The organism is Facklamia languida CCUG 37842 (genome assembly GCF_000245795.1).
GTDB classification, from domain to species: Bacteria; Bacillota; Bacilli; order Lactobacillales; family Aerococcaceae; genus Facklamia; species Facklamia languida.
The window spans coordinates 122,093-179,288 of sequence record NZ_JH601133.1 but is presented as its reverse complement, the minus strand read 5'-3'; the positions used below and the strand labels follow the sequence as shown (position 1 = coordinate 179,288).

The window sequence follows — 57,196 nt, the reverse complement described above, 5'->3', positions numbered from 1 at the left end:
TTACCCGGAGGCTTTGTTTTAACAGGTGGGGCTTCCTCTTTACCAGGAGTCCTTGAACTTGCCCAAAAATATCTCGGTAATCAAGTTCGTCTTTATATTCCTGAACAAATGGGCATGCGAAATCCGATCTATACGACGAGTATGGGAATGGTGCAATATGTAGCGGAACTGGATGAAGTCCATCGGATTGCCCAACTGACCTTTAGATCCCAAAGGGCTGGCCAAGGCAGTCAGCCAATGGATAGCGGCTTTGGCCCATCCACTCGACCCTACCAAGAAGGGACGCCCAATTATGATTCACGAATGAACAATCGCACGTCTTTGTTCTCCCGTGACCAGGCGTCTTCTTCTCCCGGGCATAGTCGGCCTAAAGAACCATTGAGTCGTTCACAAAGCCAATACCGTCCACACGGACAGGCTTTCGCAAATGAACCCGCAACCAGTGGAAGCTCTGAATACCTGCGTTACGATTCAGAAGCAGGTTATGAAGAAGCAAGTTATTATGAAGAGAGCCCACAACAAGTCGCTCAGTCATCGCCTGACTTTAATCAGCCACAAGAAGGAGGCTTTACGAACAAAGTTCGTTCCTTCTTCCAGACTTTTTTTGATTAGTTGAGACAGTCAAAGAGATTCAAATAATAGGAGGAAGTAAAAAGATGGAATTATCATTTGATTCAAGTGTCAATCCGGAAGGAGCCGTTATTAAAGTCATTGGTGTCGGAGGCGCTGGTGGGAATGCTGTTAACCGGATGATCGCTGAAGAAGTAAAAGGTGTTGACTTTATCGTAGCCAATACAGATACTCAAGCTTTAAAAGGGTCCCAAGCTGATACAAAAATTCAATTAGGCCCAAAAGTTACTAAAGGTTTGGGTGCAGGCTCACTACCAGAAGTGGGATTACGAGCAGCGGAGGAATCTGAAGAACAAATTCGTCAAGTCCTTGAAGGATCAGACCTGGTCTTTGTAACAGCAGGTATGGGAGGCGGAACGGGAACTGGAGCAGCGCCAGTTGTTGCACGTATCGCTAAAGACCTAGGTGCACTCACTGTTGGAGTCGTGACGCGACCCTTTACCTTTGAAGGGCCTAAGCGGGGAAGGTATGCAGCAGAAGGTCTACAGAATTTAAAAGATGCAGTGGATACTTTAGTTGTGATTTCCAATAACCGTCTACTTGAAGTGGTGGACCGTAAGACGCCGATGATGGAAGCCTTCAGTGAAGCAGATAATGTCTTACGTCAAGGGGTCCAAGGGATCTCTGACCTGATTGTATCACCTGGCTTCATTAACTTAGACTTTGCGGATGTGAAGACAGTTATGAAGGATCAAGGAACAGCCTTAATGGGAATTGGGTCTGCTTCAGGAGAGAATCGAACAGCAGAAGCAACGAAGAAGGCAATTTCTTCACCTTTACTTGAAGTATCAATTGATGGAGCGGAACAGATCTTGCTGAATGTGACTGGTGGACCTGATCTCAGTTTATTTGAAGCTCAAGATGCGAGCGAGATTATCGCTTCTGCTTCAAGCGACGATGTAAACATCATCTTCGGTACTTCTATTAACGAAAGTCTAGGCGACGAAGTGGTCGTGACAGTAATTGCAACAGGGATTGATACTGAACGTAATACCCTCAATAAGCAACAAAGTCGTCCACAACGCCCAAGTTTTACCCAACCAAAGCCACGTCCAAAAGAAAGTCATCCAAGTTCAGCTATGGGCCATGAACAGGTAGGAGCTAACCATGCTGGCATGACCATGCAACACCCAGGCAACCAGGAAGTTGAACAAGACTTATTTAGTGATTGGGATATTAAAAGAGAACAAATTACCCGCGATGTAACGGAAGTAGAAGGGCAAGAAAAGAAAGAGCGCAGTTTTGAACGACCTGACCAAGACCGGATAGTCCGTTCGAATGAAACTGAAGTCAATGATGAATTAGACACGCCACCATTCTTCCGTAAACGGAATCGCCATTAATCAACATTAGGAGTGGGAAGAGAGTAAACAGCTTACGTCTTTTCCCGCCCTTTTGCAATGAAAAGGAAGGAACGATCAACAAGCTTATGAGACTGAGTGTTTTAATCACAATCATTGCACGAGGCTTTCAGATTTATCAATGGATACTAATCATTTATGCTTTATTAACGTGGTTACCTGGAGCGAGTGAATCCAAATTTGGCCAATTGATTAATCGCCTGGCAAGGCCTTATTTAGATATTTTTGACCGGGTGATTCCCCCTCTGGGCCCCATATCATTTAATGTGATCATTGCATTATTCGTTTTGAATTTGATTCAAAGAGGTGTGATTTGGCTGCTTGTTCAACTGGTGGCTCGATAAAATGGGATCGGATATTTACCAGCATTATCGTAAGGAAGAAGGTGGCTTTGTCGATCAAGTTTTTGATTGGCTGACTCAAGCTTCTTCTCTGTACTCTCCCGTTCTGACCCCTTTCTTGACACCAAGGGAGGGACTGATCGTAAAGCAAATTGTGAACGGGTATGAAGACCTTCAAGTCGAGCTTACCGGTGGCTATCCCAGCGCTGAGCGCCAACGCGCCTTAATCTATCCTCTCTATTACCAGGTTCAACTAGAAGATTTCTCCCTGGCCTATATGCAGATTCACTACCCGCATAAATTTGGGGAATTGACTCACCAGCAGATCTTGGGTTCGGTGATGGCGACTGGCATCAAAAGAGACCGATTGGGAGATATTATGACGGATGGACAGACCTGGCAGATAATTGTCGATACACACCTGGCCACATACTTGATCAACCATCTTAGCAAGATCGGTCGAATGGGCGTCCAAGTGAAGCAGATTAATCCTGAGGAGTTAGTTGATTCTGTTGAAGAATGGGAGGACTTACCTCTTATTACTGGCTCTCTACGAGTCGATAGTGTCGTCTCGAAGGTCTACAATTTATCACGTCAACGGGCGAAAGAAGCGATTCAGTCCGGTCAAGTCAAGGTGAATTATACGCCAATTGATAAAGTGGACACTGTATTAGCCATGAGTGACTTAGTTTCTCTTAGGAAGTATGGTCGCTTTCGTCTAGAAGGAATTGAAGGCATGACTCGAAAAGACAAATACCGTATAAATGTGAAGCTTTTAAAAACTTAAAAAGAAAGGATGATAATGATGACAGTGACACCAAATGATATTTTAACGAAGGAATTTAACCATAAATTTAGAGGATACGATGCAGAACAAGTGAATGACTATCTCGATATTGTTCGAGTAGAGTTAGAACGGGTTCTAGAAGAAAATAGGACTTTAACTAAGAACTTGGCAGATGCGCAAGATAAGTTGGATTACTTTGCTCAATTACAAGAATCCCTTAATTCTTCAATTATTATTGCTCAAGAAGCAGCAGACCGTTTGAAACAGAATGCCCGCAAAGAGGCAGAATTAATTCTCTATGAAGCAGAGCGCGATGCGGACCAAGTGATTAATGAGGCGAATGAACGCGCAACGCGGATCTTTGATGAGGCGGAGCGCTTAAGAAGTAAGACGAGTGAATACCAAAACCGTGCCCGCAAGTTGGCCCAAGAGCAATTGGACTTATTAGATAGCGACGACCTCGATGTGTTATTTGAGGATACTGCCTTGATGCCTGCTCAAGCACCTACTTCCTTGGATAAGGATAGTCAGTATCAGGCCAGTCAACGGGTTAGTGCCCTCGTTGAACAAGCTGAATCTGAGATTCAAGAAGGACTGGATGCCATTCCGGAAGATGTGAACCATTATCTCGATGATCCCAGTCCGATTACAGAGGAAGAAGTTGTCTTTCAACCAGAAGTGGATCCAGAAGATGACCTCGAGATGACCCAAGTCTTCAACCTAAAAGAATTACAAGCGATTGAAAGGGCTAAGCAAGAAGACCCGTCCTATCATGATGACCAAGTCGATACCATAGTCGACCCTGCTGAGAGGGACTTGTCTGATGAAGAGGACCTGGATCAAACGATTCAGATTGACCTCCCATCAAAAAATTAATATAATACCAACATAAAGATGAAGACAAATTAGAACCAAGCTTTATTGAAGATATTTACAGCGAATTGTATGTGGTGAGAGTACAATGATCCCTCTTGAATAAAGTATCCTTCTAATCCTGACCAGTGAAGCCGAGTAGCTGGATCCGCTTAAAGAGCGTTATCATGAGGAGAGAATAGCTGTGGCTATTAATTTGGGTGGTACCGCGTATTCAACGTCCCTTCGTATGAAGGGACGTATTTTTTATAAGGAGATTGAGCATGAAATTAAAAGAAACACTTAATTTAGGTCAAACGGATTTTGCCATGCGGGCAAATTTACCGAACAAGGAAGTTGAATTGCAAGCCGAATGGCAAGACCAAGCCATGTATGACAAAATTCAAGAGAAGAATCAAGATCGAACCCCCTGGGTTCTCCATGATGGTCCGCCATACGCCAATGGAAATATCCATATGGGACATGCTTTAAATAAGATTTCCAAAGACTTTATTGTGCGTTATAAGTCGATGGCGGGGATGCGATCCCCTTATGTTCCGGGTTGGGATACGCACGGTCTACCCATTGAGACTGCCCTGCAAAAAAATAAAAAAGTGAACCGCAAGGATTATTCCACTGCTGAGTTTCGTAATATGTGTCGCGACTATGCCTTGGAACAAGTAGAGGGACAAAAGGCGACCTTTAAGCGTTTAGGTGTGACGGGTGACTGGGACCATCCTTATTTGACCCTCGACCCTGAATATGAGGCACAGCAGCTCCGCGTCTTCGGTTTGATGGCAGATAAGGGGTATATTTATAAGGGGGCAAAGCCAATCTTTTGGTCTTGGTCTTCTGAATCTTCGCTAGCCGAAGCGGAAGTTGAATACCAAGATGTAACATCCCCTTCCATTTATGTGGCTTTCAAGGTGCGTGATGGTAAAGGAGTGGTCGCAGATAATGCGGAATTTATTATCTGGACAACGACCCCATGGACTTTACCAGCAAATCTGGGCATTTCAGTTAAACCTGATGCAGAATATGTGCAAGTGGCAGTGGGAGACCGGCATTTTATTCTGGCTCAAGACTTATTAGAAAGTGTCAGCCAAGCCATTGGTTGGCAAGATTACCAAGTAGAAGCGACTTTTAGAGGGGATCAATTCGACCGCTTAACCGCCAGTCATCCTTTCTATGATCGTGAATCGCTCTTGATGTTAGGGGACCATGTCACCCTCGATTCTGGGACCGGACTGGTTCATACGGCTCCAGGACATGGGGAAGATGACTACTGGATTGGTTTGGAATATGGTCTGGATATCCTTTCACCAGTTGATAGTCGGGGGCACTACACTGACCAGGCACCAGGTCTGGAAGGGGTCTTCTATCTCAAAGGAGAAAAACAAATCTTAGAGATGATTGAAGCAAATGGCAGCTTACTGCACTATAGCGAGTTTGTGCACTCATATCCTCACGACTGGCGAACTAAAAAACCGGTAATTTATCGGGCGACACCTCAGTGGTTTGCTTCGATCGATCGGTTCCGGCAGGAATTGTTGGACAATGTCGAAAATTCCGTTAAATGGCACCATCCTTCTGGCCAACGTCGGATTTATAACATGATTCGCGATCGGGGGGACTGGGTCATTTCGCGTCAGCGAGTTTGGGGCGTTCCTCTGCCAATTTTCTATGCTGAAGATGGACAAGCCATTCTAGACCTAGAGGTCATTAACCATGTGGCAGATCTTGTAGCTGAACATGGTTCGAATATCTGGTTTGAATGGGAAGCAAAAGATCTATTACCACAAAACTTCAGTCATGAGGGATCGCCGAATGGTATTTTCACTAAAGAAATGGATATCATGGATGTTTGGTTTGATTCTGGGACTTCATACGCTGGGGTGTTACAAGTGAGACCAGAATTGGTCTATCCGGCCAACCTCTATCTGGAAGGATCCGACCAATATCGTGGCTGGTTCAATTCTTCCTTCACGACTTCGATTGCAGCTTTTGGTCAGCCACCATATCAAGAGGTTTTATCCCAGGGATTTGTCAATGATGGAAAGGGCCAGAAGATGTCCAAGTCCCTTGGTAATGTAATTGATCCGGCCAAAGTCATGGAGGAGCTCGGAGCGGATATTATCCGTTTGTGGGTTGCATCTGTTGACTACGAATCCGATGTTAGGGTTTCGAATGAAATTCTTAAGCAGGTCTCTGAATCTTACCGCAAGATCCGGAATACAATCCGCTTTATGTTAGGTTTAGTCAATGATTTTGACCCATCCCAACATCAAGTTGATGGAGATCATTTAGCCTTGATTGACCAGTACATGCATGCTAACTTTAACCAGTTTAAAGCCGATATGATCCAGTACTATGAAAGCTATCGTTATCCTGAACTATATAAACGGTTGATGAATTTTGTTTCAACCGATCTATCAGCCTTCTATCTCGATGTTGCAAAGGATATTGTCTACATTGAAGCAGCTGATAGTCCAGTTCGTCGATCAATGCAGACCGTTATCTATCAAATTCTGCATGACCTTTTGATTCTCGTCACCCCTATTCTGGTCCATACAGCGGAGGAAGCATGGAAATCCTTAAATGGAGTGGACGGGTTCATCCAGCTCCAGGACATGCCGGATGTTGAGGATCTAGCAGGGAGCCAAGCTGTGATCGATCAATGGCAGACTTTCTTTAAGGTTCGAGTAGGCATTAATAAGGCCCTTGAAGAAGCAAAAAATGCCCCTCAGGACCCCATCAAAAAGTCCTTTGAAGCATCGGTTATCCTTTATTTAGACGCAGATGATAGAGCGGCCTTAGCGCCTTTTGCTGACAAGTTGGGTCAATATCTGACTGTATCACAACTAAAAGTGGAGGATCTTGACCAAGCGCCTGCTGAGGCTTTAGATTTTGAGACTTATCAAGTACAAGTCCATCATGCTGAAGGAGCGATTTGCCAACGTTGTCGGGCAGTAAGACCAGAAGTGGGTAGGCTGGATCAAGCTCCTGACCTTTGTCAACGGTGTTATGAAATCGTCAATGAAGAATACCCAGAATACTTCCAGTCATAATAAGCAATGATTGGAGGATAGTCGAAACCGATCAAAAAGACACCGAATGCTTAATCAAAAGAGATGATACTCTAGTGATTAAGTGTTCGGTGTCTTTATTCTTTTAATGATGGCAGGCTCTATCTATCTTTTTTTAATTTATTATTTAGATGATCTGATGAGCTAAAAGCCATCAAAATCTGCTGGTTGGCTTTGACTTTGTTGCTTTTGTTCATCTGAAAGGCTAATTAATCGTTGACGTAGTTGGTCTTCCATCATTTCAAGTTCTTGCCGAGCTGCCTGACGCTGTCTGCGCCCATCGGCTTGAATTTGAAGGGTTGATTCGATGGTTTCAATCAAATCTTTTTGAGTTTGTTGCAGGGTTTCAAGGTCAATGATTCCGCGCTCTGTTTCGCGGGCTGTGTCAACGGCGGACTGTTTCAGCATCTGAGAATTATTACGCAGCAATTGGTTGGTCGTCTCAGACACCATTCGTTGAGAGGTCACAGCATCCTGTTGGCGTAATAAGCTTAAGGCAATGGTGATTTGATTTTCCCAGAGGGGGATTGATGTATGAACTGAAACCTGAATTTTTTCTGCCAGGGCTTGATTCGTATTTTGTATCATCCGAATTTGAGGAGCTTGTTGAATCGTCATTTGACGTGTTAGACGTAAGTCATGAGTTCGTTTATCCAAGCGCTCCAAGAATTGATTTAAGTCATGGACTTCTTGAACATCCATTGAGCTGTTGGTTTGACTGGCCTTCTCAATCGCTTGAGGGATGATCTCACTTTGGAGTTCTTCTATCTTGAGCTCACCAGCTGCAATATAAATATTCAGGGCATCGAAGTAGTCTTTGTTCTTTTGGTAGAGTTGTTCGAGTTGCATATTATCATTTAACAACTCATTCTTCTCACGCTCGAGACGAATCACGACCTTGTCTAACTGGTGGCCAATCTTTTGATATTTAATCTGAGTATCGCTGATTGAAGCCTTAACTTGGCCAAAGACTCGGCTAAATAAACTTGGCTTGGCAGTTAATTCCTTGGGGTCTGATGTTTGCAGGGTGGTCATCAATTCGGTGAGGATATCCCCAACTTCCCCTGTATCTTTCAATTGCACATTGTGAAGCATATTATGGGAGAATTCACTTAATTTTTTCTGGGCTTTGGCTCCGTAGGAGATAACGCCTGCGAGGTTTTTCTCATCAATCTGCTTAGCCAACTTTCGCGCTTGGTCTTGTCGGTGGTCGGGCAATCGATCAATCGTTCGTTCATTAGTCATATTACGTTTTGCAAGCAGAGCGGCTTCAGCTAATTCACTGTGAAGGTTGACAGATTGTGAGCTGGTTTGTTCTTCATCAAAGGGATTGGTTAAGAGGTCATCAATTTCATCAAAAGATGAAGGGGTTGAGAAGGGGTCACGTGGTTGGTCCGTCATGTGGTTCATCTCCGTTCTGATACTTAATCTTCAAGGTCTGGTTCGCCCGTCATGAGCGAATCTTGGTTTGGCTTTAGGTCAAAAGGGTCATTAGCATCCAGGTCTTCGTCTTGATCCGTCCAATTGATCGGATCTTGACTAGAGTGGTGTTTCAGGGTCCGATCGGCTAGTTTTATACCATCTTCCAGGGCTTGATATTTATTTTCATGAAAGTGCAAATAGTCTGAAATAATCTCCTGGCAGATCTGGTCAATGGTTTGAGCACTCTTTTCTAAGATGAGGTAAGTTTGCTTGTTTTTAGCGACATGGGAATTAATTTCATTATACTTACTTAGCAGATCATCAAGTTGAGGCAGAAGGGTTAAGGTGAAATGACTGGCAGCTACGAAGCGTTTAGGTTGAGCCACAATATCTTTAAAGTAATTTTTAGCGACTTTTAAGATATTGTAATGGAGCTCAATGGCTCGCATTTTAGCTGTCTTTTGGAAGTTTTCTTCAATTCGAAGGATATGGTTTTGCGCCTCGGCCATTTCTTGACGGAAGGTCTCGATTTCTTGATTAGAGAGACCCGCTTGATGGTAGTGGTGTAACATGTTTGAACTAACATGCTTATGAGGGTCTCGTTTTTGTAGGTTGAATAAGGGTCGAGGATTTTTTCTGCTTGAGAAAATCATAGCAATCGCACCGACTATAGCGGAGGCAAAGAGTACGGCTAGGATCAGATAGACAGAAATAGCAAAAAATTCACTTGAAGACAGATAGTCTGGTCCACTCATACCACCCATAAAATCTGATAAAACAGAGCAAGTTAAGAGGATACAAACTTGTCCTGTATGGTAGAAGAAAGATAAAAAGCGGGCTTGACTGACTTGTCGAATGGCATAAAAAGCAAGCGAAAGGACGATGTTCGCCATGAGAACTGGTAGACAAAGGATGGCAAGGATCCGTAAATTGGTTTGAGCCATAATGGGTATCACAATGGGAACCAGAACGATGAGTAGATTTAAAATGAGGGATTGGCGGATCTTAGCCCCCTTTATCTCACTGATATTTTTACTTTGTTTAGTGAAATGTGTAAACTGACGCAGACAGTTAAATAGGGCGAGTCCTAAACAGACGAGATAGATTGGTCCAATTAGATTGAGAAACATGATAAAAACCTCCTTAACTTAAATAAAGGATACCATAGGGTTCATTGAGGGAGATCGGTCTTGAGGCCTATCTTGAGTGAGGGCTTTGCTTTTCCTAGCTCGACTGGCTTGCAAGTCGGACTTCGACTCGCTACAATCGAACTAAATAAAGAGAAAGTAGGCGAAATGAATGGAGAAATCCCCTGAAGCAATTCCTTTTAACCAGAGCCCAGCAACGCAAAGTGTTCAACAAGTCTTTGCAGGGCAAATCCTACAAGCATATGTCAATCAAGTCCAATTACCGAATGGCTTAGTGGTTGACCGGGAATTAATTCACCATGGGCCTGCTGTCTGTGTGCTGGCAGTGACCAATGAGGATCAGGTTGTTTTAGTCAATCAATATCGGCCAGCAGCAGGTAAGAATCTGTATGAGATTCCCGCTGGTTTAATCGACCGCCTACAAGGGCAATTAGAAGAACCCTTATCGGCTGCCCAGAGGGAACTTGAAGAAGAAACCCATTATCAAGCGGGTTGTTGGAAGAAGGGGCCGACTTTTTTTGTCTCACCAGGTTATTTAGATGAAGAAATTACGCTTTTTTTAGCCCAAGACCTGTCTGTGGTTGAAGACCCTAAGGACCAAGATGACGATGAAGCGGTTGAGTGGGAAGTTTACAACCGGCAAGAAATAAGTGAGATGCTGAAAAAGGGTGAAATTGTGGATCTCAAGACGCTCTATGCCTTGCAAATCTGGTTAGGAGGGATGGAAAGAGATGTCTTTATTTAAAGGTCGTCAACGGGCCAAAAAGCACTATCAAGACTATTTAAATTACAAGGAAAGTTCAGACAAGGATCAAGTGGAAGAGGAGTATGACCAAGGACTCACCCTTGACAGGACTTCCGTCCAGCCAGACACACTCGACTCGGATGCTGTTTATCAAGCAGAGAATCAGTGGAATGAATGGGAGGGATATGAAGACTTTTTAATGGAGGACTTCGATGCCCAGCAAGGACCATACCCGCCCCATGATGTCGATAGTCTTAACCTGGATCCAGATTTACCGACAAGGGTACAAGCCGACTGGAGGAATGAAGAAGATCTTTTGAGTCAAACGCCTCCCCCTTACCAGCGGCGAGCCAAGTATTCAGCAAAAATCGACCATTTCCTCAATAATGGAATTCTGATTACCGGTGCCTTGTTGATCCTTGTTTTATTGATTGCCTTTCTCGCATAATCATAAGAAGGAGTGATATCATGATAAAAAAAATTGGCATCATTGGTGCGATGGATGAGGAGATCCAGCATCTTTTGGCAGCCATGTCCGAACGAAGCGACCATTCGATTTATGGCTTCACTTTTTATGAAGGAATGATTGGTCAACAGTCAGTTGTCATCGTCCGTTCCGGAATCGGTAAAGTGAATGCCAGTGTAACAGCCGTCCTCCTAGTTGAGAAGTTTGAAGTAGATTTTGTCATGAATACGGGGACAGCTGGGGGGGTGGATGAAGGACTAGCAGTAGGGGATGTCGTTATTGCCCAGGCCCTTGTCCATCACGATGTGGATGTGACAGGCTTTGGTTACCAAATCGGCCAAATGGCTGGGATGCCAGAAGTCTACTATCCGGATCCTCAAGGGATCCAAGCCTTAAGACAAGCGGCTAGGACTCTTGAAATCGAACCGGTGGTCGGACTAATCGCTTCAGGCGATCAATTTGTCAATGATCCAGAGGAGGTTGCTAAGATTCGGGGCAATTTTCCCACCGTTCGGGCAGTTGAGATGGAGTCCGCTGCCATTGCTCAGGCGCTTTACCTTTTGCGGATCCCTTTCGTTATTGTCCGATGTATTTCAGATGCTGGTGATCAAAAGGCAACGCTGTCGTTTGATGAGTTTCTAGTTTTAGCTGGATCAGTCTCAGCCCAGATTGTTTTAACTTTTATCGACCAAGTGTCAGAATAATTTTTTGGATCAAGGGAATAAGTACTTGAAATATTTCCTTAGATCTGTATAATAGTCTAAGTGTAAAATAATGCAGCATAGAAAAAGAAAGCGCGTCAACAGTCTACCGCTATAGGCGAACCAGTAACCGCGGCTGCAGAAGGTGAAGTTTGGACTGCACGCATTCGGTTTTCTAAAGGATTATTTTACTCCAAATAGAATTATCTGGAGGAATGTCAATATGTCACGTTATACAGGACCATCATGGAAACAATCTCGTCGTTTAGGGATTTCATTAACTGAAACAGGCAAGGAATTATCAAAACGTCCTTTCCCACCAGGGCAACACGGTAACCAACGCAAGAAATTATCTGAATATGCGACTCAAAAGAATGAGAAGCAAAAATTACGTTTTATGTACGGTTTGAATGAACGTCAATTCGCGACTTTATTTAAACGGGCAGGTAAGATTACAGAAGGTAAACACGGTGAGAACTTCATGATCTTACTTGAACGTCGCTTAGATAATCTTGTTTACCGTTTAGGACTTGCAACGACACGTCGTCAAGCACGTCAACTTGTAAACCATGGTCACATCACAGTTGATGGCAAGCGAGTGGATATTCCATCTTACTTGGTAGAACCTGGTCAAGTGATTGGAGTGCGCGAACGTTCACGTGACCTTGCCATTATCAAGGAAGCTGTCGAAGCAACTATTTCTCGTTTAGAGTTTGTTAACTTTGACGCAGACAAATTAGAAGGAACTTTCGTTCGTCTGCCTTTAAGAAGTGAACTAAATGCTGAAATCGATGAAGCCCTAGTCGTTGAATACTATAACAAATTAGGCTAATCATAAAAGAACAGAGACTTTTAGGCCGAGGAACTTTCATTACCTCGCTCAAAGTCAGTGGTTAGTTTATTGGTGTCAAAACTAAGCAGGATGTCCTGCTTAGTTTTTTACGTTATAGGACCATAGAGGATAGGTAAAAGAGAGAGATCAATGAAGGCAAATTGTAAGGATGAAGGAGTATAGACCCGCTTGATTTGCTCGATTAAATAAGCGATTTACTTTAAAAGTGAAGATTTTAATGATATAATGTAGCGTGATTAATTATGAACTGAACATAGTGAGAGCTAAATAAGATAAAATAAGCAGAGGAGCGAGACGGTATGAGCTTAAAATTCACAGACATTTTATTCATCATTGTTGTGATCATACTCTTAATTTATGGGTTAATTTACTTTTTCCGGACACAACGAAAGAAAGAAATTAAAGAATTAGAGCAAAGAAAAGATGAAATGATGTCAATTTCTATTGCCGACCAGCTCTTCACTTTAAAAAATATGAACTTATCAGGGCAAACGAAGCGCAAATATGAAAGCTTAGTCGCCAACTGGCAAACAATTACCAATTTTCAATTTACTGAGATTGAGGCAGCTCTGGTTGGATCAGAACAGTTTGTTGAGCAGATGAACCTGGTCAAGGCCAAGAATGCCTTAAATCAAGCCCGTGAAATCCTCGATGAGACAGAAGGGCAAGTCACACGACTCCATGATGAGCTATCACATCTCTTGACGACCGAAAATGACAACCAGGAACGCTATGAGACTTTGCTTGATCGCTATCAAGAAGCGCGTAAACGTGTCATGAACCATTCTTTTGATTTTGGTCCTGCAATTGAGACGCTCGAGAAGAATTTACAATATCTCGAATTGAACTTCACCAAGTATAATGAATTTACTAGTAATGGCGACCACCTAGAAGGCCAAGATATGCTAGATACAATCGACGCTGAGATGGACTCACTCGAAGAGATTCTTGAGAAGATCCCGATGATGTACGACCAGATCAAGAAGGACTATGAGGATTCACTTGAAGACCTACGTGAAGGTTATGAGAAGATGGTGACCAGTAAGTTCAACTTCGAGGGTGTGAGTGTCCCTGAAGAAATTGAAAAGATTCAAGAACAATTGAATGAAGCCAAGCAGAAAATTAAAAAAGCAGACCTAGTGGATGCTAAAACCCTGATGGATAAGGCTGATCGGGAAATCAATGCTCTTTATGAGATGATGGAGTCAGAAATTGCGGCTAAGAGTTATGTGAATAGTCACCTCCACCAACTCGAAAGTCGCATTAATGCAGTTCTAGAAAACAACCGGTATGCAGGAATTGAAGTGGACCGAATCTCTCAATCATATATTCTGCATCATAATGAAGTGGATCAAGTAAATGACTTAACGGAACAGATTAAGCTAGAAGTGAAGAAGTTCCAAGACCTCCAAGAAGACATGAATCAAAATCATGCCGTCTTTACTCAAATTGAATCATCAATGCGTAAGATTGAGCGAAATATCGAAGAGATCTCTGACCAACAGAACCAGTTAGTTAAGTCCTTATCCGGACTTACCAGCCAAGAGAAGGAATCTAAGTCAAATCTGGATCTTTATGAATTAGACCTTCGTAATATGAAACGTCGCTTAGAGAAGAATCATTTACCTGGTCTACATGAGACTTATTATCAGTTATTCTATAAAGTAACGGATCAGATTGAAACCTTGTCCCAGCAGTTGAACCGTGTGCGTGTGGATATGAGTCAGATTGAAGAGCTCGAGATGAACTTGCAACAAGATATGGAAGATCTTGAGGCTTTAACTGAAGAAACAATTGATTCAGCCCTCTTGACGGAGTATATGATTCAGCATTCTAACCGTTTCCGATATGATTATCCTGAAATGGATCAAGCGATTAAGGAAGCCCAATACTTCTTCTACCAAGAGTTCCGCTTCACGGAAGCCTTAGCGATCATTGAGAAGGCTTTACGTCGGGTGGATCCAGATGCACCAACCCAGGTTCGCCGCATGTATCATCAAGAGAAAAAGCATCGGATGTACTAATTCGATCGATCCGAATAGGTCCTTAATGGAACTGTTCGGTTTTTTCATGCCCTTATTTAATGAGAGGGTAGTCTAGTTTTCAGTGAAAAAAAGAGAGGAAGACTCATGGATTATTTTGACCACAGCGCAACGACTCCCGTCCACCCACAAGTCCTGGCAACTTATGTCAAAGTGGCTGAGGATTATTTTGCCAACCCATCCAGTCCCCATCCATTAGGAGACCAGGCCCATGCCCTCCTAGACCAAGCTCGCAGTCAGGTCGCTCAAATATTAGCCTTCGAGTCAGATGAAATTTACTTCACCAGCTCGGGAACAGAATCCAATAACTGGGCCCTACAAAGAATTGCACAAGCTCAAAGAAAGTATCATCCAACCCGTCATCAAATTCTGATATCGGCTGTTGAACATGCCTCCATTCTCCAACAGGTGGACCAGTTAGAGGGCTTGGGTTTCGAGGTGGTCTTACTTCCCGTTGATAGACAAGGGCAAATAGACCTAGACCAGTTCAGGACTTTGTTGACTTCCCAGGTATTAATGGTCTCAACCATGGCCGTTAATAATGAGGTGGGAACCATCCAACCCTTGAAGGCGATTGCCGCTCTACTAGCAGACCATCCCCAGATTCTCTGGCATGTGGATGGGATTCAAGCAGTGACAAGTCACTTATCCCTGCTTAAAGACAACCGGATTGACCTGATAAGCTTGAGCAGCCATAAATTTCATTCAGTGCGGGGAGTTGGAATCCTGGCCATGCGACAGCGGGTGCCTAAGCTGCCATTACTCTATGGAGGTGGGCAAGAGGGGGGACTCAGATCGTCCACTGAGAACTTACCTGCGATTGCTGCCTGTGCCAAGGCCTTGCGTTTAGCAGACCAAATTCAAGAAGAAAGCCGGGCGAAGCTTGAAGGCTTCCGTCATCAAGTGGTTAAAGTTCTGCAAGCGTCTGGCTGGCAAGTCTTTGGGGGAGCCCAGACGACTGGTCATATTATCTGTACCAGTTATCCGGGTGTTCCAGGCGAGGTCTTGGTGAATGCCTTTGCCCAGGAGCAGGTGATGGTGTCGACGACCTCTGCCTGCTCCAGCCGCAAGGCCTCTTCCCATGTGACCTTACATGCAATGGGGGTGGCAGAGGAGGTCGCCCGGTCAGCCATCCGGATCTCCATGGCATCGACAACTAGTCAGGACCAGATTGACCGGCTCTTAGCGGCCATTCCAGTCGTAACCCATCAAGTGAATCAAGCGTAAAGGAGTAAGTCATTGAAGCAAATATTAATTCATTACGGTGAACTTTCTACTAAAGGACGCAATCGTAAGTCCTTTCAACAAAAAATGGCGGAACATATTCGCTATCAGACACGTCACTTAGAAAAAATCAAAATTTTACCTCACCATGATTTTATGCATTTACAGTGGGAAGAAACACCCTATGAAGACCTGATTGAAATCCTAAAAAACATTCCGGGCATCCAACGGTTCGAGCCAGTCTATCCTGTTGAGCGCGATTTTGCGGTGATTCGACAAGCGGCTGTTCATTTATTTAGCGACCTTCAACTCGATTCGCAAGCAAGCTTCAAGGTTGTAGCTAAACGGTCTGATAAGACCTTTCCCTATGATAGTCTCGCGATTCAAAGAGAAGTCGGTGGGGATATCTTAGACGCCTTCCCGCAACTTAAAGTTGCCATGCGACAGCCTGATCACAAGTTGGTGGTTTCAGTTCAGCAAGACCAAGCCTATCTTAGCTTAACTTCCTACCCTGGGATGGGCGGTTTACCCTATGGATCGAGCGGCAAGGGACTTTTGATGTTGTCGGGGGGATTTGACTCACCCATTGCGGGTTATGAGATGATTAAGCGAGGGATGGCCTTGGAGATGGTCCACTTTGCCAGTCCGCCTTATACGAGTCCGCAAGCCTTGGAGAAGGCCAAGCGACTGACCGGTGTTTTGGCTCAATATGCGACTTCCCTGACCTTCCATGAGGTTCCCTTTACCAAGGTACAACTCGCCATCAAAGACCAGGTGCCCGATAATATGTCGATGACAGTGATGAGGCGGATCATGCTCCGTATCATGGACCGGTTAGTCATTGAACGTAAGGCTCATGCCATCATTAATGGTGAATCCTTGGGTCAGGTAGCTTCACAGACGATTGATTCCATGCGGGTCATCAATCAAGTGAGTCAATCTCTTATTCTTCGCCCTTTAATTTCTGCTGATAAAAATGATATAATAGATTTGGCACAACGAATTGGAAGCTATGAGATCTCAAATGAGCCTTATGAGGACTGCTGTACTGTCTTCAGTCCAAAATCACCCTGGACCAAGCCCCGATTACATACCATACTCGAGTATGAAGAGCGACTGCCAATCCAGGAATTGGTGGAAGAGGCACTGGCTGAGATCGTGACGACTGAAATCGATCGCCACTATCAGAATCCAAGTCAACAGGCCTTTACCGATTTACTCTAGTTGCATCGCATTGGACAAAATTATTAAAGGAGAATCATCATGTCAGAAATCAAAACTATCACTACCGATCAAGCCCCAGCAGCTATTGGACCTTATTCACAAGCAAAAGTTATCAATGAGATGGTCTTTTGTTCTGGGCAAATTCCGATTGATCCTGCAACCAATGCAGTTGAAGCAACCGATATTGAAGGCCAAACACAACAAGTTTTAAAGAATGTCGATGCTTTATTACAAGCAGCGGGTTCTAGCGCTGATAAAGTGATTAAGACAACCTGCTTCTTGGCAGATATGGCTGATTTTGCTGTGTTTAATGAGCTTTACGGTCAATATTTCACGTCTAAACCAGCACGTTCTGCTGTGGCAGTTAAGACTCTACCTAAGAATGTCTTAGTTGAGATCGAAGTCATCGCTAGCTTATAATTATCTTTCTATCCCGTGAGGGATAGTTTTTTTATAAAGGAGACTATCATGAAGAAATGGATTAAAAGGATTATATTCAGCTTGTTTGGCCTTATCTTGTTGGCAGGAATTGCCTTATGTGTCTTCGTCGGTCACCAGATGGTTAATCAGTTGACCCACCTTACTGACCCACAATCGACGAAGCAAGAAACAGAGAATTTCTTAAAGGGGGTCGACTTCGATTGGGAAGCCTTTGAGAAGGACTATTCAATTGAGCGCGTCACTCTGGAATCTTCAAAAAAGGATCATGCGATCCCTGTTGTCTATTACCTCAATCCTTCAAGCAAAGGATTCTTTGTCTTGACTCATTATTTAGGGGGGACTAAGGAGAGTGTCTATCCTCTGGCTGAAAGGTTAATTAAAGCGGGCTACTCCTTTATAGCCTATGACCAGCGAAATTCGGGTGATAATACAGGATCGACGAATACCTTTGGTTTTCTGGAGAGTCACGACTTACTAGATGTTGTCAACCATGCCTTAGAACTTGGCCAAGGTCCTTTCTATGTCTGGGGAGCATCTTTTGGTGGGGGAACGGTTGCCCTAGCTGCTCCTGAATTGGAAGACAAGGTCCAGGCTTTGATTCTGGATAGTCCGATGAGTAATGGCAAGGAGATGACTCAACGCCAAATGGAAGACATGATTGATGAAATTGGCTTGCCGATGGACTACTTATTATGGGTAGGGGATTGGGGCTTACGTTTTTCTCAAGGCTTTTCATTTGACCAAACAGATGGGGTAAAGGCAATCCATGAATCATCGACCCCTTTACTGGTGATCCATGCCAAGAACGATGACATGACCCCCTATCATATGGGAGAGGATCTTTACCAGGCATCTGCTGCCAAGCAGAAGGAACTCTGGACGCTTGACCAAGGGGAACACGCCATGTATTTCTATGAAGATCCGGATCTCTATCTAGATAAGATCCTAGCCTTTTTAGCTGACCTCTAAGCAGGTTCTTAGCTGAAGTAAGCTGTAGGTGGTATAATACAAGTAGCTTATCAAAAGTGAAAATTTGAAAGGAAGGATGCGACATATGCAAGTTACATTTTTAGGTGACCCGATTGAAGTAAAAGGACAGCCAGTTCAAGTAGGCGACTCAGCCCCTGATGCCAAAGTCAAAGATATTCAAGGACAAGAACAATCACTCGCTGACCTCTTAAAAGGCAAAGTGACGGTCTTGAGTGTGGTACCAGATGTCACGACCCAAACCTGCCACCTGCAAACCAAGAAATTTGCTGAATTGGCAGCAGAAGGGGACTGGAATTTCTATACGATTTCACGCAATCTTCCGTCTGAATTCAAGCAATGGAATGAAGATAACCATTTAAATGTTCAGACCCTAACCGATGAATCAGGAGAATTTGGTGACCAGTATGGACTGGTGATTAATCTAGGGGGCAAAGAATTGCTAACCCGTTCCGTCTTTGTGGTTGATCCTCAAGGCGTAATTCAATATCGTCAGATTGTTGAAGAGGTTTCTGAACAACCGGATTATGATCCTGTCATTGAAACGGTTAACCGCCTCCAATAATTCTCACTGCTAGCCCGAAGGGGCTAGCATTTTTGTTTGACATTCGACCGTCCTTTTAAAGCAAATCTTGTCTAACCGTATAAATCATGTTAAAATGACTCTACATTCCTAATAAATAGACTATGAAGAGAAGAGTAGTTCTTAACCGAGACAGAGAAGGAATCCCTGGCTGAAAGTTCCTATTAAGAACGAAGGTAGCTTGGAGTCATAAAGTATGAACACATTGAATTAGTGCTTTACGGAGAAGATCTTCGATAACAAGAAAGAGGGATTACATACAGTAGTCTAAAATTAGGTGGTACCACGAAATCAACGTCCTATGCTGAGGCATGGGACGTTTGCTTTTGCTTGAGTTAGGTTGAATGAAGAAAGGGAAGTGCAATATGAAAAAAAGGGAAATGCCAAGTAAATATCATCCTCAGTCGGTGGAAGAAGGAAAGTATCAAGAATGGGTCGATCAAGGAGTCTTTAAGCCTTCAGGTGATCAAAAAGCTAAGCCTTATTCAATTGTTATTCCGCCTCCCAATGTGACAGGGAAATTACACCTCGGCCATGCCTGGGATGTTACCTTGCAAGATATGATCATTCGGTCTAAGCGGATGCAAGGCTATGACACCCTGTGGTTGCCCGGGATGGACCATGCGGGGATTGCAACCCAGGCCAAGGTGGAAGCCCGAATCAAAGAGGAAGAGAATCTATCGCGCCATGATCTGGGCCGTGAGCAATTCCTGGCGAAGACCTGGGACTGGAAAGAAGAGTATGCGACAATTATTCGTCAACAATGGGCGAAGATGGGAGTATCCGTCGATTATGACCGCGAGCGTTTCACCTTAGATGAAGGCCTCAACCGGGCAGTCAACAAGGTCTTTGTTGCTCTCTATGAGAAGGGCTTGATCTATCGTGGTGAATACATTATCAATTGGGACCCAGTGGCTCAAACAGCTCTATCGGACATTGAAGTGATTCATAAGGATGTCCAAGGCGCCTTCTATCATATTTATTATCCAATCGTTGGTAGCCAGGAAAAGGTAGAAATTGCTACAACTCGACCTGAGACCCTCCTAGGCGATACTGCCATTGCGGTGCATCCTGACGATGAACGCTACCAACACTTGATTGGGCAAAAGGTTCTCTTACCATTGGTGAACCGCGAGATTCCAATTATTGCGGATACTTATGTCGATCGGGACTTTGGTACTGGTGTTGTTAAGATCACACCGGCTCATGATCCGAATGACTTTGAGGTTGGAAACCGCCACGACTTACCACGTATCAATGTAATGAATCGAGATGGCACGATTAATGACAAGGGCGGGGCCTATGCTGGAATGGACCGTTTCCAGGCGCGCAAGCAAATTGTAGCAGACCTTGAAGCCGCTGGTTTATTGGTCAAGGTGGTTGACCACCTGCATTCAGTAGGTCACTCCGAGCGGACAGGGGCTATGGTGGAGCCTTATTTATCCACTCAGTGGTTTGTTAAGATGGCTCCCCTGGCTCAGAAAGCCTTAGACAATCAAAAGGGAGAGGATGCGGTGGAATTCTATCCGCCTCGCTTTGAACAAACCTTTACAACTTGGATGGAAAATGTTCATGACTGGGTTATTTCGAGACAATTGTGGTGGGGTCATCAAATTCCTGCTTGGTACCATCGTGAAACAGGTGAAATCTATGTCGGTGAACAGGCACCAGCTGATGAAGCAAACTGGGAGCGGGATCCGGATGTCTTAGACACCTGGTTCTCATCTGCCTTGTGGCCTTTCTCGACGATGGGATGGCCAGACCAGACTGCCGATCTTGACCGTTATTTCCCAACCGATACCCTGGTAACCGGTTATGATATTATCTTCTTCTGGGTATCTCGCATGATCTTCCAATCCTTAGAATTTACCCATCGCCGTCCTTTCAAGCATGTCCTCTTGCATGGTCTGATTCGTGATGAATCCGGACGTAAGATGTCCAAATCGCTGGGCAATGGGATTGATCCGATGGATGTTATCGATGAATATGGGGTGGACTCTCTACGTTGGTTCCTATCAACGGGGTCAACACCAGGACAAGATGTTCGTTATTCGACTGAGAAGATGGGAGCCGCTTGGAACTTTATTAATAAGATCTGGAACGCTTCACGGTACGTCCTCATGAATGTAGGTGATTTGGACCTGTCCTCGATTGTCATCGGTCAAGACTTGACTCTAGCCGATCGTTGGATCCTCTCTCGACTACAAGCGACCATTGAGTCCGTGACTCAACTGTTTGAGCGTTTTGAATTTGGTGAAGCCGGTCGCCAGCTTTACCACTTTATCTGGGATGATTACTGTGACTGGTACATTGAAATGACCAAGGAACAGTTACAAGATTCAAGTCAAGATTCTATAAAGACGAAGTCCGTATTAATCCATGTCTTAGATCAGTTCTTACGCTTGTTACATCCCATCATGCCTTTTGTAACAGAGGAAATCTGGCAACAAATTGCCCCAGAAGGAGCTTCCATCGTAACAGCTCATTATCCTCAAGTGGAGACGGCTTACCAAGATGAAGCGGCAGAAGTTGCGATGAGTCAATTGATCGAAGTGATTACAGCAGTTAGACAGATTCGTAATGAGATGCACACACCCTTATCTAAAGAATTAGCCTTGACCATCAAGGTGGAAGACCCCAGCGTTAAGGACCGACTCCAAGCGAACCGGGCTTATATTGACCGATTCTGCCATTGTTCGGAGTTAACTATTGATTTAGACCCGACGATTGAAGAAGAGATGGTCACCCAAACCCTGTCTTTCGCTCAGATTTTGATCCCACTCAAAGGGCTCGTTAAAATTGAAGACGAAATTAAACGATTAGACCAGGAAGCAGCCAAATTGGTCAAGGAAGTGGACCGGGTAGATAAGAAATTAGCCAATGAAGGCTTTATTGCTAAGGCGCCTCAGGCCTTGGTGGACAGCGAACGGCAGAAGAAAATCGATTATGAAAAGCAATTACAAGCGGTCAGAGACCGAATCCAAGAATTAAACCAATTAATTTAGATCTTATAGAGGAGTTTCATCAGCCATGAAATTTACAAGTGTTGAGGAGGCGACTTACTGGTTATTAAACCAAGTCAATCCCATTCCCCGTCCAGATATGACCAAGATGTATCAGGCCTTGGACTATGTGCAAAATCCACACCAGCATCTGCCAGTCATTCATATTACCGGTACTAATGGAAAAGGATCCAACGTTGCTTATTTGCGGGACTTACTGATGAGTCAAGGCTTTTCAGTTGGAAGCTTTACTTCTCCTCACATTGAGCGGTTTAATGAAAGGATTACGTTTAATCATCAAGAAATCCCAGATGAAGATTTGATCCGTTTAACCAATCGGTTGGTCGACCTCAATGACTATATGGAGAAGAATAGTGAGTATGGTCGCTTAATCTACTTTGAATTGTTTACCATTATGGCCTGTCTCTATTTCCAAGAAAAACAACCGGATATTTGTCTGATTGAAGCAGGAATCGGTGGAATGCATGACTGTACCAATGTCCTAGAGGGACAAGTGGCTATCATTACATCGATTGCTATGGACCATGCGGATATGTTAGGGGAGACGCTAGAGGAAATTGCGCTTGAAAAAGCGGGAATTATTAAGGACGGCCGCCCCGTCGTGACCGGTCTGATTCAAGCCAGTCCCTTAGCGGTGATTGACAAGTGGGCACAAGACCATCACGCCAAACATTATCAATGGGACCGTGATTATGGTGTACAAATGGTTCAAGAAACAGGACCGCTCGGTTCACAGTTTATAATGAGGAGTGCACATTTTCTTGCCCAGGACCTCCAAGTCACCATCGGGATGATGGGGGACCACCAGATCCACAATGCGACGACTTCGCTTGAGGCCTTTATGGCCTGGATGGCCCTTGAAGACCGGGTGATTAATTGGCCCAAGGCCATAACCAGTCTAGCATCGACACACTGGATTGGCCGCTTAGAAAAGATCCATGCCCAGCCAGCCATCTATCTGGATGGGGCCCATAATATGGAAGGCTTGATGGCTTTGAAGCAAGTTGTCGCTGAGAATCTTAAGGATTACCAAATTACCCTCCTATATGGCGGCTTGAAGAAGAAAAATCAGAAGGAGCAAATTCCTTTGTTATTAAGTTTTCCGGTTGAAGAAGTCTATCTCACCAGCTTCAACCACTTTGAGGCCATGGGCCAGAAAGATTTTGAAGAAATTTTGGCTCAGAAAGGATTGGCTGGCAGTCGACCAGCTAGCTATCTACCGGACTGGCAGACCTTTTTAATGGACTATATTCGTGACCATCAGGACCAAAAACAGGATCTTCTACTTATCACAGGTTCCCTTTATTTTGTTTCTGAAGCCAGGGCTTTTCTTAAGCAGCATAGGCAAACAGCTGAATAGCGCGTAAGACCTCCTTCACTTGTAATTATAGTAAAGGAGGTTTTTTATGACTCAAATTAAACAGGAAACTGCGAATATAATCCCTTATGACCAAAGACCAAGAGAACGGCTCGTCCAGAAAGGGGCTAAGAGTCTGGCTAACCATGAATTACTGGCTATTTTACTTAGAACAGGGACCAAACAAGAAAATGTCTATCAATTGGCCCTACGGATCTTAAACCATTTTGCCAGTCTCAATGAACTGAAGCAGGCATCCTTACAAGAGCTCAAACAAATAAAGGGAATTGGACCTGTCAAGGCGATTGAGATGCAAGCAGCAATCGAACTCGGTGCCCGGATTCAATTAAGTACTTTACCCCGCTATGGGATGATTCTTTCTAGCCAGGAAGCGGGGCAATGGATGGTTCAAGAAATGGCGGATTTACAACAGGAGCACCTCATCGTCCTCTGCTTAAACTCCAAGAATGAGGTGATCAAAAAACAGACGATCTTCATGGGATCGGTTAATTCCTCCATTGCCCATCCACGCGAAATTTTTAAGGAAGCTGTTAAATATCCGACAGCTCATTTAATTATTGCCCATAATCATCCCTCTGGTAATCCCGACCCTTCCAAGGCGGACCTATTATTCACTAAGCGAATGATTAGCTGCGGAGAGATGATGGGGATTGATCTGTTGGACCATTTGATTATCGGATCAGATCATTTTATTAGTCTAAGAGAAGCGACCGACCTCTTCGACTGATTATTCTCCGTCTTTCAACCGCATTTATCTTGAATAAACTCCGTCCTTATAAGGACCCTTTCGTGAGAATGACCAAGCATGGACCTCTTGGATCTCATTTCAAATGATGGTCGACGGTAGTTTTTGATCAGGATTTTTGCTATAATTTATGGAGTTATTTGAGGGATAGGAGAGGTGACAATGGCAGTCTTCGGTAAACAACGCTTAGGAATCGACTTAGGGACGGCAAACACTGTAATTTGTATTGCGGGCAAGGGAATAGTCCTACGTCAACCGACCCTTGTGGCCATTGATAAAGAATCAGGGGCGATCGAAGCCTATGGTAAGGAGGCCTACCGCCTGCAAGGCCGGACCTCCGATTCCTATGAGATGATCCACCCCATTCAGCGTGGTGTGATTGCCAATATGAGTGTCACCAAACAACTTTTGGCTCACTTTATAAACCAAGCGATTAACCTTTCCTTGTCCAAGCCTGAAATTGTCATTTCAGCCCCATCAAACATTTCGAAAGTTGAACGAAAGGCCGTTATTGATGCGATCCGGTCGCTAGGTGTCAACCGGGCCATGATTGTGGAAGAGCCATTTGCGGCGGCTATTGGTGCTGGGATGGCGATTGAAGAACCTCGCGGTAAGATGGTTGTTGATATTGGCGGGGGGACGACGGATATTGCCACACTTTCATATGGTGAAATTGTGAAATCCTTGACCGTTGAGAGTGCAGGATCTGCTATGAATGACGCGATTAAAGATGCTGTTCGGCAAGACTATCACTTAATTATTGGAGACTACACAGCTGAAACGCTCAAGATCGTCATGGGCAATGCGAACTATCAGGAGCCGGAAGATCAAGACCATCTCATCGTGAGTGGACAGAAGATGGGGGCTGGAGTGCCGGCTCGTGCGAAGATTTCAGCTGCAATGGTTGCTCAAGCGGTTAATCATGGAATGGTGCCGATTATCAATGGCATTAAGCAAGTCTTTGAGCAAACACCTCCCGAATTAGCGGCTGATATTATGGAGACGGGGATCGTTTTAACCGGTGGTAGTGCCTTGTTGAAACGGTTACCAGAGCGAATCCAAGCTGAAATTGGGGTGCCGACTCGTTTGGCTAATTTGCCCTTGGATAGTGTGGCATTAGGAACGGGCCGCTTGTTCGATGAATTAACACGACAATCCGCAGTGATTGAGCAAAAATTACGCCTCTAAGAAAGAAGGTCCAGAATGTTTAATAATAAACGATTAATTGCAATTCTCATTGGTGGAATTGTGATTGTCAGCTTAGTAGCTTTCTCTTTATTTAATTCAACTAATAATGTAGTGAAGATGGCCGTTAATGAGACCGTAGCTTGGACAGGACGGGTTTTCTCTAAGCCAGTGGACATGGTCCTCGAGTTCGTGGGATCAGTCGATGATTTAATCAATACCTTTGAAGAGAATGAGACCCTTAAGGGAAAGATTGACAAAGTCAATGAGATGCAAGTACGTATTTCGGACTTAGAGACAGAGAATGAGAAGCTGCGTAAGGAGCTCGACTTGAAGAATTTATTGTCTGAATTTACGACTAAGAACGGGACCGTCATCTCCCGAAATCCTGACCAATGGACGGAGACCTTGATTGTTGATGTTGGAGCGAATCAAGGAATCCAAGAAAATATGGCAGTTATGGCTGGTAATGGCTTAATCGGCCGTGTGATTGAAGTCTATCCGACTTCAAGTAAAGTCTTGCTCCTCACTTCCAAACAGTCCACTGAAGGCATGGTTTCTGCCCGGATTCAGACGGATAAGAAAGGAAATTCAGCGATTGGTGTCATCAGTGACTATGATCCAACCAAAAAGCAATTTATCATGACCCAAGTCGCACCAGATGCTAAAGTAAAACCGGGTGACCGGGTGATTACATCCGGGCTAGGAGGGGTTATTCCCTCGACCTTATTAGTGGGCGAAGTGGTCTCGGCTGAGATGGACACCTATGGCCTCTTTCAAATTATTAAAGTTAAACCAGCAGGTGAGATGAATGATATTCGCTTTGTGACGGTGATTATCAAGGAAGGGACAGATCAGGGTGAATAATCTCTTCAATAAAAAAACCTATCAATTAGAGCGCAATCTCAAAGCAGTTGTGCCCTTGATTCTTTTGATCAGCCTAGTCATTGACTCAGCCCTACCAACGCTTTTCCCGAAGGCCTTTATTGGGCAAAACCAAACCATTATTTCTCACCTAGTGGTCTATTACATTATTGCCTTTGCCTTTTACCTGCGAAACTCTTATATTCAACTGTATGCTCTGGTCTTTGGCCTAATTGCTGACTCTTATAACACCACCCTGCTAGGCATCTATACAGTCTTATATTTTCTTTTAGCCCATTTTATCTTGATGATTCGGAAGTACTTTCCTCGTAATGCGATCATTCATTTCATGCTCTTTATTGTTTCGATCACAGTGATCGATTGGTTGGTTTATTTCTTTTACCTGCGGGTTGGCTATACAGATCTTAGCCTGACGGAATATATTCTTACGCGGTTGGGACCGACTTTAATTTTCAATACAGCCCTTTCCTTCTTTATGTATCTACCCACGCGTGGACTCCTGCGCTGGTTGGGCTATGATGATCATATTATTTTTTAGCCGGAAGGGAACCAGGGACTGATAGATTTCTAAATAAGAAAGTCTAGACGGTGGAGAAGTAATCCTTGCAGTAAGCTTGTCTTTAATTGTGACCAGTGTTATATTAATTAAGAGGTAGGTGAGGCTACTGATAGGATATGGGTTACCACCGCGTATCGATGGAGACATTGAGAGTTGGTTAACAGTTTGGATCGACGATAAGGTTTAGACTAGTGTAATTTCACCGCCTATCAAAGCTAAAGCTTGAACGATTGATAGCTCAAGATTTTAAGACCCTATCGCTTGGTGGTAGGGTTTTTTTCATTGAATTTTATTATAAAGGAGTGGTTCGATGAGTTGTGATGATTGTCCAGTTCCCTCGGTGCCTTGGTGCCTGTCATTAACTTCACCTAAACCTCAAATTTATAGTGAAATGAGGAATGAAAATGAAGGGACTACTCGAATTAAATAAACACGATTTGATGGTTGAAGTTAACCGATTAAATCAGCTGCATGAGGTTGACTTGGCAGCTTATATGGAAACCTTAGATTCAGAAGAGTTTTTACTGATGAGTCATTTTCTTGAAAAAAAACAATTGGCTGAGGCTTTTGCGGAACTCAGTCGTGACTACAAGCAAGAAATGATGAACCACTTGAATGATGAAGACCTGAGAGTGGTTGTTCACCACTTGGACTCAATGGAGCTGGTTGATACCATAAAGGAATTGCCAGCAAATTTAGTGAAGCGGCTTCTCGGACAATTAGATGGAAGTAAGCGATCATTAATCAATCAATTATTGGGGTATCCGGAGGAAAGTGTTGGATCGATCATGGGGGTTGAAATGGTCAAATGTCTGGCTGAAGAAGATCAAGCTCAGATCTTAACTAAGCTAAGCAATTCCAAGTTCGATCCAGAATATTTACAAATCATCTGGATGATCGACCATAACCAGCACTTGGTGGGCTACTTATACTTGTCTGATCTGATTCGTTATCCGCATGACGATTTAAATACCATTATTCAAACTGATGTCATCTCTGTTAAAACATTGGATGACCAAGAGTTTGCTTCAAATATTATGAATAAATATCATCTCTCCCTGCTGCCGGTTACCGATGAAGAGGGGTGTCTTGTGGGAGTCGTCTCTGCTGATATTATGCTGGATGTTATGGAAGAAGAATTCTCGGAAGACATGGCATCGATGCAGGGGATGGGAGGAATCGATGAGGATTATCTAAAAGTCCCCGCTTTTGTTCACTTCAAGAAGCGGATTGTGTGGCTGCTCATTCTGATGGTGACCGCGACCCTAACGGGCTATATAATTCAGCGTTATGATGCGATTCTTTCGGGGAGTGTAATCTTAGCTGCCTATATCCCCATGCTGATGGATAGTGGGGGGAATGCCGGAGGGCAAGCAACGACCGTAATCATACGTTCACTCACCTTGGGAGAAGTTGCGCTCAAGGATGCCGCCAAGATTTTTTTGAAAGAATTTGAGATTTCGATTATGGTTGGAATTTGCATGGCACTTCTTAATATGGTTCGAATCATGGTGATGGACCAAGTTTCGATGATGGTGAACCTGACGGTCTCATTATCGCTCTTATTGACGATTATCATGGCAAAGTTAGTTGGCAGCATGTTACCCCTTGTTGGGACTTTCTTCAAACAAGACCCGGTTGTAATGGCTGGTCCTATATTAACGACCGTTGTTGATACTTTCTCGCTCTTGATCTACTTTGAAATTGCCTCCCTTTTGTTGGGCTTGTAAGCTAAAGTTAGGCTAATCAATTTCCAATCAAAATGTCTAATTTTTTATGCTTTTATCTGACAAAAGAGTGGCACCGCTCCAAAAGCAGACAGGAGCAAATGAATCAAATCACTGGGGACTGCCCACTAAACTCAGCTTTAGTGGGCGGTCCCCTTTAATTAAGCAAATGGGACTGCCGTCTTTATTGATCTATTTTCCTATTGATTTTAAGAGGATAATGGACTAAGTAAATATTTTTCTTAAACATGCTGTGACAGGAGGGCCTTTACCTTTTACAAAGCGACTTTTAATAGGCGGTCAAAGCTTGACAGTCTCGTAGTGTTTTGCTAGAATAGGTCTGTTGTATTTGTGTAGCACCACAACTGCAACCGCTCATCATTGAGTCTAAGTGTCTTGGACCACTCAATATGGCGAGTCTAAGTGTAGGTAGTTTCTACCGAAAATCTATATTATAGGAGGTGCTTGAATGTACGCAATTATTAAGACTGGCGGCAAACAAGTTAAAGTTGAAGAAGGCCAATCCATCTTCGTTGAGAAATTAGACGTTGCTGAAGGAGACAAGGTTACTTTTGAAGAAGTGGTACTTGTAGGTGGCGAAGGCGAAACAAAAGTTGGCTCACCATTAGTAGCAGGTGCAACAGTAGAAGCAACTGTCGAAAAGCAAGGACGTGCTAAGAAAGTTGTGACTTTCAAATATTTACGTCGTAAAGATTCTCACCGCAAACAAGGTCACCGTCAACCTTATACTAAATTAACAATTGACGCGATTAAGGCCTAATGATTGAGGTAACCATCGGTTGGCTGAATCAGGAAGGGGATCTTGATTTCCTTGAAGTCTCGGGTCATGCCGGCTATGGGGACTATGGCCATGATATTGTCTGCGCAGCGGTTTCAAGTCAGGTCATTTCCTTTGAGAATTCTTTGGACCATCTCTTAGACCTTCCAGTCAGAGTGGATGTCGACCAGGAAGCAGGGGGATATTTGCGACTCGACCTGAGTCAAACCAATCAACCTTCTAAGCGAGAAGCAGTCCGTCTCTTAACGCGACACGTCATTTTAGCTTTAGAAGCGATCGCAGAAACTTATCCTGAAAATATACGAATAATAACGAATAACCATTAGGAGGTGCAGCTCATGTTAAAATTAGATTTACAATTATTTGCAACGAAGAAGGGTGGAGGTTCGACTCAAAACGGTCGTGACTCTATTGCTAAACGCCTTGGTTCTAAAGTAGCCGACGGTGAAGAAGTAACTGGGGGAGCGATTATCTACCGTCAACGTGGAACAAAGATCCATCCAGGACACAACGTAGGTCGTGGTGGCGATGATACATTATTCGCTAAAATCGACGGCGTTGTGAAATTTGAACGTAAAGGTAAGAAACAAAAACAAGTTTCTGTATACCCAGTAGCAGTTGAAGCATAGTTTGCTTTCTTATCAGCTGTTCCTATTCAACCGGTTTGGTGGAAGTCATCTGCTTCTATCAACCCAATAAATGATAAAACCCAAAAAACTCAGTGGCTGTGGCCACTGAGTTTTTTTAGCTTGTGAAGTCATCATGCGACAGGCGGAGCAGGCCAGGAGTCAGTCTTCACTGGATCTTAGTTATCATTCTATTAAGTTCAAGGAAGGAAGAAGGAAGACTGTCCTTTAATAAATGTCGTCATCCACTCATGATTTTGGTGGGTTAGCTTTCTTAATAATTGTTTAGCGAGAGGTATTCCTGGTAACCTTCCTTAAACCGATATTGGCCCAAGAAGCTGGCTTGACCGGTTTTTAAGTCCATTTCCGCAATAGTGTGGTTACTGGTTAGCAGTTGACAGGTTCCATCCTCTTGTAGTTGAGTGACCTCCATACTATAGTCTGGTAGTCCGTCTTGCATGGCTTCATCGAAAGGATAGGGGTCGCTGGCCTTTTGCTTGTGGAGGTCGTATGAGATTAAGTCCGATCCGGTTTCCCGGTTGATCAAGAAGAAGAGATCATTTTGGGTGGCCGCAAGCAAACTAACATTAGCTTCTTTATCCTTTAGTGTGAAAGAGGCTTCCTGCCACTTCTGTTCCTTTAAATCAAAGTATTTAAACTGCTGTTGCGGGTCGCGATCCTGATCACGTATGTTTAATGCAACATATGGGGCCTGCAAGCTAGCGTTTTTGGCAGGAGTGGCAATGTTTCGATCGTTCCAAATTTCCCAGTTTCCTATGAATTGGGAGCTTTCTTCTTCACTCTGTTGGTGGATTGACTTGAAGTCTGCTTCCGGATCACTCAGGTCTAATTGATAGATATGATAGTCAGCACTTCCATCTTGGTGGGAGTAGCCATTGACTAAAGCATACAAATGCTGGTCGATGATGCGGGCCTGGACGGATGAGATTTGGAGGTCACGTTGATTGATTAGATCACCTTGTAGGTTCAATTCCTTGCTTATTATTTGATGGCTCGCTCGGTCTAATAGGGTGAAGTGGATACTGCCTTGTGGCTGATTGTCAACGAATGGGATGGTGTATAAGAGACCGTAATCCTCATTTAGGATGTAGTTGTTAGGTCCTGTGAGACGGTTAACAAATTCGGGGTCTGTTTTTTCTAAGGCTTGGATGTCTGGGTTGGCTAGAAATTCCGACTTTTTGAAGGAGAATTTACTCCGAATAGGGTAGGCTTGATCCTCATGGATAAGTCCCCATTTCATAGTCGCAAAGGCCCCAGTCTCTCCTTCTAGATAGAATATTTTATTGGGACTATAGATCGTTTGCGTTTGGCTTCCTTTAATTGGAATCAGTTGCGCTCGAAGGGCTCCGTCCTGTTTGAAAATAAAGAGCGCAATGCTAGCAAAAATGACGAGGGTAACGATGAGATTTAGAAGGGCTTTCTTTTGATAGTTCATGATGGTTCACATCCTTATTTATGTATTTTCGGCATGATCAGATCGTTAGCCAGCCAATCAGCCAGGATTCCTAAAGCAATGTTAATGATCAGGAAGGGAAGGTATAAATCCCAAGAGGCGGGGAGGGAAATATAAGAAGGTAGGGTCACAAGCCCCACGAACAATAGAATCATGAAAACAAGGTATAAGAGTCCTTGTCGCCAGCTATAAGCTCGTTCAATTAGAATGCCAAGAAAGAAATAGGCAATGAAACTAATCCAAGTTAAGATCTGCAGGATGGAGATTAACCAATGATCTGCAAAGAAGAGATCAAAGGGTGAATTAAATTTAAAGATCATATGGATGGGCATATCCGATAAATACCGATTGCCCAGAAAGATGGTAAATAAGAAGTGATACAAATAGACAGTCAAGAAGACAAGGGCAACCATCAACATGAAATAATAAACTAAGGTTAATTTCTTGGCCCAGAAGAGGTCGGACCGTTTAATTGGAGCAGCTAACCACCGGCTAATCATCTGACTGGATCCTTGCCAATCTTTATACCAAATAATAAAGCAAGCGATTGGCATCGCCAGAATTCCAAGCAGGGCTCCCGTCGTGGTGATATTGCTGTATAAGGATAGCGGGGATAGGGGGGAGCTAGCTTGACTATTCCTCATGAGGAATTTGAGAACAAAGTAGAAGGTGGTGATTATAAAAATAAGCCCCACTGTTAGCCAATACCGTAACATTTGTTTCATTTCAAAGTAGGTTAATTTTAAGATGTTTTGCATTTATACCAACTCCTTTCGCATCCATTCAACAAGTGAGAGCTGTTCATTCTCACGGACATCTTCAAGATAGGCTGATCGAACAACTTGTCCTTCTTTTAAAAGAACCGCCCGGTCAATGAAAAATTCTACATCATATAATTCGTGGGTTGTTACCAAGACGCCGCAATCTTGTTGGATAAAATTACTAAACAGCTCCAAAGTCTGTTCACGTGAAAAAATATCAATCCCAGCGAAGGGTTCATCTAATAAGAGATAGGGTGTATCAAGGGCTAAGCCTAACATTAGATTCAACTTGGCCTGATTTCCCTTAGATAGGTTCTTGATTTCCTGCTGATCATTTAAGTTAAAGAAAGCTTGAATATCTTCAGCTCGACGAGGGTTCCACTGGGGATAGAATTGGGTCATGAAGTCTTTTGCCTCCTTGACCCGCATTTGAGGGAGCAGGTTTAGGTGGTCGGATACATGGGCAATTTGTAGATTGGGTCGCTTCAAAGGCACTTGGTCAATTAAGATTTGTCCCTTGTAATTTAATAGTCCGGCAATACAGTTGATGAGGGTGGATTTACCTGTTCCGTTGACCCCAACCAGGCCGGTAATTTCACCTGGCTTAATGTCTAGGTTAATTTGGTCTAGAATTTGCTTCTTGCCATAAGCTTTACTTAGGTTTTGAATCTGTAACATGCTTGATTTCCTCCTTATTCACTTGATACTTTTGACGCAATTGGTCAATGACTGTTTCGAGATCCATATCTAGATCTCTCACTAAATAGCACAGGGCCTGCAGACTATGAACCAGTGCCTCGTTTTTTAATTGGCGAAGGCAGACCTGATCAGTCGTAACGATTGAGGGACGATTAGGGGGGGTGACGATGATTGCGAGATCTTCCATTTCTTTAAAGGCCTTCTGGACGGTATTAGGATTGACTTTCCATTCTTGGGCCAATTGCCTCCGGGAAGGTAATTGATAGCCGGGGGGATAGTCACCTCGGATGATGCGATCTTTGACTTGCTCGATAATCTGCGTATAGATTGGCTGATTGCTAGTAAAATTCATATTTCCACCTCCGATCTGTATTATGTACACCATACAGATCAACTGTATTATACACACCATACAGATGGTTGACAAGTATTTTCTTAAAAAGTAGTATTCTATCATAATATTGTCCATGAAATTATATTCTGAATACCCTTATCTATTAAAGAGGTGATATGGTATAATATAAATAAGAATTTAAATAGAATTAGATGATAAAGGAGGAAGAGAATGGATTTAGTCGTTGACAAATTAAAAGAAGTACTGGCTTTTGTCCTGCCAGTAATTTTGATGGTTATTTTTTTATCCTATTTTTTTGTGGATGTATCGGGCGAGATGTTAGCGCGCTTCTTTATTGGAGCTTTTCTCTTAATTTTGGGTTTAACCATCTTCTTATTGGGAATTGATATCGGGATGGCTCCTATTGGAGAGGCCATGGGAAAGGCAGTTGCCCATGCGGATACTCGCTTATATTTAATCGGTTTGTCTTTTTTAATTGGTTTTTCAGTGACTGTCGCTGAACCCGATTTGTTGATTTTGGGGCAGCAAGTTTCAGAAGCGATGGGTGGCTTGATCGCTCCAATGGTGATTGTGGTGGTCGTCTCAATCGGAGTTGGCTTTCTCATTGTGTTTGGAGTTTTGAGAATTTTAGCTTCTTTTCCTATGAAGTATTTCTTTGCCATCTTTTATGGCTTGATCTTGCTTTTATCTATTTTTGTGAGTATGGATTTTGTTGCAATCGCTTTTGATGCTTCCGGAGCAACCACTGGCGCCTTGACAACTCCTTTTATCCTCGCCTTATCCGCTTCTGTATCGGCCCGTAAAGGGGGAAAGAGTTCTGAGAAAGATTCCTTTGGTCTAGTTGGGACCATGTCGATTGGACCGATTGTCGCCGTCCTCCTCTTATCGATGGTGATGGGGGCCCGTTTTGAAGGGCAGGCCAGTGAGTATGTCTATACCAGTGGGATCTTGACTCCTTTTGTGGCAGCCATTGGTCATACGATTCTTGAATCCCTCATGGCTTTAGCGCCACTCATTATTATTTTTGTGGTCATGAACTACCGGCATTTTAAGTTACCTGCTAGAGAAATGAGTGACATTTTCAAAGGGATTACTTACACTTTAATCGGCTTGGTCTTATTTCTGATCGGGGTCAACCAAGGTTTTATGGATATGGGACGGTTTCTCGGTTCTCACTTGGCGCAATCCTATCAAACCCTCATGCCATTTATCGGCTTTGTCTTAGGAATGGTAGTTGTGCTTGCTGAACCAGCTGTTCACGTGTTAGGGGACCAGGTCGAAGAAGTCACAGGGGGCTTTATCAATCAGAAATTACTCCTAGGTTCCTTGTCCATCGGAGTTGGGCTTGCTTTAGGGGGATCCATTTTACGGATTATGCTGCCACAAATTGCCATCTGGCATTTCTTATTACCAGGCTTTCTCTTAGCTTTAATCTTAACCTTCTTTGTGGATGACCTCTTCACAGGGATTGCATTTGATGCGGGTGGAGTGGCATCAGGCCCGATGACAGCAACCTTTATTCTAGCCTTTGCCCAAGGGGCGGCTGATTTTACGCCAACGGCTGATCTTGTGACCGATGGCTTTGGTGTGATTGCAACGGTTGCGATGACACCGATTGTCATGATACAATTGCTAGGCTTGATCTTTAAGATTAAATTGGCAAGAAGCACCAAGAAATAGGAGGTAGATGATGAGAACGGTATTATTTCTAGCCATCGTCAAGAAAGGCACCGCTTCCTTCTTCTTAGAGCAAGCGCGCAAGGCGGGGGCTACAGGTGGCACAATCATATTAGCGGATGGAACCATTTCTAGTCCCTTGATGAATCTATTAGGCTTACATGATTCTAAAAGAGAAGCCCTCTTGATGTTGGTGGACAAGGAATTTGAAGCAGAGATGCACCAAGTGTTGGCAGTGGAATGTGAATTACCTAAGAAGGGCAAGGGAGTCTTATTCTCCTTTGATACTTCAAGTGTTTATGGTAGTCATCGACTCGGACATGATTTTATAGAAGGAGAGGGTAAGATGAGTCCTTATCAAATGGTAGCAGCAATCGTTGAGCGTGGTAAAGCAGATGATGTGGTGCAAGTAGCGCGCCAAGCAGGTGGTCAAGGCGCAACCATCTTGCATGGACGTGGCTTGGGTAGCGAACGGACTTCCAAGATCTTCAATGTTCAAATTGAACCCGAAAAGGAAATTATCTTGATGGTTGTTGAGTCTGACAAGGTTAGGAATATTGCCCATCAGATCAGTACGGAATTGGATATTGACCAACCGGGAGCAGGTATTATCTTCTCTATGGCCGTGAATAATGCAACAGGCTTATTCACATCCTAGATTCGAACGCAATCGACCTCAGAGATGGAATGATAAAGTTCACCGTTCTGAAAGGTCAATTCGATCGTTAACCGATAGTTTGATACACTAATGCTTGGATAGCAGGTATAAATGAATAAACACCGAATGCATCTCACAGGAAAGGATCGCCTTAAAGGGCCTTCCAGTGATTAGACATTCGGTGTCTTTGTTTTTAATTATTTTAAGCAGTTTATTAATGGTGTGCTAAGACGATAGCAGGCGCTGAATAAAATTTTATAGGATTTATTTAGGATGGAAAATAGCCTTGACCTCTAGATAATCTTCGATACCGTATGCACCCCGCTCGCGACCTAAGCCTGATTCACGGTAACCGCCGAAGGGGGCAAAGTGATGCTGGCCAGCCCCATTTATAATGATGTTACCAGTGCGCATTTGGCGTGCAAAGTCAAGGGCCGCTTGGTCTGGCCCAACCACAGCACCTGACAGGCCGTATGGGGTATCGTTGGCAATTTCCAAGGCTTCCTCTGGGGTTTCATAACCTATAATGACGAGAACTGGACCAAAGATCTCCTCGCGGGCAATGGGCATCTCATTGGTAATCCCACTAAAGATTGTAGGTGTCACATAGAAACCTTGGTCCGGACATGGCTTGGGATTTGAAACGATTCTTCCTCCACTTGCCAAGCCTTCTTCAATATACTTCAAGACAGTGGCTTGTTGCTTGGCTGACACGAGCGGACCGATAACTGTATCTTCTTGGTCAGGATCGCCCATTTTTAGGCTGTCCAAATAGTCACGGGCTACTTGCTCGACTTGAGCGACGAGTTGGTTTGGGACGATTAACCGACTGAGGGCCGTACAGATCTGACCAGAATTATAAGTCAGGGTATCGAGAGCAGTCTTAACCGCTAAGTCGATGTCCCCTTCAGGTAGAAGCACTAAAGGTGATTTGCCGCCTAACTCGAGGACCAATTTCTTGACGCTGGTCTTCGCCTTATCATAGAGTCTTTTACCGACTTGGGTTGAACCCGTAAAGGAGATCAAGCGCACATCCGGATGTCCAGCTAAATAATCCCCTGTTTCAGCCCCTGAGCCCGTGATGAGGTTAAAGACCCCAGCTGGTAAGCCTACTTGGTCAATAATTTCAGCTAGAATCATCGCCGCTCCAGGTGTCTCAGTCGCTGGTTTAACGACCATGGTATTCCCTGCTAATAAAGCGGGCGTCATTTTGCGTTGAATCTGATTAAGTGGGAAATTCCAAGGACAGATGGCCGCAACGACACCAAAACCTTCCTTGATGATGGTTGAGTTGTCAATTGTTTGTTCGAAGTCGATTGCCTCTGAGGCTTGGATACTGGCTTCTAATTCTTCTGCAGACCGCAAGACCTGTTGATAGGCAACATAGGAACGGCTAGATCCTAATTCTTGCACGATCGAGTCGATAAGGTCGTCTTGACGTTCGCGGATGCCATCGGCAATCTTTTGTAAGTAGTTAGCCCGTTCTTGGCGAGGTAATTGATTCCATGCAGGGAAGGCCGCCTTAGCTGCTGAGACGGCTTGATCAACATCCTCTGGATTGGCCATTTGGACTTGAGCGATGGCTGCCTCAGTCGTTGGATTGAGAACTTCACGTTTTTCTTGGCTAGAGGCATCCTGCCATTTGCCATTAATATAGAGTTGGTATGTCTTCATTGTCATTCCTCCTTCTTACTTAACTATGTTAGAAGAAAGCGATTTAGATGGCAAGGAATAAGCTAAGGGCGGTATCAATATGAAGGATAGGTGATTAGGATCCTAAAAAAGACAGCCAAATCTTATGTTAAGCAAAGGTCTGTAAGATTAAAGATCTAACAAAATAAAGAAAACTCTCTGTTTAAATGAAAGGGGCTTGTTTTGGTGCAAAGTATTTAACTGTTAGTGAATAATCCGAAGTTGTGTGATTGCAACTTTAATTTTTTTGGATGGAAATGGCATAGTTATATAGTTTTTCAGCCGTCTCAAGTGTCATATTCTCTATTTTTGACGGGTTACTTTTTTTCATATATTTATAGATGGATTGCTGCGACAGCCCGGTATTTTTTGAAATTTCAGTCGCACCGTGGTTATCTAAGAGCCATTTTATTGTTTCGATTATTTCGCGCATTTATTCACCTACTTAAAGATTAACCTTAAAATAAAAACTATTAAGATCGTCCAGACTAGAAAAGCTTTCCAATCAAAAGGATGTCTATAAGCTTTAAACTTGATTTTCATTTTGTTATACTGGCCATGGAAGATGAGAGGGCTTAAGCCCTCCCCATTCTATGTGCCATTCAATGCTGATTATAACAAGGTTAATTTTGAAGACTAACTTGTTTTTCAGTTTTGAATGGTTTTTGCGTTTCCTGCGCCTTTCTATGGCTGTTCTCCTTTCTCAGTTATGCGAGGCATCTCTCAACCTCTATTTTTACTACAACAACTGACAAGCTGTAGACCTTGCTAATTGTTCGAGATGATGAAGTAATGGGGAAAAATAGTTATTTAACTTAAAATCTGTTATAATGCTTAGCAAAAAGCTTCAAAGGAGGATTTATGACAAAGTTAAATTGGAACGAAATCCAGGAAGAGGCCAAAAAGGTTGAAACCAAACGTATGAAAGAACGCCTATGGACCCAGCGCATTGTTCGCATTGTGGCAATCATTTTACTGGTTTTAGTTATTTCAGGAAGCGTATGGACTTACTTTACCATTCACAATGCATTGAGTCCAGTCGATGCCAATAGTCAGGAACCGGTTGAAGTGACAATTCCCATTGGATCGACCTCCGGAGACATCGCCCAGATCCTAGCCGAAAACCAGCTAACCTCATCCAGTCAATTTTTTAATCTCTATATGAAATTCAAGGGCTCCCATGCCTTCCAAGCAGGACACTATGAATTTACCAAGAGTATGAATGCGGATCAATTATTGAAGACTTTGGAAGAAGGGGGCGAGCCGATCTTTGTCGATGTGGATACGACCCTGACGGTCGTCGAGGGGATGCAATTAGAAGAAATTGCTGAGATGGTGGCAGAAAACACCTCAATAGAGGTGGAAGAATTCCTGAAGACCGCCAATGATCCTCAATTTCGTGAAGAATTAGAACAAGCCTTTCCATCCTTACTAAACCCTCTAAAAGAAATCGATGACTTGAAGTATCCGCTTGAGGGTTACTTGTTCCCAGCAACTTATGATTATATTGCGGGAATGACTAGTCAAGACTTGATAAAGGCCATGGTCGGAAAATCAAACCTAGAATATCAGAAGTTGAGTGAGAGTCTAGCCAATACTTCCTTGACCTACCATCAGGTATTAACACTTGCTTCAATTGTTGAAAGAGAGGCTGTTACAGACGAGGATCGGGCTTTAGTGGCGGGAGTCTTCTTAAACCGCTTATCAAATGGCATGCCGCTTCAATCCGATATTACGGTTTCTTACGCTTTAGGCGAACATAAGGAGTTAATCACTTATCAAGACCTCGAAGTGGATTCTCCCTATAATACCTATAAGGTAGAGGCCTTGCCCCCTGGTCCAATCAATAGTCCCAGTCTCTCATCGATCCAGTCTGTTCTGACACCAACTTATACCTCTTACTTGTATTTTGTGGCTGATATGAAGACAGGCGAGATCTATTACTCAGAAACGCAAGAAGAGCATGATGCCTTAGTTGAACAATATGTACAACCCTTGTTCGATGAAGCGACACAAGAAGCAGCGCAAGAGTAATCCAAGTCGATCTGATCTGGTAGATCGATCTACTAGCCGACTGAAAAATCATCTTGCATATTTTTGAGACATGTGGTATTTTCTTATTATTAGTTTTGAATCCATTAGGTGAAGCTTTTAATCACCAAATAATAGATATTAGCGCAATAGCTGATCACCAGTAAGTCATACTTGTCGATGAGTGAAGTGCGGGGGCGGGAAAGAGCTAGACTCTTGTTCCGCTCCCCTTTTGCGTATCCAATACAAAGGAGTAGGATCATGGGAAAAAGACCAATTGTGATTGGAGTCACAGGGGGCTCTGGTTCAGGTAAGTCAAGTGTGAGTAAGGAAATCTTATCACAGTACACTGAATTATCTGTTCTCGTCTTAGCTCAAGATAATTACTATAAGGACCAGAAGCATATGCCTTTTGAAGAGCGGCTGAAGACCAATTACGACCACCCCTTGGCCTTTGATAATGATTTGTACTTCCAGCATATTCAAGCTTTTATGGCAGGAGAGACCATTGAGGTGCCGATCTATGATTATGTTCAGCATACTCGGTCCGATCAAGTGAGCCACGAAATCTCACGTGATGTTCTGATCTTAGAGGGAATTTTATTATTTGAAGATTCACGGATTCGCGACTTATGTGATATTAAGGTCTATGTGGATACAGAAGATGATGTACGCCTAGCGCGTCGTATCCAGCGCGATGTGATCGAGCGGGGACGGAGTGTGGAATCGGTCCTCAAGCAATATCTTGAAGTGGTTAAACCAATGCACCATCAATTTGTGGAACCAACTAAGCGGTATGCCGACATTATCGTCCCTGAGGGGGGCCATAATCACGTAGCCATTGATCTCTTAAGCACAAAAATACATTCAATTATCAATTAATTTAAAGGAGTTTGTTGTAATGGTAGAAAAGACTTATCCAATGACAATTCAAGGAAAAGAAAAATTAGAAGCAGAATTAGAAGATTTAAAGGTCAATAAGCGTAAGGAAATCATTGAACGGATTAAAGTGGCGCGTTCTTTTGGTGACTTATCTGAGAATTCTGAATATGAATCCGCCAAAGACGAACAAGCCTTTGTAGAAGGCCGAATTTCGACTTTGGAGAATATGATACGCTTTGCAGAGATTATTGATGACCGTGATGTGGCAATGGACCAAGTGTCTCTTGGACGTCAGGTAACCTTCAAAGAATTACCAGATGGAGAAGAAGAGGCTTATACGATTGTGGGATCCGCTGAAGCAGATCCGATGGCTTTCAAGATCTCTAATGATTCACCCATGGCGAAGGCCTTATTAGGTAAGAAAATTGGCGACACGGTCATGATTGAAACACCAGGAGGATCCTTCGAAGTGGAGATCCTGAAGGTAGACAAGGCGCAATAGGAGAAGCAGAACCTAGGCTTAGGCTTAGGTTTTTTGTTTATAAACCGACACTTCTATGAGATAATAGAGATAATCAGGGAAGGGGGGCAAAGAAGTGAAGCAATTCTTTAAGGAACGAATTTTTTATGCGATTCTCTTATGCTTGGGGTTAATCCTTTTAGAATTAGTCACCGATTGGCACTACTTGATCCTTTTTGGGGTCGGTATGTTGCTCGTCACACTATCGATTTATATCAAACAATCCTTTCTCAATCGTTTAGCCCTTGGCTTAGGCCTATTGATTGTCGTCTTGACGATTGTGTTGACTCGATCTTTCTGGTTATTGACCTTGACCGTATTCTTTTCTTTCTTTATTTTCAGGGGGGATCAGGGGCATGAGATGGGCAATCTATCCGAAGCGGTTCTCCATCCAAGAAGTGATCTATTGGGGGATTATTATGGTATTCAATTGGTAGCCCCCCAGTCGAATCAGCGGACTATTCTGGAGCATAGTTCCTTATTCAATTTGCGTCAAGAGCAACCAACTACCTATGAGTGGGATGATATTAATTTAGTTTACTTTGGTGGTAATTCCATTATTGACTTAGGCAATACCATTGTGCCAGAAGGGGAGCACATCGTGATGGTCCGTAAATTATATGGGCGGATTCGTCTGATCGTGCCCCGAGATATTGGGTTGAGCCTGAATATCTCTTTGGTAACAGGGCGGGTCCTCTTTGAGCGGCAAGATTACTCCTTGACCTTGGAGAATTTCCGCTGGCGGACCCCTGATTATGTGAAGGCCAACCGTAAATTAAACCTAGTGGTCTCGAGCGTAATCGGGGATGTCGAGGTGATCATCTTATGAATCTACAATTATGGTTTCGCTTATTTATTAACCAAGTCTTTATCGGTCTCGTCTTTATTGGGCTTGTCTTGGGTGTCTGTTTCTTCTATGTTCCTGGCTTTGAATGGGGCTTTCTCTATACCACGATGATCTGGCAGGTTCGCCTCTTTGTCTGGCTCATCGGCCTTGTGATTGCCCTATCTGCCTTATACAGCCTTCACATTTCTCTGGCCTTAAATAATACCTATGAGCTGATTCGGGCCAAAGTGAACTGGCTACTCTTAGGGAAGTACCACCATCCAATCTTTAACCAGGAAGTCAAACAGCGGTCTTGGTATGACAATGATTCCATCCTGTCCCAGGATATTGATCGATTAAGAGAAAGACTCGTCCTCTTGACCCAAGACCTGCAAGAGTATAGTGCTGCCCCCATCTTCGTCGGCCAAGAAACCAAGGAAGAAATTATCGAGAAGGAGCGCAGTCGTATTGCCAGAGAGTTGCATGATTCGGTCAGCCAGCAACTCTTTGCGGCCATGATGATGCTGTCAGCGATCACGGAAAGCTATGATGAACGAGAGAATCCTATGCTAGCCCGTCAATTAAAGAAGGTGGAGGCGGTAATCGGCAATGCTCAAGTTGAGATGCGCGCCCTCTTACTCCACTTGCGTCCCGTCGATCTTCAAGGCAAGTCCTTGAAGCAGGGGATCACATCCTTGCTCTTAGAATTGAAAGAGAAGATCCCTTTGCAATTGACTTGGGACTTAGATGACCCGAAGCTTGAGACCGGGATCGAAGACCATCTCTTCCGGATTGTTCAAGAGGCCATTTCCAACACCATGCGTCATGCGAATGCCAGTCATTTGGAGGTCTATCTAAGAGAGAATCGTGACACCATCACCATTCGAATTGTGGATGATGGGCGGGGTTTTGATGTTAAAGCCAGTCATAAGTTAGGCTCCTATGGCTTGCAGAATATGCAGGAACGGGTTCAGGGGATGGGAGGCAATCTTGCCATTCTCTCTTCTCCCAATCAAGGAACTGTTGTGACTGTAAAAGTTCCCTTTAAACCGATTCAAATACCTGAAGTTGAGATAGAAAAGGAGCAGATCCATGATTAAAGTACTATTAGTTGACGACCATGAAATGGTCCGTTTAGGAGTTTCTTCTTATTTAGAGATCCAAGAGGATATCCAAGTGGTAGGTGAAGCAAGTAATGGGTTGATGGGGTATCATTTAGCCTTAGAATTACGTCCGGATATTATTCTCATGGACCTTGTGATGGACACGATGGATGGGATTGAGGCGACCCAGAAGATTCTTGCAGAATGGCCCCAAGCTAAGATTATTATTGTGACTTCTTTTCTCGATGATGAGAAGGTCTATCCAGCGCTAGAAGCAGGGGCAATCTCCTACATTCTCAAGACCTCTTCAGCCCAAGAGATCGCATCAGCCATCCGTTCCACTTATCAAGGAGAGAGTGTGATGCAAGAAGAGGTTACCCAAAAGATCTTGGACCGCGACCTGGAGGAGAGTCAATACCAACTCCATGATGACTTAACGAGTCGCGAACGGGAAGTCTTGGAATTGGTTGCTAAAGGGTACTCTAATCAAGCAATCGCAGATGAATTATTTATTACCTTGAAGACGGTCAAGACCCACGTTTCGAATATTTTATCCAAGTTAGAAGTGGATGACCGGACCCAAGCAACGATTTATGCCTTTCAACACCGTCTAGTCGATTAAGTAGATTATTTTTATGAAGGAGGGAGTGGCCTAGGCCACGTCGAAATGAATTTAACAGTTGATCAAGCTGCAGCTAATTGGTTTAAAGAAGAAGTGGGTTTGCGCCCCAATGCAGGCATTTGTTTCAAAACTAAGATATATGCTTCAAGTCCCATCAATCCTGGCTTTGGGATTGCGGTGGAACCCCTTGAACCTGAAAATCCGATCGCAAGCTACCAAGCGGATAATGGGTTGGTCTTCTTTATTGAGGAGAATGATGAATGGTTCTTTAAGGGGTATGATCTAAAGGTAACACTTTCTGAAGATAACCAGGAGCCCTATTATCAATTCTTTAAAGATGGGCAAGCCATTAATTAAGGGTTAAAGGAAGTGACACGATGTTGAACTTACACCAAGATCGAACGAATCGCACCCTGTCTTTAGTCCATCTGGGTCTCTTTTTCGGTATTATTCTCTTACAGACCTGGGTGCCTTTTTTAGGCTATATTGCTATTCCACCTTTGAATATCACGATTATTCATGTTACTGTTATGATTGCAACCCTGTATCTAGGGATCCGGGAAGGCTTTTTGGTGGGAACTTTCTGGGGCTTAAATAGTTTGTTGCGCGCCTATTTGATGCCTACATCGCCCATGTATGTCTATGTCTTCTCCTCACCTTTAGTTTCGCTCTTACCGCGGATGATCATGCCTTTACTGGTAGGGTGGTTCTATCACCACGGGTCAAGTCACTTAAGTCATCAATGGCGCTTGCGCCTATCGGGCTTGATGGGGTCGCTTTTAAATACCATCCTGGTCTTGGGATCTATCGCAATTTTTAAGCGGGCAGAGTACTTACAAATCCAAGGCGCTGACTTAAATGGATTATGGAAGGTCCTAGGAGGGATTATCCTGGTCAATGGCATACCAGAAGCGATTTTTGCAGCAATGGCAATACCCATCATTATCAAGGCCTTGACTCACTTCGAGAAGGGTCAGACCTTGCTTTAATAGGAGTCCTTACCCAGGTAGAATCAGAAACAACTAAGGCTATTGTGTTGACTTTTCTTGACTAATAGCCTTATTTTCGTTATGATAGGTTTATCCTATTTTGGGGGTGTCATGGTTTCGACAGGTATCGTTCGAACCTTGGATGCGTCAGGTAGGCAGCGACTACCTCAAAAACGCTACAGTTAAATATAACTGCAAACAATAACAACAATTTAGCTTTAGCTGCCTAAAAACAGCGAGCTAAGATCAGCCTAATATCGCCCATGTATTAGTTCCTGGTCTCAATTATAGTGGGATACGCTAGGCCTTTCCGTCTGTAAGTCCTAGAAGAGATGATCAGACTCGCGAATGCAGATGCCTGTTGGTCGGCTATGCAGGAGCTAACTCTAATAGACACAACTATTGGCGTAGATTCCTTGGTGGCGAGGTATTTGGACAGGGGTTCGACTCCCCTCATCTCCAGTTTTATTAAAAATAAGAATGAAAAAGAAAACTTCATTCTGTCTTGTAAACGTTGATATATTAACGTTTGTGATGAACTTTATGCTTTTTAGAAATCATAAAAAAACAATAGAATTCATAATAATTTTGCACTCATTTTGCACTCTTTGTTTCTAAAAGCGATAGTTCTTCTATTGCTTTATTGCTAGCAATTTGGTTCAATTCATCAATGACATGTGCATAAGTAGATAAGGTTTCGTTGACGGTTGCATGTCCGAGCCGTTTGCTCACATATTGTACATCCACGCCTTGAGCTAACAAGACACTGCAATGTGTATGTCTTAATTTATGCATAGTGAGTGGTGGGAAGCCGGACGTCTTACATATCTTTTTAAGTTTTTCGTTGACTTTGATGTGTGAAATGACTGGCTTTTTTTGTTTGGTTAAAAATAAAAATTCTGGACATTGAGTTTTATACTTTAACCGATAGCGAGTGATTTTTTGAACAAACTCATCAGTAATTGCTATGGTGCGAATACTTGTCTTATTTTTTGTAGATGTGAAGTAATAGGGCGAATTCAAAAGTATTCCACGTTTTACACTAAGCGTCTTGTTCTTCAAGTCGATATCTTCCCAAGACAACCCAAAAACTTCGCCCGCACGAAGGCCTGTTGATAAGGCAACGTATAGAATTGTTTCTTTCGGTTCATCGATAGGTGATAAGATTTCAAACAACTTAGATGTCTGTTTGAGATTTAGACTCACAATTCGATCATCAGACTTAACATCATAGTTAAGTACAGCACCAAAGCTAGGATCTTTAGAGATTATTCCATCAGCAAAAGCTCGTCTAAAACATTCTTGAGTTTTAAAGTGAGTTTTTTCAAGAGTACTAAGGCTTTTACCTTTGCCTCTCCAATTTAGAAAGGCTTGATACTTCTTATGTGTGATCTTGTTGAGAGGGGTTTTCTTGAAATACTCTCTTACAATTCTGATATTAAGTTGATAACTATTATCTGTGGTTAGGCTTAGCTTACCGGCTTTATATGTTAAGTACCAATCCTCAAAGTAATCTGCAAATGGTGTATCGCCGCTATCATCAAAAGTCCCATTGTTTTCAGATAAAATGAGTTCAAGCTAGTTAGCGTATACCTGGACTTCCTTTTTAGTAGTAAACCCTTTTTTTGTTTTTGTCTTATATTTATCATCCTCCTGATAAGAAATTCTACAGTACCATTTGCCTGTTTGATTGTCTTTCTTTATACTTGCCATATGAATTCCTCCTATTTTATCGGTGCAAAATATGGTAAAATAGGGTACGCAAATACCCTTAACCATAAGGGATTGTGCTTAACCTCACTCGTTTACTTTGGTCGGTAGGGAGTGGGGTATTTTATTTATGGTGAATTTCATCTTTCGGTGCTATAATAAATTCAAAAGGAGGGATAACAATGCCGAGATTTATATATGAAAAGTTAAATATTTATATTTACATTGTTGTTCCTGTAATAGTTTTACCTACTTACTACCTATTGAATAAGCATACAATCTTTGTCCTTTCTACTATAAGCACATACCATGAATATAAATTTGAGTTTGTATTAACTTTACTGAGTGTTCTGTTAACGGTTTTTGGTTTAATGTTTTCTCTCCCTGAAACTAAGTACAGACAGCTGATGCGTATATATAAACATGATGAAATTATTAATAGAACGATTTTGATAGGTATATTATCATGTTTGATCTTTTCATTTCTCTTTTTGACTGAAATGTTACCTAAACTGCAGGAGTATTTGTTTTTAATTATTTTTTGTGAGACCGCTATATCCACGGTTTGGATTTATATGACGTTACAAGCCATCGGTAAGGAGCGATCTTAACCGTTCTTTTATTTTTAAATCATCTCTCAAATCTTCATCGTCAACTTCGATGGAGGATTTTTTTATTACTGTTTGTTCAATCAAATCAATAGTTTCTTCATCAGTTATAACTTGAAACTGCCTATAGCCCCGTCCATTAAAAGTTTCAAATAGTCTATTAATAATTCCATGTTCAACAGTAGTTCACTCATTTAATACTATATTCATATCACCTTCTCTGACGTCGCTTTGACTCAGTTGAAGTATTTCTGTTGGACTAGCAAATATATTTCCTGGATTTCCATCAGATGCGTATTTTACTTTGATTTTTGCAACAGGAATCTTAGCGCCATATCTGGTGGGGATAGATTGGTCTTTTTCTATAACTATTTCTGCGTTAAATAATGCCGTTAATCTAAAATGAGTTAAAATAAAATTTTCTAACGGCTTTTTGATATCTGGAATTCCGCTTTTATAAATTAGTGCTAAACGATTAGTGCCTAAATCTAAATAAAAGTAGGTATAAGTTTCAACTAGATTCTCAAAATCTGTGACAGAAAAAGTCTCTCTGTCTCTAGCTCTAACTGTGTCGCCCGCACTGATATCTTCAATTTTCCCAAATGTACCAAATATGTGGTTTTTATCAAATGATATGAGAAAAATAATTTTGTTGTCTAAAATGAAGATTCTATCGGCTTCTCGTTGTGCATCTGATAATTTTTCGACAGCTTCTGGGAGTGTAGTGTCATCTTCAAGTAAATTAAAATTGATATTACGATTTAAAATAAGTCTGTAGAATAAGACTTTTCTTTTCATTGTATCACCTTCCTGTTTTACTTCTAACCGTATGGAATTCCATACGGTTAAAATTTGGCTGACTTCTATTCTAAACTGGTCGAATTCGGCTAGTTTAAAATAACCTTCCCAATAATCCTAATCTCACCCTCAACGATAATATCCTCGTACTTATCATTAGTCGATCTAAGAATAGCCTTCTCACCATCAAAGTAAAATTTCTTACACGTCACTTCGCTACCGTTCAATTCCATGATCGCTATCTCACCATTTTCCACGGTGGGTTGTTCCTTATAAAAGATGATGGATCCATCTTTAATTAAAGGCTCCATAGAATCTCCTTTGACGGTAAGGGCATAGTCAGCACCTCTCGGAACAGTGGTGTTTATTTGTTCTGCATTGTTTTTAGAATACTCTAAAGGCTCCCCAGCAGCAGTCTGCCCGACAAGATAGATAGTAGAAGACTCTTCCACACCGCTATTCTGCTCTTCAAGCTGATTTTCGGCATAATTTAGCACTTTGTGCTGGCGGGGTGGGTGGAGTTGATCGTATATGTCTTGGATGTCAGATTGATCTTCAAAGCCAAGGACATACTTAGGATCTAAATCTAAAACTTTAGAAAAATCATTAATTCTATTCAACGGGAACTCTCTGGTACGATTAAAGTACCTTGAAATTGCTGATTTTGCCATGCCTACACGCCTAGCTAGTTCACTAAGCGACAATCCATCTTCTTTCATTTTGTCTTCAATAATTGTCACTATTTCATTATTTGACCTCATGGCTATCTCCTTTCATTTCTTGAACATAGTATATCACCGTTCCCAAAAGGATACAATAAAAACATTTTTATTAGCGAAAAGAAAATTTATTTGAATAAAGTGTTGACAAAAAAGAACATACGTGCAATAATATAACCGTACCCGAAAGAGAACGGAAAGAGGTGATAAAATTGACAATGGATCTGAAAAGGCTAAAAGCCGAAAGAATCGCAAATGGTTTAACTCAAGATGATATGGCTGAAGCAATGGGTTGGAAAAGCAGGACTCCCTATGCTAAGAGAGAAAACGGATTAATTGGAATAGGTGCTGATGAACTGGTAAAAATGGCTAATATTCTTGGGTACAATGAAAATCAGCTGGGAATTTTTTTACGAGAATCGTTCCCTAAAAAGAACAATCAATTTAGAAAGGAGAATTTAAATGAAAGATGTATTAAAAATACTCTTCCTACTTTCTATGGGAGTAGTGGTAGGAAGAGAAAGTTATAAAAGAACCGTCAAAGCTAAGTTTCATTAATTTTCTTATTTGTTGAAAGAAGATACGATCTTATGAAAATGTTGGTACATTTTACCGACAAATTCGACATCAATTTGACGACCGTTATCCTTTGCATCAACGCGTTTATTGTAATGTTCGAACATTATTTGTGTTAGTTCTAATGCGATTTCCTTGTCATTTAGATGTTCACTCATATTTCTACCCCCTCTCATATAGAGAGTATATCACGAAAGGAGAATGTAATTGAATGAATTAACACTATCCAAGGTCTGTTATTTAAGAAAGGAGAGAGGAGTAAGAATGGAAGAACGTATCAAATGTTTTTTAAATTTCAGAAAACAGTTTACTAAACGAGAATGGTTTGAATTAAATCGTGCGATCGATGCTAGGTTAAAAGAAAAAGCCGACCAGTTGGCGCTGGACAACTCAGATTTACAAGTTATTAGTGATAGGTTACAAAAAAAACATTAATAACCTATCTGAAACTATGAATTGTCATCCAGAAAATAACCTTGATATAAAAGCCTACTAAACAAGCAATAAATCCTTTTAAAGAGGTGGGAAAATTATTAATTAAAAGGGTTGAAGGGATGGATTTAACCAACTTATTGCTGCTTATTCATTTAATTTTGAATATCAGAATCTTACTAAAGCTTCGAAAATTTGACGATGAATGATTGAGTACGTTTGAAATATCTGAGCCTTTGTTTTACAGATATTTTAATTTCAGCATTATTGATAGGTTTTGTTATGTAGTAAGAAAATTGAAGACTTTGATTCGATGGGATAGTTACAAGATTAGTAAATGGCTTTTGAAATTCATAAGGTGAAATAATTCTACCAGGTATAAGGGTACTTATTGGATCTAGTTTAATTCCCATAAAGGTATGTGATGTCCTTTCTAATATTGGGTTTTAGATTCTGGTTCATAAATTTGCAAACAGAATCCTAAATGTTATAATTCAGTTGAAGATGCAAAGCAGTCGTTAGATGCTGACTTTATCAAATATGTAAAAGACCAAAAAAATTTATGATAATAATTATTTATACAAATTGAGTTGGTACGCCTATGATTTCTATTTTGATGAGCGTTATAACGAGATTTCGGCAGAAGTTTTAGTAAATAAAGATTTTAATGCTTATTTATCAGATATTGTTAGGAGGATGTTTGACTATGACGATGTTTCCAAATGAATATAACGTTATTTTTCAAAAAGAAGTTGTTCCTTGGATTGAAAAACAAACCCAAGATAATAATAAAAAGTGGCATTTTCAGTTTCTAGCGGATACTCCTAAAGATATAATTAATCTTTTTAATAAAATTAAAGGTCATATAAGTTACTGCGCTTAAGCACTCACTCATTCGAGGAGTGCTATTTTTATGCGCAAAATTAAAGGGGGTGAGCCTATCTTGAAACCATTGAATAGAGTTCAGAATCCGGAGCACAAATAGACGACGAGAAATAAGCACTTCAAATGTTGCAAGAAGAAGTGATAAAAAGAATCAATAGTTGATTTACTATGAAAGCAAAGATAAAAAGACTGCATTGAAGATTTCTGCAGTCTGTTAATATTTCTAAATTATTAAGCATTTTTATGTTTCTTTCGTCTAAATTGATCGATCAAATAGATGATTCCTAGTAATAAGATTGAGTATGTAAGATTTAAAAAGATACCAAAATCGGCTTCCAATCGATTGATTTGAATTGCATGGTGATGGTGTCCAGTCGTAATGGCTAGAGATTGAAGATAATGATAGGGGATCCAGTGAGCGACTTCCTGTAAGGGCACAATAAAATAAGTTAGAATCATTAAACCTAGTATCGATAAAAATGAGACAAGGCATGCTAAAAGCTTATCTTTTACTACGAAAGCTATTAAATAAATTGTCGAGACTAAGGACAATAGCGAAACAATCTGCAAGATGCTCGTTTGCCAAAGTAGGTTCTCAAGGGGTTGCCAGATCATTTGAAGTGTATCATCGTAAGTTAATACCGGTAAGTCTGAGGAACCCCTTTCAAAGAATAGACTTGCTAAAGTAAAACTATAAAGAAGAGATAACAGATAGGCTCCGATTGAAAATAATAGTCCCCCTCCTATTTGTTTGATCGTTCTCAATAAAAAGTGGCCCGGACATAATAGATAGATGGATAAGTGATGATAGTGAGCTTGGCTAAAGACTTGACTTAAAACGAATATAAGTGCAAAGGTCAACAAAATAGGAAGATAGTCTCTCCATAATTCAAAGGAAAAGGACCACCCAAAAATAGGTTGTATCGCATCACCCTTTATATTTTTTTCTGCTAAATAACGATAATAGGCTTCATCACGTTTTAGAGCGGCTACGGTTTCTGAGTTTTGGAAGTTATTGAGACGCTTTCGATTGTGTGCTATTTTTTGAGCCATCATGGAATAAGCTTTTTGATAATCTTTAGCTTCATAGGCCAATAATAGATCACGGTTCAAATAGAGCTGTTTTTCTGTGTCTTCTAGACTATTTTCTATATGGTCTTTCGATTGCTTTTCGAGATGAGGGTTGCTATGTTCATCTTTTAGTTGGCTGATAACAAGTTCTAATTCAACTTGTTCAGAAGTTATTTGGTTAATTAAGGTCAATTCTCTACCTGAACGCCAATTAAAGAATAGAATTATATTTATCGATAACCAAATCACAATGAGTGGGAAAAAATTCAATTTATTATGGAAAATCTTTTTTAGCAAAATAGGTTTCATTTTGGACCTCCTATCCATTTCGATATTTATAGGATCGATAATTATTAATTAAGAAGGTCAACATTAAGAGAAATAAAATACAAGTGCTATTTACGCCTATCCCCAAGCTAAGGTTTGTTTCAGCTCTAGGCAGGCTAAAGTTATATTGGCCTGTAATAACTGAGGCGGATTGGAGATAGGTGTAGGGTAGCCAAGCTGCAGCTGATTCAAAGAATGGTATAAAATAACTTGCTGTCATGGATCCAGTGATGATCAATAAAGTCATGACCATTGACAATAATTTATTTTTAAAGATAAAAGTTACCAGGTAGATAGTTGTGACAAGTGATAATAAAGAAAAAATTTGTAATAGACCAGTTGGTCCGATGATTGAAATGAGGGAAAGCCAAATAAAACCATTTGATTTGTTAAAGGTTAGGATGGGATAATTCAAACTTCCTTGCTCAAAAAACAAACTTCCTAATCCGAAAGCTAATAATAAGGCGCCACACCATAGCAGAAGGGCAAGCAGTAAACCTAAACCAATTTCTTTCAATGCTTCATGATAAAAAGAGATGGGTCGTAAACGATAAATATTGAGTTTATTATAAAATTTTTTGCTATATTGCACACTGAGGATAACGATCAAAAGAATAGAAATGAGCCAGGGGAGCAAATCATTCCAAATAGAAAAAGCAAAGGTCCACCCGTATACCGGTTGATACTCATCCGCCTTTAACCGGTGGTCAATTAAATAGCGATAAAAATCTTGTTCGCTTTTGATTGATTCTAATATCTGGTGATAATGTTCGCCATAAAATTCAGGATGTTCAGAAACGGCGTTCTGGGTATCTATTTTTTTTGCTAACATTAAGTCGTATGCTTCATAATAATTCTGGTCATCTAATAATTGGATAATTTCTTGGTTCTGTTCAATCATTTGTTTGGTGAGTTCAATATTATTCTCATGCATTTTTCTGTCTTCTAGAGATAGCGTTGAATCTTGTATGAGTGAATTGGTATGATTGATATCAATTGTATAATCTTGTGATTCTTTTACCAAAATGTTTCGCAGACCCGTCTCATTGATCAATTGAGCATTTAAAAATAAGATCAGCGGAATGGCAATGACAATGAATAGAAGGGAGAAGGCGGCGATTCGATTATTTAAAATCCGCTTTAAAAAAAGGTTAACGGCCATTTTCTTCACCTTCTTCTAGCTGAAAGTTATGGAGCCGCAACATTTTGGTACAGATTTTATGAAGTTCTTCGTGATAGTGAGAACTAATGATTATTAGCTTATCGGCTTGTGCAAGTTTAATAATTTCAGAGTGAAAAATTTCTCTCGTTTCAGTATCTAAGCCATTTAGGGTTTCATCAAATAGTAGGATTTCAGCATCACTTATTAAATATAGAGCAAATATTAGTCGCTGTTTCATGCCAAGTGAGTATTTATGAATTGGCAATTTAATAAAACGACTTAGTTGGCAACGTTCAATAATAGAATCAACCGCGACTTGTGAGTGCCATTCTTTTTTTACTAAGCTTAGATAGTCTAAGCTTGTCATGTTTTGATCGAGCCAATCAGGGGTCTCTAAATAAAAGATTTTGATTCTCTGTTGGTTAACTGGCTGATGATTAATCATAATTTTTCCTTTTTGTATTGGATGTAAACCAACAATCGACCGAAAGAGAGTTGTTTTTCCGCTACCATTAGGAGCTATGACACCGTAAATATTCTGCTTGTCAAAAAGATAAGATAAATGCTTAGCAATCGGATGGCGCGTTTCAATTGATACATCGATTAGTTCTAACATAGAAACCTCCTTCATAATATAAGAACGGAAGGAAAACCTTCCATTCTATCATATTACCAGCCACCAGTAAAGTAAAAAATACGCTGTATTGTGTGGTAATTCCACCCATGACCCACGATACTATCTGAACTTCCAGCAGGTCTGCACCATGTGGGGATATAAATGAAACGATGTCCTCTTTCTTTTGAATAAGAACCTGTAAATTTATTCCGGTCAAAATAATAAAGTTTTAGCACTCTCATTTTTTGTGACTGAGCATTAGCCGTGGTTATAGGATTTGAAAAATAATAACCGGTTAATGTGAAAAATGAAAAAAATAACAGTAAAATTTTTTTGTATTTATTTTTTGAATTTTTATTTATAATCATGAAAATTATCCCTCACTTTTTTATTTTTTTAAATTTTATCGTTTTGAAACAGCAGCAGTTAATCTATCCTCCTTCCTACTAATCTTATTATCTGAAAATAATCCTAAATGTTTTCGTTGAAAACATTTATCTATCAGGTTATTCGCATTTGTTAAAAATGATCTATCTAGCTAAAGGTGGAAGAGGATGTCCATTTCCATCGCCAATTAAAATGATAGATGTTGTTGATTGTAAGGAACAAAAGAAATTTGAGTTGGAGTAATAAAATAATAAACAGCAAGTGGTTAGTAGAAGCCTTCTCTTGATCATAAAACCTCTCCGTTCAAATTAACTTGGTTAACCTTAGTATAGTAGAGTTAATTTTTTTTGACTTAGATATGTTATAATTTGTACATCCACGATCAAAATGCGCAAAAACGAACGTTTGGAGGTGTCAGGTTGAATACTTTTGGATCTGCTTACTCTGATATACGTAAGAAGAAGAAATATACTCAAATAGAGGTTTCTAAAGATATTCTCTCACGTCAACAACTATCAAAATTTGAAAATAATCTTCACTCAATTAGTATTGTGAGTTTCTTTGAATTGTTAGATCGCTTAAATATAACGATTAATGAACTATTAATAAACGTTGATGAGCAAAAATATTTCAACCAATCGACAATCTATTATCATATAGCGCAAGCTATCTTAAATAATAATAAAGAAAAATTATTAACTCTTAAATCTCTAGAATCAGACCACTATCACAAAGACCCAAATATCCGCCATCAACATAATATTATTATTATTGATCAGTATTGTTACAAAATGGATAAAGAACCTTTTGATGAGGGACTTTCTCAAGTGATCATCGATTATCTTTTCAACAGTGAAGAATGGACATACTATGAACTTTGTTTATATAACAATTGTTTAGAATTTTTGCCTCTAGCTTTCGTGAAGGCAACGATTAAGATAGCGAGTAAGAGAAGTGAAAAATATATTCATCTTCAGCAAAATAAACATATTCAAGCTACCTTATACCTCAACATGATTTATGTATTAATTAAAAACAATGAATTACGTGCAGCTAGCCATATGATCATAACGACGAAAACGCTTTTGGCGAACTCAACTCTTTTCTTTGAAATGAACCGGTTAGTTCATTTGGAAGGAATTTACCTTATTAAACAGAATTACTTACTATCAGGAAAGCAAAAGTGTCTTCAAGCAATTAAAACATTAGAATACTTTGACAATCTCCCTCATCTGAGAAATCATTATGAGGAATTATCAGAATTCTTTGGTAAAGACTTTTCACTTGAATAATCATTCTGGCTTTTATTCTTTTAGTCAAGTAAATCCTAAACCTGATAATTCGGTGTTACTAGTCGCGAAATGGGGTCAGATGCGATGCATTGTTGATGATTTTACTGGGAGTCATCTCAAGACTGGCTCGATCGCCAGTTATCCTCTTCATACATATCGCTTAGTCTCTTTTTCTTCCTGACAAATAAAGTCGAGATATTAAATAATATGGTTCTCGAACAGGGTATCCTTACGATAACCATAGCATTGCGTTTAAGGACTTTAAATTTATTATGGATCCCTTCGATTGGGCCATTGGTAATAGGCGGATGGTTAATGGTATTGGAAATATAAGGCTGGAATTTCTTAAAGGTTCTAAAAGCCTTCTTAATCCGGGCGCGAGTGGTTGGTTAGGTGCTTGATAAAGATTAACCATAAACTGATCGTAATCAGACTTTTCTAGGGCATAACGAAGGTTTTGACCCATCCGATAAGTTTCTTTAAAGACATGAATTTGATCCAAGAGGTAATCGATGATATGGCCGGTATTTGTCAAAGAATCAAAGAGGGTAAACCCCTGTAGTGTGTGGTGAAGGTCTGCCTCCTTCTTTAAGAACAGTTTCTAATACCGTTTCCGCTTATTATAGAGCCGTCTATCGTGATGTTTGACCTGATTCATCCATTGGATTCGATACCGATTTAATTCGCAATTGAGGGCTTGAACGATATCGTCTTGTTCTTGAACAGAATCTGGGGAGAAATGGATATTTGAGTCCTTAATATTGAGGAATTTTCTTATCTCATTAGTCATGCACAGGGGTCTTTCTTTTTTGTGAGCACTTTAAGTATATCGGGCTTCTGTTTTTTTGTTTGTCGCAATTACTTTTACAATCTATCTAATATATAACAATTCCCTCTAATAGCTCCTGTAATGATTTTAGTAATTTTCATTTTGCAATCTCTTTAATGTCTTATAATTAGATTTATAAATATCTTTATAGTGAAAAAATGGTTGCTATCAATAAGATATAATGATATTATTTAACCGAGGCGAGGGAAGCGCTTTCTTATATTATTTCAGTAAAGGGGGATCGTGACCACTTATTTTAACTAAATGAAAAAGGAGAGTTTATTTATGGCAAAAGAGAAAAAGTCGATTGGTTTAATCCCTAAGTTAATTTTAGCGATTGTATTAGGTGCTATAGTTGGACAAATGACATTCCTACCAGAATTTATTTTACAAATTCCAGTAACATTCTCTTCAATTTTTGGTAATATTCTTAACTTTTTTATTCCGCTAATGATTGTTGGATTTATTGTCAAAGGCATTGCTGACTTATCTGACGGGGCAGGCAAATTATTAGCAGCGACAACGGGATTATCATATTTATCTACAATTATTGCGGGTGTGACAGCATTATTAGTGGCGACTACAATATTCCCCATGTTTATTGATCAAGGAACATCTTTTGTAGAGACTAGTGGATCTGAATTAGCTCCAATATTTGAAGTTACTATTCCACCAATGTTTGAAGTAACAACTGCCATTGTATTTGCGTTTATTTTTGGTATTTGTATTTCATGGTTAAGAACAGAGAGAGATAGTTATGTCATGTATAATTTCTTCGATGAATTTAACCAAACTGTTGTTGTTACATTAGAAAAATTTATTGTTCCAATGTTACCTTTCTTCATCTTTGGTAACTTTGTAAACTTAAGTTATGCTGGAACATTTACTACAATCTTGTCTGTTTTCTGGCGAGTATTCTTAATTATTATTGCACTTCACTGGGTATTTATTATTTTATGGTTCGTTATCGCAGGCTCATACACTGGAAAGAATCCAGTCACATTAATTAAAAATCAAATTCCAGGTTACTTAGCTGCGGTTGGATTGCAATCATCAGCAGCGACTATTCCATTTAGTTTAGAAATTGCTGAGAAAAACGGTGTATCAGCTAAGATTCGTGATTTTGTTATTCCATTCTGTGCAACAGCACATTTAATGGGAAGTACGATTACCATTACTAGTTGTGTGACGGCAGTATTAATGATGAATGATATGTCATATTCACCAACGACAATGATACCATTCATTATGACACTTGGTATTGCAATGGTTGCTGCACCAGGTGCACCAGGTGGAGCCATTATGGCAGCTTTACCATTCTTATTTATGGTAGGGCTAGACTCTTCAGGATCAGCGGCTACATTACTTGTGTCGCTTTATATCGCTCAAGATAGTTTTGGTACGGCAACCAATATTTCTGGTGATAATGCGATTGCATTAATCGTAGACAAATGGTTTTCAAAAACAGCAGAAACTGCAAAGCCTGAAAGAAGTGTATAGTTAAATACTAAAGAAATGTATAAAAAATAAAGGCTCTATGTCAAATAGGGTTGATGGTGTTGAAAGTAGACTAAGCAACAAGTTGTTGCTTGGTCTCTTTTTCTTTTCTTCCTGACACATACAGTCGCGATATTAAAAGAATGCGGTTCTTGAAATGGGTATCCTTACGGTAGCC

General features: G+C 41.5%; 59 protein-coding genes, 1 other RNA gene, 1 pseudogene, 1 riboswitch and 1 other annotated feature (1 of these 63 only partly in view). Of the genes and pseudogenes, 42 read left to right on the top strand and 19 right to left on the bottom strand.

Annotated features, from left to right (window positions below; translation table 11 throughout):
- From ftsA to ileS, 6 genes are all read left to right on the top strand, one after another.
- Positions 1-612: the 3' portion of a cell division protein FtsA gene (gene ftsA / locus HMPREF9708_RS00760; RefSeq protein ID WP_006308022.1), read on the top strand. 951 nt of this gene lie to the left of the window's left edge; 612 of the gene's 1,563 nt are visible here — the last part of the coding sequence; its start codon lies off the left edge, out of view; the stop codon is at positions 610-612.
- Positions 613-656: 44 nt separating this feature from the next.
- Positions 657-1,973, top strand: coding sequence for a cell division protein FtsZ (gene ftsZ, locus HMPREF9708_RS00755; protein WP_006308021.1), 1,317 nt, complete (start codon positions 657-659; stop codon positions 1,971-1,973).
- Between the two features lie 86 nt (positions 1,974-2,059).
- The gene (locus HMPREF9708_RS00750) at positions 2,060-2,335 is read left to right on the top strand and encodes a YggT family protein (RefSeq protein ID WP_006308020.1); all 276 of its coding nucleotides are present in this window, start codon (positions 2,060-2,062) and stop codon (positions 2,333-2,335) included.
- Between the two features lies 1 nt (position 2,336).
- Positions 2,337-3,119, top strand: coding sequence for a YlmH family RNA-binding protein (locus HMPREF9708_RS00745; protein ID WP_006308019.1), 783 nt, complete (start codon positions 2,337-2,339; stop codon positions 3,117-3,119).
- Positions 3,120-3,137: 18 nt separating this feature from the next.
- The gene (locus HMPREF9708_RS00740; RefSeq protein ID WP_040447690.1) at positions 3,138-3,995 is read left to right on the top strand and encodes a DivIVA domain-containing protein; all 858 of its coding nucleotides are present in this window, start codon (positions 3,138-3,140) and stop codon (positions 3,993-3,995) included.
- Between the two features lie 260 nt (positions 3,996-4,255).
- The gene (ileS, locus tag HMPREF9708_RS00735) at positions 4,256-7,039 is read left to right on the top strand and encodes an isoleucine--tRNA ligase (protein WP_006308017.1); all 2,784 of its coding nucleotides are present in this window, start codon (positions 4,256-4,258) and stop codon (positions 7,037-7,039) included.
- A 162-nt stretch (positions 7,040-7,201) separates the two neighbouring features.
- On the opposite strand, the gene HMPREF9708_RS00730 is transcribed toward ileS, so the two are convergent.
- Together HMPREF9708_RS00730 and HMPREF9708_RS07820 are read right to left on the bottom strand one after the other, a co-directional pair.
- Complete coding sequence (locus HMPREF9708_RS00730) at positions 7,202-8,467, bottom strand: toxic anion resistance protein (protein ID WP_040447688.1); 1,266 nt, start codon at positions 8,465-8,467, stop codon at positions 7,202-7,204.
- A gap of 14 nt (positions 8,468-8,481) precedes the next feature.
- Entirely contained in the window at positions 8,482-9,609 is a 1,128-nt protein-coding gene (locus HMPREF9708_RS07820; protein ID WP_006308015.1) for a 5-bromo-4-chloroindolyl phosphate hydrolysis family protein, read from the bottom strand.
- Between the two features lie 169 nt (positions 9,610-9,778).
- Here HMPREF9708_RS07820 and HMPREF9708_RS00720 point away from each other — a divergent pair, with 169 nt between their 5' ends.
- The 20 genes from HMPREF9708_RS00720 to rpmA all read left to right on the top strand — a co-directional run bounded on the left by HMPREF9708_RS00720 (position 9,779) and on the right by rpmA (position 29,823).
- Positions 9,779-10,372, top strand: coding sequence for an NUDIX hydrolase (locus HMPREF9708_RS00720; RefSeq protein WP_006308014.1), 594 nt, complete (start codon positions 9,779-9,781; stop codon positions 10,370-10,372).
- On the top strand, positions 10,359-10,820 hold the full coding sequence (locus HMPREF9708_RS00715) for a hypothetical protein (RefSeq protein WP_006308013.1): 462 nt from the start codon (positions 10,359-10,361) through the stop codon (positions 10,818-10,820). The genes HMPREF9708_RS00720 and HMPREF9708_RS00715 overlap by 14 nt, the downstream gene beginning before the upstream one ends.
- Positions 10,821-10,840: 20 nt before the next feature.
- Positions 10,841-11,542, top strand: a complete 702-nt coding sequence (locus HMPREF9708_RS00710; protein WP_006308012.1) for a 5'-methylthioadenosine/adenosylhomocysteine nucleosidase — start codon at positions 10,841-10,843, stop codon at positions 11,540-11,542.
- A gap of 220 nt (positions 11,543-11,762) precedes the next feature.
- On the top strand, positions 11,763-12,371 hold the full coding sequence (rpsD, locus tag HMPREF9708_RS00705; RefSeq protein ID WP_006308011.1) for a 30S ribosomal protein S4: 609 nt from the start codon (positions 11,763-11,765) through the stop codon (positions 12,369-12,371).
- A gap of 320 nt (positions 12,372-12,691) precedes the next feature.
- Complete coding sequence (locus HMPREF9708_RS00700) at positions 12,692-14,416, top strand: septation ring formation regulator EzrA (RefSeq protein WP_006308010.1); 1,725 nt, start codon at positions 12,692-12,694, stop codon at positions 14,414-14,416.
- A 105-nt stretch (positions 14,417-14,521) separates the two neighbouring features.
- Positions 14,522-15,661, top strand: a complete 1,140-nt coding sequence (locus tag HMPREF9708_RS00695; RefSeq protein WP_006308009.1) for a cysteine desulfurase family protein — start codon at positions 14,522-14,524, stop codon at positions 15,659-15,661.
- 12 nt (positions 15,662-15,673) lie between these two features.
- Entirely contained in the window at positions 15,674-16,882 is a 1,209-nt protein-coding gene (gene thiI, locus HMPREF9708_RS00690) for a tRNA uracil 4-sulfurtransferase ThiI (protein WP_006308008.1), read from the top strand.
- 48 nt (positions 16,883-16,930) lie between these two features.
- The gene (locus tag HMPREF9708_RS00685; RefSeq protein ID WP_269534835.1) at positions 16,931-17,302 is read left to right on the top strand and encodes a RidA family protein; all 372 of its coding nucleotides are present in this window, start codon (positions 16,931-16,933) and stop codon (positions 17,300-17,302) included.
- A gap of 48 nt (positions 17,303-17,350) precedes the next feature.
- Positions 17,351-18,292 carry an alpha/beta hydrolase gene (locus HMPREF9708_RS00680; protein WP_006308006.1) on the top strand — a complete coding sequence of 314 codons (942 nt, stop codon included), beginning with the start codon at positions 17,351-17,353 and terminating at the stop codon, positions 18,290-18,292.
- Between the two features lie 85 nt (positions 18,293-18,377).
- Positions 18,378-18,875, top strand: a complete 498-nt coding sequence (locus HMPREF9708_RS00675) for a thiol peroxidase (RefSeq protein ID WP_006308005.1) — start codon at positions 18,378-18,380, stop codon at positions 18,873-18,875.
- 383 nt (positions 18,876-19,258) lie between these two features.
- The gene (locus HMPREF9708_RS00670) at positions 19,259-21,898 is read left to right on the top strand and encodes a valine--tRNA ligase (RefSeq protein WP_006308004.1); all 2,640 of its coding nucleotides are present in this window, start codon (positions 19,259-19,261) and stop codon (positions 21,896-21,898) included.
- A 25-nt stretch (positions 21,899-21,923) separates the two neighbouring features.
- Positions 21,924-23,276 carry a bifunctional folylpolyglutamate synthase/dihydrofolate synthase gene (locus tag HMPREF9708_RS00665; RefSeq protein ID WP_006308003.1) on the top strand — a complete coding sequence of 451 codons (1,353 nt, stop codon included), beginning with the start codon at positions 21,924-21,926 and terminating at the stop codon, positions 23,274-23,276.
- 46 nt (positions 23,277-23,322) lie between these two features.
- Entirely contained in the window at positions 23,323-24,021 is a 699-nt protein-coding gene (gene radC, locus HMPREF9708_RS00660; protein ID WP_006308002.1) for a RadC family protein, read from the top strand.
- A 180-nt stretch (positions 24,022-24,201) separates the two neighbouring features.
- Entirely contained in the window at positions 24,202-25,227 is a 1,026-nt protein-coding gene (gene mreB, locus HMPREF9708_RS00655; protein ID WP_006308001.1) for a rod shape-determining protein, read from the top strand.
- Between the two features lie 15 nt (positions 25,228-25,242).
- Positions 25,243-26,091: a rod shape-determining protein MreC gene (gene mreC / locus HMPREF9708_RS00650; protein ID WP_006308000.1), complete on the top strand. Its 849-nt coding sequence runs from the start codon at positions 25,243-25,245 to the stop codon at positions 26,089-26,091.
- Complete coding sequence (gene mreD / locus HMPREF9708_RS00645) at positions 26,084-26,647, top strand: rod shape-determining protein MreD (RefSeq protein ID WP_006307999.1); 564 nt, start codon at positions 26,084-26,086, stop codon at positions 26,645-26,647. Before mreC ends, mreD begins: the two co-directional genes overlap by 8 nt.
- Positions 26,648-26,750: 103 nt before the next feature.
- A riboswitch (M-box (ykoK) riboswitch) is annotated at positions 26,751-26,909 on the top strand.
- A gap of 163 nt (positions 26,910-27,072) precedes the next feature.
- Positions 27,073-28,398, top strand: a complete 1,326-nt coding sequence (mgtE, locus tag HMPREF9708_RS00640) for a magnesium transporter (protein ID WP_006307998.1) — start codon at positions 27,073-27,075, stop codon at positions 28,396-28,398.
- A 356-nt stretch (positions 28,399-28,754) separates the two neighbouring features.
- Positions 28,755-28,826 (top strand) — a sequence feature (ribosomal protein L21 leader region).
- A 38-nt stretch (positions 28,827-28,864) separates the two neighbouring features.
- On the top strand, positions 28,865-29,176 hold the full coding sequence (gene rplU / locus HMPREF9708_RS00635) for a 50S ribosomal protein L21 (RefSeq protein ID WP_006307997.1): 312 nt from the start codon (positions 28,865-28,867) through the stop codon (positions 29,174-29,176).
- Complete coding sequence (locus HMPREF9708_RS00630; RefSeq protein ID WP_006307996.1) at positions 29,176-29,520, top strand: ribosomal-processing cysteine protease Prp; 345 nt, start codon at positions 29,176-29,178, stop codon at positions 29,518-29,520. The genes rplU and HMPREF9708_RS00630 overlap by 1 nt, the downstream gene beginning before the upstream one ends.
- Positions 29,521-29,532: 12 nt before the next feature.
- A complete protein-coding gene (gene rpmA / locus HMPREF9708_RS00625) occupies positions 29,533-29,823 on the top strand; it encodes a 50S ribosomal protein L27 (RefSeq protein WP_006307995.1) in 291 nt (96 codons plus the stop codon).
- Positions 29,824-30,094: 271 nt separating this feature from the next.
- Here rpmA and HMPREF9708_RS00620 read toward each other — a convergent pair whose 3' ends face one another.
- From HMPREF9708_RS00620 to HMPREF9708_RS00605, 4 genes are read right to left on the bottom strand one after another with little or no spacing between them, the layout of a single operon-like run.
- Positions 30,095-31,276, bottom strand: a complete 1,182-nt coding sequence (locus tag HMPREF9708_RS00620) for a hypothetical protein (protein WP_006307994.1) — start codon at positions 31,274-31,276, stop codon at positions 30,095-30,097.
- 14 nt (positions 31,277-31,290) lie between these two features.
- Positions 31,291-32,052 (bottom strand): ABC transporter permease, encoded by a 762-nt coding sequence (locus HMPREF9708_RS00615; protein WP_006307993.1) that lies wholly within the window; start codon positions 32,050-32,052, stop codon positions 31,291-31,293.
- The gene (locus HMPREF9708_RS00610; protein ID WP_006307992.1) at positions 32,053-32,733 is read right to left on the bottom strand and encodes an ABC transporter ATP-binding protein; all 681 of its coding nucleotides are present in this window, start codon (positions 32,731-32,733) and stop codon (positions 32,053-32,055) included.
- Positions 32,708-33,106 carry a GntR family transcriptional regulator gene (locus HMPREF9708_RS00605; protein WP_006307991.1) on the bottom strand — a complete coding sequence of 133 codons (399 nt, stop codon included), beginning with the start codon at positions 33,104-33,106 and terminating at the stop codon, positions 32,708-32,710. The genes HMPREF9708_RS00610 and HMPREF9708_RS00605 overlap by 26 nt, the downstream gene beginning before the upstream one ends.
- Before the next feature lie 213 nt (positions 33,107-33,319).
- On the opposite strand from HMPREF9708_RS00605, the gene HMPREF9708_RS00600 reads away from it, so the two are divergent.
- Both HMPREF9708_RS00600 and HMPREF9708_RS00595 read left to right on the top strand, forming a co-directional pair.
- On the top strand, positions 33,320-34,789 hold the full coding sequence (locus HMPREF9708_RS00600) for a DUF1538 domain-containing protein (protein ID WP_006307990.1): 1,470 nt from the start codon (positions 33,320-33,322) through the stop codon (positions 34,787-34,789).
- Between the two features lie 10 nt (positions 34,790-34,799).
- Positions 34,800-35,444, top strand: coding sequence for a P-II family nitrogen regulator (locus HMPREF9708_RS00595; RefSeq protein ID WP_006307989.1), 645 nt, complete (start codon positions 34,800-34,802; stop codon positions 35,442-35,444).
- A 264-nt stretch (positions 35,445-35,708) separates the two neighbouring features.
- Here HMPREF9708_RS00595 and HMPREF9708_RS00590 read toward each other — a convergent pair whose 3' ends face one another.
- Entirely contained in the window at positions 35,709-37,118 is a 1,410-nt protein-coding gene (locus HMPREF9708_RS00590) for an aldehyde dehydrogenase family protein (RefSeq protein WP_006307988.1), read from the bottom strand.
- A gap of 256 nt (positions 37,119-37,374) precedes the next feature.
- A complete protein-coding gene (locus tag HMPREF9708_RS00585) occupies positions 37,375-37,569 on the bottom strand; it encodes a helix-turn-helix domain-containing protein (protein WP_006307987.1) in 195 nt (64 codons plus the stop codon).
- A gap of 428 nt (positions 37,570-37,997) precedes the next feature.
- Between HMPREF9708_RS00585 and mltG the strand changes: the two genes are divergently transcribed.
- The 9 genes from mltG (at position 37,998) to ssrA (ending at position 44,574) form a co-directional block, all read left to right on the top strand.
- Positions 37,998-39,170, top strand: a complete 1,173-nt coding sequence (gene mltG / locus HMPREF9708_RS00580; protein WP_006307986.1) for an endolytic transglycosylase MltG — start codon at positions 37,998-38,000, stop codon at positions 39,168-39,170.
- 258 nt (positions 39,171-39,428) lie between these two features.
- Positions 39,429-40,049 (top strand): uridine kinase, encoded by a 621-nt coding sequence (gene udk / locus HMPREF9708_RS00575; RefSeq protein WP_006307985.1) that lies wholly within the window; start codon positions 39,429-39,431, stop codon positions 40,047-40,049.
- Positions 40,050-40,068: 19 nt separating this feature from the next.
- Positions 40,069-40,551, top strand: a complete 483-nt coding sequence (gene greA / locus HMPREF9708_RS00570; protein ID WP_006307984.1) for a transcription elongation factor GreA — start codon at positions 40,069-40,071, stop codon at positions 40,549-40,551.
- A gap of 94 nt (positions 40,552-40,645) precedes the next feature.
- Entirely contained in the window at positions 40,646-41,398 is a 753-nt protein-coding gene (gene liaF, locus HMPREF9708_RS00565; RefSeq protein WP_006307983.1) for a cell wall-active antibiotics response protein LiaF, read from the top strand.
- Complete coding sequence (locus HMPREF9708_RS00560) at positions 41,395-42,495, top strand: sensor histidine kinase (protein ID WP_006307982.1); 1,101 nt, start codon at positions 41,395-41,397, stop codon at positions 42,493-42,495. The genes liaF and HMPREF9708_RS00560 overlap by 4 nt, the downstream gene beginning before the upstream one ends.
- Positions 42,488-43,120: a response regulator gene (locus tag HMPREF9708_RS00555; RefSeq protein WP_006307981.1), complete on the top strand. Its 633-nt coding sequence runs from the start codon at positions 42,488-42,490 to the stop codon at positions 43,118-43,120. The genes HMPREF9708_RS00560 and HMPREF9708_RS00555 overlap by 8 nt, the downstream gene beginning before the upstream one ends.
- 45 nt (positions 43,121-43,165) lie before the next feature.
- Positions 43,166-43,477: a HesB/YadR/YfhF family protein gene (locus HMPREF9708_RS00550; protein WP_006307980.1), complete on the top strand. Its 312-nt coding sequence runs from the start codon at positions 43,166-43,168 to the stop codon at positions 43,475-43,477.
- A gap of 20 nt (positions 43,478-43,497) precedes the next feature.
- Positions 43,498-44,109 (top strand): ECF transporter S component, encoded by a 612-nt coding sequence (locus HMPREF9708_RS00545; protein WP_006307979.1) that lies wholly within the window; start codon positions 43,498-43,500, stop codon positions 44,107-44,109.
- 102 nt (positions 44,110-44,211) lie between these two features.
- Positions 44,212-44,574, top strand: a transfer-messenger RNA (tmRNA) gene (gene ssrA, locus HMPREF9708_RS07970).
- Positions 44,575-44,703: 129 nt separating this feature from the next.
- Here ssrA and HMPREF9708_RS08645 read toward each other — a convergent pair.
- The 4 genes from HMPREF9708_RS08645 to HMPREF9708_RS00525 all read right to left on the bottom strand — a co-directional run bounded on the left by HMPREF9708_RS08645 (position 44,704) and on the right by HMPREF9708_RS00525 (position 47,986).
- Positions 44,704-45,678, bottom strand: a complete 975-nt coding sequence (locus HMPREF9708_RS08645) for a tyrosine-type recombinase/integrase (protein ID WP_408610321.1) — start codon at positions 45,676-45,678, stop codon at positions 44,704-44,706.
- A gap of 9 nt (positions 45,679-45,687) precedes the next feature.
- Entirely contained in the window at positions 45,688-45,822 is a 135-nt protein-coding gene (locus HMPREF9708_RS08250) for an Arm DNA-binding domain-containing protein (RefSeq protein ID WP_006307977.1), read from the bottom strand.
- A 791-nt stretch (positions 45,823-46,613) separates the two neighbouring features.
- Positions 46,614-47,225 (bottom strand): hypothetical protein, encoded by a 612-nt coding sequence (locus HMPREF9708_RS00530; protein WP_006307975.1) that lies wholly within the window; start codon positions 47,223-47,225, stop codon positions 46,614-46,616.
- An 89-nt stretch (positions 47,226-47,314) separates the two neighbouring features.
- Complete coding sequence (locus HMPREF9708_RS00525) at positions 47,315-47,986, bottom strand: LexA family protein (protein WP_006307974.1); 672 nt, start codon at positions 47,984-47,986, stop codon at positions 47,315-47,317.
- A gap of 170 nt (positions 47,987-48,156) precedes the next feature.
- On the opposite strand from HMPREF9708_RS00525, the pseudogene HMPREF9708_RS00520 reads away from it, so the two are divergent.
- Positions 48,157-48,378: pseudogene (locus tag HMPREF9708_RS00520) on the top strand (helix-turn-helix domain-containing protein); the annotation flags it as partial.
- Positions 48,379-48,507: 129 nt separating this feature from the next.
- Here HMPREF9708_RS00520 and HMPREF9708_RS08245 read toward each other — a convergent pair.
- Positions 48,508-48,678 (bottom strand): hypothetical protein, encoded by a 171-nt coding sequence (locus HMPREF9708_RS08245; protein WP_006307972.1) that lies wholly within the window; start codon positions 48,676-48,678, stop codon positions 48,508-48,510.
- Positions 48,679-48,727: 49 nt separating this feature from the next.
- Here HMPREF9708_RS08245 and HMPREF9708_RS08240 point away from each other — a divergent pair, with 49 nt between their 5' ends.
- Together HMPREF9708_RS08240 and HMPREF9708_RS08235 are read left to right on the top strand one after the other, a co-directional pair.
- Positions 48,728-48,955, top strand: a complete 228-nt coding sequence (locus HMPREF9708_RS08240; protein WP_156798755.1) for a hypothetical protein — start codon at positions 48,728-48,730, stop codon at positions 48,953-48,955.
- A gap of 703 nt (positions 48,956-49,658) precedes the next feature.
- Entirely contained in the window at positions 49,659-49,835 is a 177-nt protein-coding gene (locus tag HMPREF9708_RS08235; protein ID WP_006307970.1) for a hypothetical protein, read from the top strand.
- Positions 49,836-50,068: 233 nt separating this feature from the next.
- Here the strand turns inward: HMPREF9708_RS08235 and HMPREF9708_RS00515 are convergent, their stop codons facing one another.
- The 4 genes from HMPREF9708_RS00515 to HMPREF9708_RS08230 form a co-directional block, all read right to left on the bottom strand.
- Positions 50,069-51,217 (bottom strand): hypothetical protein, encoded by a 1,149-nt coding sequence (locus tag HMPREF9708_RS00515; RefSeq protein WP_006307969.1) that lies wholly within the window; start codon positions 51,215-51,217, stop codon positions 50,069-50,071.
- Between the two features lie 10 nt (positions 51,218-51,227).
- Complete coding sequence (locus HMPREF9708_RS00510) at positions 51,228-52,259, bottom strand: hypothetical protein (RefSeq protein WP_156798754.1); 1,032 nt, start codon at positions 52,257-52,259, stop codon at positions 51,228-51,230.
- A 127-nt stretch (positions 52,260-52,386) separates the two neighbouring features.
- A complete protein-coding gene (locus HMPREF9708_RS00505) occupies positions 52,387-53,013 on the bottom strand; it encodes an ATP-binding cassette domain-containing protein (protein WP_006307967.1) in 627 nt (208 codons plus the stop codon).
- A 53-nt stretch (positions 53,014-53,066) separates the two neighbouring features.
- Complete coding sequence (locus HMPREF9708_RS08230) at positions 53,067-53,381, bottom strand: hypothetical protein (protein ID WP_006307966.1); 315 nt, start codon at positions 53,379-53,381, stop codon at positions 53,067-53,069.
- 438 nt (positions 53,382-53,819) lie between these two features.
- Between HMPREF9708_RS08230 and HMPREF9708_RS00500 the strand changes: the two genes are divergently transcribed.
- The gene (locus tag HMPREF9708_RS00500) at positions 53,820-54,692 is read left to right on the top strand and encodes a helix-turn-helix domain-containing protein (RefSeq protein WP_006307965.1); all 873 of its coding nucleotides are present in this window, start codon (positions 53,820-53,822) and stop codon (positions 54,690-54,692) included.
- Positions 54,693-54,808: 116 nt separating this feature from the next.
- On the opposite strand, the gene HMPREF9708_RS08460 is transcribed toward HMPREF9708_RS00500, so the two are convergent.
- Entirely contained in the window at positions 54,809-55,009 is a 201-nt protein-coding gene (locus HMPREF9708_RS08460; RefSeq protein ID WP_232215557.1) for a transposase, read from the bottom strand.
- A gap of 284 nt (positions 55,010-55,293) precedes the next feature.
- Complete coding sequence (locus HMPREF9708_RS08455) at positions 55,294-55,482, bottom strand: hypothetical protein (protein WP_040447680.1); 189 nt, start codon at positions 55,480-55,482, stop codon at positions 55,294-55,296.
- 324 nt (positions 55,483-55,806) lie between these two features.
- On the opposite strand from HMPREF9708_RS08455, the gene HMPREF9708_RS00490 reads away from it, so the two are divergent.
- Positions 55,807-57,021, top strand: coding sequence for a dicarboxylate/amino acid:cation symporter (locus HMPREF9708_RS00490; RefSeq protein WP_006307964.1), 1,215 nt, complete (start codon positions 55,807-55,809; stop codon positions 57,019-57,021).
- Positions 57,022-57,196 lie beyond the last annotated feature (175 nt).

Coding starts and splice junctions, on each gene's coding strand:
- ftsZ (WP_006308021.1), top strand. CDS start 657: ATGGAATTATCATTTGATTCAAGTGTCAATCCGGAAGGAGCCGTTATT.
- HMPREF9708_RS00750 (WP_006308020.1), top strand. CDS start 2,060: ATGAGACTGAGTGTTTTAATCACAATCATTGCACGAGGCTTTCAGATT.
- HMPREF9708_RS00745 (WP_006308019.1), top strand. CDS start 2,337: ATGGGATCGGATATTTACCAGCATTATCGTAAGGAAGAAGGTGGCTTT.
- HMPREF9708_RS00740 (WP_040447690.1), top strand. CDS start 3,138: ATGACAGTGACACCAAATGATATTTTAACGAAGGAATTTAACCATAAA.
- ileS (WP_006308017.1), top strand. CDS start 4,256: ATGAAATTAAAAGAAACACTTAATTTAGGTCAAACGGATTTTGCCATG.
- HMPREF9708_RS00730 (WP_040447688.1), bottom strand. CDS start 8,467: ATGAACCACATGACGGACCAACCACGTGACCCCTTCTCAACCCCTTCA.
- HMPREF9708_RS07820 (WP_006308015.1), bottom strand. CDS start 9,609: ATGTTTCTCAATCTAATTGGACCAATCTATCTCGTCTGTTTAGGACTC.
- HMPREF9708_RS00720 (WP_006308014.1), top strand. CDS start 9,779: ATGGAGAAATCCCCTGAAGCAATTCCTTTTAACCAGAGCCCAGCAACG.
- HMPREF9708_RS00715 (WP_006308013.1), top strand. CDS start 10,359: ATGTCTTTATTTAAAGGTCGTCAACGGGCCAAAAAGCACTATCAAGAC.
- HMPREF9708_RS00710 (WP_006308012.1), top strand. CDS start 10,841: ATGATAAAAAAAATTGGCATCATTGGTGCGATGGATGAGGAGATCCAG.
- rpsD (WP_006308011.1), top strand. CDS start 11,763: ATGTCACGTTATACAGGACCATCATGGAAACAATCTCGTCGTTTAGGG.
- HMPREF9708_RS00700 (WP_006308010.1), top strand. CDS start 12,692: ATGAGCTTAAAATTCACAGACATTTTATTCATCATTGTTGTGATCATA.
- HMPREF9708_RS00695 (WP_006308009.1), top strand. CDS start 14,522: ATGGATTATTTTGACCACAGCGCAACGACTCCCGTCCACCCACAAGTC.
- HMPREF9708_RS00680 (WP_006308006.1), top strand. CDS start 17,351: ATGAAGAAATGGATTAAAAGGATTATATTCAGCTTGTTTGGCCTTATC.
- HMPREF9708_RS00675 (WP_006308005.1), top strand. CDS start 18,378: ATGCAAGTTACATTTTTAGGTGACCCGATTGAAGTAAAAGGACAGCCA.
- HMPREF9708_RS00670 (WP_006308004.1), top strand. CDS start 19,259: ATGAAAAAAAGGGAAATGCCAAGTAAATATCATCCTCAGTCGGTGGAA.
- HMPREF9708_RS00665 (WP_006308003.1), top strand. CDS start 21,924: ATGAAATTTACAAGTGTTGAGGAGGCGACTTACTGGTTATTAAACCAA.
- radC (WP_006308002.1), top strand. CDS start 23,323: ATGACTCAAATTAAACAGGAAACTGCGAATATAATCCCTTATGACCAA.
- mreB (WP_006308001.1), top strand. CDS start 24,202: ATGGCAGTCTTCGGTAAACAACGCTTAGGAATCGACTTAGGGACGGCA.
- mreC (WP_006308000.1), top strand. CDS start 25,243: ATGTTTAATAATAAACGATTAATTGCAATTCTCATTGGTGGAATTGTG.
- mgtE (WP_006307998.1), top strand. CDS start 27,073: ATGAAGGGACTACTCGAATTAAATAAACACGATTTGATGGTTGAAGTT.
- rplU (WP_006307997.1), top strand. CDS start 28,865: ATGTACGCAATTATTAAGACTGGCGGCAAACAAGTTAAAGTTGAAGAA.
- HMPREF9708_RS00630 (WP_006307996.1), top strand. CDS start 29,176: ATGATTGAGGTAACCATCGGTTGGCTGAATCAGGAAGGGGATCTTGAT.
- rpmA (WP_006307995.1), top strand. CDS start 29,533: ATGTTAAAATTAGATTTACAATTATTTGCAACGAAGAAGGGTGGAGGT.
- HMPREF9708_RS00620 (WP_006307994.1), bottom strand. CDS start 31,276: ATGAACTATCAAAAGAAAGCCCTTCTAAATCTCATCGTTACCCTCGTC.
- HMPREF9708_RS00615 (WP_006307993.1), bottom strand. CDS start 32,052: ATGCAAAACATCTTAAAATTAACCTACTTTGAAATGAAACAAATGTTA.
- HMPREF9708_RS00610 (WP_006307992.1), bottom strand. CDS start 32,733: ATGTTACAGATTCAAAACCTAAGTAAAGCTTATGGCAAGAAGCAAATT.
- HMPREF9708_RS00605 (WP_006307991.1), bottom strand. CDS start 33,106: ATGAATTTTACTAGCAATCAGCCAATCTATACGCAGATTATCGAGCAA.
- HMPREF9708_RS00600 (WP_006307990.1), top strand. CDS start 33,320: ATGGATTTAGTCGTTGACAAATTAAAAGAAGTACTGGCTTTTGTCCTG.
- HMPREF9708_RS00595 (WP_006307989.1), top strand. CDS start 34,800: ATGAGAACGGTATTATTTCTAGCCATCGTCAAGAAAGGCACCGCTTCC.
- HMPREF9708_RS00590 (WP_006307988.1), bottom strand. CDS start 37,118: ATGAAGACATACCAACTCTATATTAATGGCAAATGGCAGGATGCCTCT.
- HMPREF9708_RS00585 (WP_006307987.1), bottom strand. CDS start 37,569: ATGCGCGAAATAATCGAAACAATAAAATGGCTCTTAGATAACCACGGT.
- mltG (WP_006307986.1), top strand. CDS start 37,998: ATGACAAAGTTAAATTGGAACGAAATCCAGGAAGAGGCCAAAAAGGTT.
- udk (WP_006307985.1), top strand. CDS start 39,429: ATGGGAAAAAGACCAATTGTGATTGGAGTCACAGGGGGCTCTGGTTCA.
- greA (WP_006307984.1), top strand. CDS start 40,069: ATGGTAGAAAAGACTTATCCAATGACAATTCAAGGAAAAGAAAAATTA.
- HMPREF9708_RS00560 (WP_006307982.1), top strand. CDS start 41,395: ATGAATCTACAATTATGGTTTCGCTTATTTATTAACCAAGTCTTTATC.
- HMPREF9708_RS00555 (WP_006307981.1), top strand. CDS start 42,488: ATGATTAAAGTACTATTAGTTGACGACCATGAAATGGTCCGTTTAGGA.
- HMPREF9708_RS00550 (WP_006307980.1), top strand. CDS start 43,166: ATGAATTTAACAGTTGATCAAGCTGCAGCTAATTGGTTTAAAGAAGAA.
- HMPREF9708_RS00545 (WP_006307979.1), top strand. CDS start 43,498: ATGTTGAACTTACACCAAGATCGAACGAATCGCACCCTGTCTTTAGTC.
- HMPREF9708_RS08250 (WP_006307977.1), bottom strand. CDS start 45,822: ATGGCAAGTATAAAGAAAGACAATCAAACAGGCAAATGGTACTGTAGA.
- HMPREF9708_RS00530 (WP_006307975.1), bottom strand. CDS start 47,225: ATGAAAAGAAAAGTCTTATTCTACAGACTTATTTTAAATCGTAATATC.
- HMPREF9708_RS00525 (WP_006307974.1), bottom strand. CDS start 47,986: ATGAGGTCAAATAATGAAATAGTGACAATTATTGAAGACAAAATGAAA.
- HMPREF9708_RS08245 (WP_006307972.1), bottom strand. CDS start 48,678: ATGAGTGAACATCTAAATGACAAGGAAATCGCATTAGAACTAACACAA.
- HMPREF9708_RS08235 (WP_006307970.1), top strand. CDS start 49,659: ATGACGATGTTTCCAAATGAATATAACGTTATTTTTCAAAAAGAAGTT.
- HMPREF9708_RS00515 (WP_006307969.1), bottom strand. CDS start 51,217: ATGAAACCTATTTTGCTAAAAAAGATTTTCCATAATAAATTGAATTTT.
- HMPREF9708_RS00505 (WP_006307967.1), bottom strand. CDS start 53,013: ATGTTAGAACTAATCGATGTATCAATTGAAACGCGCCATCCGATTGCT.
- HMPREF9708_RS08230 (WP_006307966.1), bottom strand. CDS start 53,381: ATGATTATAAATAAAAATTCAAAAAATAAATACAAAAAAATTTTACTG.
- HMPREF9708_RS08455 (WP_040447680.1), bottom strand. CDS start 55,482: ATGACTAATGAGATAAGAAAATTCCTCAATATTAAGGACTCAAATATC.
- HMPREF9708_RS00490 (WP_006307964.1), top strand. CDS start 55,807: ATGGCAAAAGAGAAAAAGTCGATTGGTTTAATCCCTAAGTTAATTTTA.